Genomic DNA, 57671 nt, shown 5'->3' with positions numbered 1-57671 from the left:
TAGATGCCAATAAAGCAGATCAGGCAATTAAATCGATGAATGTGATTTTATCAAGTTCAAAAATTGATTCAAAAATAAAACATCTAACGCTGAATGAGTTTTTGATCTATGTGAATAAAAACCCGCAATATGCTCCTGATTTAGAGAAAGCGATTGCTTATTTTGACAACGACCAGAATGTTGATGTTGCAAAAGAAATAGGGAAATTTTATCATAGCAAAGGTCAGTTTGAAAATGCAATTAAATATTACGAAAAAGATTTAAAGGCCAATTCAGATACAGATCGCGAAACCAATTTGCTTTTGCTTGAAGCCTATACGCAGGCAAAACAGTTTGAGCCGATGACAAAAAGAGCGATGACTATGATTGAAGTTTATCCCAGCCAGCCTCAATTTTACTATTATGCAGGCTTGGGAAGCAATAAGTTACAACAATTTAAGAATGCAAAAACCGTTTTAGAAATGGGACTCGATTATGTGGTCGATGATAAAACACTTGAAGCAAATTTTAATATTCAGCTTGGAGAGGCATATAATGGGTTAGGAGACGCTAAGAAAAAAGAGGAATACTTTTTGAAAGCAAATGAGTTATTAAAACAAAAGAAGTAGAAAATGAAAAAATATATAGCATTGGTATTGCTGTCGGTTTTTGTGATTTCTTGTAAATCGAAAGCTGTTGCAGTACAAAACACAGACAAAACAGTAGAAGCGCCAAAAGAGGACAAAAAAGCAATTGCAAAACATTACGACAATAAATTAGATTTCAAAACATTAAATATAAAAGCAAGTGCTAAATATGAAGATGAAAAACAAAGTCAGAATGTAACTGCAGATATCAAAATTGAAAGAGACAAGCAAATTTTAGTAAGCGTTCGTTTTCTTGGAATCACAATGGCAAAGGCCTTGATTACGCCGACTACAGTAAGTTACTATGAAAAAATAAAAGGAACTTATTACGAAGGTGATTTTACAAGTTTAAGCAAATGGCTGGGAACGGAATTGGATTATAGTAAAGTTCAAAATTTACTAGTTGGAGAAGCATTAGATGATTTAAGAAAAGGAAAATACACACAGACAATTGTAGAAAATCTTTTCAGGTTAGAAGATGAAAAAGAAGCCAAAATAAAAAAGGCATTCTATTTAGACTCTGAAAAATATCTGATTCAAAAAGAAGAGATTTCGCAACCTGCAGAAAACAGAATGTTAGCAATAAAATATTCTGATAGTAAAACTTTTGATCAGGGAATACTACCAACCAAAATCGAAATTAATGCTGTTCAGCCAAAAGGGAAGACCGATATTAATTTAGAATATAATAACATTACGTTTAATGAAGAACTTTCTTTTCCATATAGTGTTCCAAGTGGGTATAAAAAAGTTATAATTAATTAAATTTGCAAAAAGAAAAAAGAAACATGCCAAAATTTCTCCTCAGCCTAATTTTTATTTGTGCCACAACGTTTATGTGGGCGCAGGATTCGCAACAAGAAAAACTGGAGCAGCGAAAAGCTCAAATCCAGCAGGAAATTAGAGACAATGAAAAAATGCTGCAGTCTGTAAAGAAAAAAGAAAAGTCGGCTGTAAATGTCTTTTTAATTCAGGCAAATAAAATTAAACTGAAAGAAAAGCTAATCAATACTACCGCAAAGCAGGAGAGACTTTTAAGCAATGACATGTATATTAACCAGGTTCAGGTTAATAAGTTAAAAAAAGAATTGAAAGTATTAAAAGAAGATTATGCAAAAATGATCTTGAAATCATACAAAAGCCGTTCAGAACAAAGTAGAGCAATGTTTATTTTGTCTTCTGAAAGTTTTTTGCAAGCTTATAAAAGAGCACAGTATTTAAAACAATATACTAATTTCAGAAAAAACCAAGGTTTAGAAATTCAATCGAAAACAGCTCAATTGGTTGATTTCAATGCGAAATTGGATGGGCAAAGACAGGTTAAGAAAAAAATTATTGCTGAAAATCAAAAGGAAAAGCAAAGCTTGGAAATTGAAAAGAAGGAGCAGCAAAAATTGGTTAATTCAATCAAAAAGGATAAAAATAAAATTATTGCTGATACCAGAGCTAAACAAGCAGAAGCAAAAAGAATCGACAGACAAATCGATCGTTTGATACGTGAAGCCATTGCCGAAGCAAATAGAAAAGCTGCTGCAGAAAGAGCAAAAGATAATCCTGGATCAACAGCGTCTACTGCTCCGGTTTCCTCTTCTAAAATTGCTTTGACACCAGAAGGGAAAATCCTCGCTGCCGACTTTAAAGCCAACCGTGGAAAATTACCTTGGCCGGTAGAAAAAGGATTTATTTCATTAGGATATGGCGATCAGCCACACCCGCTTCATCCGTCAATTACAGTACACAATTCCGGAGTTGAGATTACAACGGAGCAAGGCGCAACAGCACGTGCCGTTTTTGAAGGGACGGTTTCAAGTGTTATTGTTTTATCTCCAATCAACAGAGCAGTTATGATTCAGCATGGAGATTATTTCACTGTGTATCAAAACCTAAGTCAGGTGTTTGTAGAAAAAGGTGATAAAGTAAGTATCAAACAAAGTCTCGGAAAAGTTAGAACCAGTGGTGATACCGGGAAAACAGTAATTAAGTTTTTGATTCTTCAAAATACATCCAATAACAATCCGGAAGGATGGTTACAAAACAGATAAAAAAAAAGGGAGCTATGAGCTCCCTTTTTTATTGTTGTTGCTGTTGTAAATGATCCATATAATCGAGTTGCTCCTGAACGCGTGATGAAACTTCCTGAAGTTTGACATCATTAATTTCTTCGAACTGTCTTCCGTCTTCATAACCAATCGAAACACAAACGGAAAGAGTCTGTCTCGCTAATCCTTTAAAAGTTCCTTTAATGGGTGTACAATCACTAAAATTTCTTCCAACAGAAAGACGAACATGATTGTCCATTGTCCAGATATTATTCGTCGGATCAAGACCTAACCAACCTTGCTTTGGTGTATAAATTTCTACCCAGGCATGTGTTGCGCCCTCACCTCGAAGTCCGCTTTCATTGGGGCAAATGTAACCACTAACATAACGAGATGGAATTCCGGCGGTACGTAAAAGCTGTAAAAGAATATGAGCAAAATCCTGACAGACTCCTTTTTTTAGCGTTAGAATTTCATCAACGGTTGTTTCAATATTGGTAATTCCTTTAGTGTAAATGAAATTATCATAAACGTAAGCATTGCATTGTTGCGCTATTTCAATTATGGATTTGTCTTCAATCTTGATTTTTTTCAATATAGCTTCAATTTCATTTTGTTTCTGAATATCATCCAGATAACAAAGACGCAGTAGCATAATGCTTTTTTCTTTTTCTGTCTGAATATCTTCCACGGAAGTGGTATCAATCTCCGGAATTTTAAGAGAATGATTCACCCGAACCAACATTCGGGATTCAATTATCATTTCGGTATGAGCACCCAAAACATTGAAATTGCCAACTCGATTTCCATAATAATCTTCAGAAATATCGACATCAGGATTGTGTGTAATTAAGAGCTGATATTGCAATACTTCCTGATTTTCAAAATGATGTGGGAATAGCCGGATTTCATTAATACTTTCTTTTATAGGATGATTATATTGATATTTTGTAAGGTGAACTATTTTGAAAACCGCCATAATTTTAAGTATAAGAAAAGAATAATTTTGAAAAATCTGTCGAAAATTGAATAAGCTGATTTTTGGTATTTCGCAAGACTTCTTCCAATTCCTGATTAGTCAAATGTTGATAATCTGTATAGGCAACATAACTTTTCAATCGGCCAAACTGGTTCATTAAAGTACGTGCTTCACTCAGATCATTGTCTTTGAAAAGACAGTTTAAATAGGTGTTTATAAAGTCTAAAGTATAAATTACAGAATGTGCAAAATCCATATTAAAAATAACCTGATGCACTACTTTTCGATTGTGCGAAATGTTGCTGTAACTTTTGAGATATAATTCATATCCGGACAGAGACAGCAATAAACGGCGCCAATACATTAAATCTTCTTCGCCTTCGAGATTATAATTAATAGGGGCAAAGTAAGCTTGTGTCATCGAAATGGTTTGTAAACATCTTTCGATATGTTTGCCAATGCTCGAAAAACACCAGCCCAAACCTCTTGGCATTGTAACCTGAAGGATTCCGTTATAAAGCAATAAATCCTTGTTAAGTTTGGTAATAATTTTTAGTGCGTCAGTGGTTTCCAGTTTTTTTGGAAGATCTGGCGAGTTCATATAATGATACATCGAATTGATATGTTCCCACAATTCTTTAGTGATTTTATCCTGAGAACCGCGGGCATTTTCACGAGCTTTCACTACTAAATTTTTAACCGAATTATCATTTTGGTTGTCACAGATAATATATTTCAGCACATAAGTGGTGTCATATTGTATCGCATGAATTTTATCTTTGGACAAATTGGTATAATATTCCAATAACGGTTTGTATCCCTGAGAATCATTAATTTCTTTGTCAAAAGATAAAATATAAGAAGTGTTCAAAGTAAGCAACATTCCATCAGTACGTTCCATGTATCGGTTGAGCCAAAACATTCCGTCGGCAACTCGACTAAGCATATTTACTCCCATTTTTGAATGTTTTTTTGAGGTTAGAAAAAGTAATTTATTTTATAATCCAGGTGTCTTTACTTCCACCGCCTTGAGAGGAATTAACGACCAAAGAACCTTCCGTTAAAGCAACTCGTGTTAATCCTCCGGGAACAATTTGAATTCCTTTTGGTCCGCATAATGCATAAGGTCTCAAATCGACGTGACGTAATTTTAGTTCACCATCAATCAAACACGGAACAGTACTTAATTGGATGATAGGCTGTGCAATAAAATTTCGAGGCGTTTTGGTAATCGCAATTTTGGCTTCGTCCATTTCTTCCTGCGTTGCTTTGTTACCCATAATCATTCCGTAGCCACCGCTTTGATTGGTTTCTTTAATAACCATCGTTTCCATATTGGCAAAAACGTGTTCGCGTTCGTCTAAATTTTCCATTCTGTATGTCGGAACATTTTTCAGAATAGGTTCTTCGTTCAGGTAATATTTAATCATATCCGGAACGTAGGCATAAATCGCTTTGTCATCGGCAACGCCATTTCCGACAGCATTTACCAGGGCAACATTTCCTTGTCGATACGCGCTGATTAATCCCGGAACACCAAGCGCACTGTCGGGTTTGAAAACTAAAGGGTCGAGATATTCATCATCGAGACGGCGATAAATAACATCGACTTGCTGTAAACCAGAAGTGGTTTTCATATAAACACGATTATTATTGACGACCAAATCTCTTCCTTCAACTAAAGGAATTCCCATTTGACGTGCTAAATAAGTGTGTTCATAATAAGCCGAATTATAAACGCCGGGTGTCATTAAAACGACATTTGGATTTGGTATATTTCTCGGAGAAAGCGAAACCAAAATGCTGTGAAAAATCATTGGATAATTACTGACCATACTTACATGGTTTGACGAAAGCATATCCGGAAAAATACGTTTGGTAATTTCCCGATTTTCCAGCATATAACTGACACCGCTCGGACACCGGAGATTATCTTCCAAAACATAAAATTCACCTTTTGATCCTCGAATCAAATCAATTCCCGCAATGTGAACATGGATATTATGAGGTACTTTTATTCCCTGAACTTCCTGTATATAATGTGGGCATGAAGCGATTAGACCTGCTGGAATAATACCTTCTTTTATAATATTCTGTTCGTTATAAATGTCTTCTAAAAATAAATTCAAAGCCATTAAACGCTGTTTGATCCCTGACTCTACTTCGAGCCAGTCTTTTTGTGTAATGATCCTCGGAATAATATCAAACGGGAAGATTCGTTCAATTCCATTATCATCATCACTATATACGGTAAAGGTAATTCCCTGATTCATGAACAAGTCAGAAGCCTGTTGTTGCTTGTTGGTTAAATTTTTATGACTTAAACTTTGTAAAGTTTTAAAAACCTGACTGTAGGAATCCCTAACACCTTCTTTGGAAAACATTTCATCCCATCCACTATGATTTAAACTTGGTGCTAATTTCGCCATACTCTAATTATTAAATAAACTGAATTATAGACTTTTTAATAAAAAATATTCATTTTTTAATCTAAAATACGATTTTATTTTTCTTTAAAGTTTGCAATCAATTTGAATTTTGTAATTTATGTAAAATTCATTTTTTGAAGTTTTTATTTTGAAAATATGACTTTTTACGATAGGTTTTTTTTTGGATTTCGTAGCAGTGAAAATGGTTTTTATGAAGAAATAGAGCTGTTAATCAGTTTTTTGAATAAAAAAAAGGAGCAAGTGGAGCTCCCTTGTTAATTTATAAACTTCAAAAATTGAAAATACATTCATATTGTTCCAAAAAGTATTTCACAACATCGGTTGTGGTTACGATTCCTTTAAGTTCCCCATTGTCAACAACAGGTAAAGCATGGAAATCTTCTTTGGCAAAAATTTCAGCGAGATCTCTTATACTTGTATCAGATGAAACTGTCTTGGGTTTTGAAGTCATGACTTGAGAAATAGTCAACATATCCAGAATTGCTTCATCTGTACCCTCTTGTCCATCAAACAAAGCTCCAAAAGTCAATCGATTAATATCAGTTCTGCTAATAATCCCTACAACTTCTTTTCCTTTCACAATCGGGATGTGGCGAATTGTATTTTTCTTAAGCTTCTCAATAACTTTTTTAAGGTCGTCATTGTCGTTTGCAGTCACTATGGTTTTGGTCATAATATGACTGATTGGTTCTCTTTTTTCATAATTGATTTGTTAATGGTTCTATCAAATATGTAGAATATTTCCAATAAAAAATATGACTTTTATCAGCATTGAGACCTCAGAAGAATGAGCTTATTTCTTGGATTTTCATCAAAAAAAGAACCAAAATTGAAGTTAAAAGAGGTAAGAATGTAAAAATCATTCTATTGTTCAATGGAAATTGTATCGAGTGAAATTTAAAAATAGTATTTTTGCACTATGGAAACAAATAGACAGAAAAAAATAGGCGGTGTCATCCAAAAAGATTTGGTTGATATTTTGCAAGGTGAAGTGCGAAAAAACGGAATTAATAATTTGGTAATTTCCGTATCCAAAGTTAGCGTTACATCAGATTTATCTGTGGCAACAGTATATTTAAGCATTTTTCCACAAGAAAAAGCAAAGGAAACTTTAGAAGGTATTAAATCGAATACAACCTTAATTAAACACGATTTGTCACAACGTGTTCGTTTGCAATTGCGTCGTGTACCAAACCTGGTATTTTTTATCGATGACTCATTAGATTATATCGAAAAAATTGACAACGCTTTATCAAACAGAGAAAACCCAATTGAGAACCGTGATCTTTTAGAAAAAAGAAGAAAATCATAAGTTGAATTTCCCTCTTTACATAGCCAAACGTTACATTTTTAGCAGAAGTAAAAACAATGCTATCAATATTATTAATCGCATTGCCAGCATGGGAATTATTGTTGGCACAATGGCTTTGTTTGTGGTTTTATCTGTTTTTAGCGGATTAAAGGTATTCAGTCTTTCATTCACAAACGAAATAGATCCCGATTTAAAAATTACTAGCACACTGGGAAAATCATTTTTGATCACACCGGATCAGGAAAGCAAAATAAAAAAAATAGAAGGCGTTGCTTCGTATACCAAAATTATTGAAGAACGTGTTTTGTTTTTATTTAAAGACAAACAACAAGTTACTTACCTAAAAGGAGTTGACAGTCTTTATCCGGTTGTAAACGATATCAGAAAAAAACTTTTTAATGGTCAATGGGTAAAGCCCGATACTTATCAGGTTGTAGTTGGGTATGGAATTGCCAGAGATTTTTCGATGGGAGTTTTAGATTTTGAAAATCCACTGCAGATATTCGCGCCGAAACCTGGAAAAGGAGCCTTTGAAAATCCAGAAGAAGCATTTAATAAAACCGATGTTTTGCCTGTCGGAATTTATTCGATTAGTGAAGATCTGGATTCAAAATACGTGTTTGCCGATTTAAGTTTGGCGCAGGAATTATTGATGTACAAACCCAATCAGATTTCGGGAGTAGAATTCAAATTAAAAGAAAATGCCAATGAAGATGCTATAAGATCTCAACTTGAAAGTATTTTCAAAAACAAAATCACAATCAAAAACAGAGCGCAATTGAACGAGTCTTTATATAAGATGCTCAACACCGAAAATATTGCGGTTTATTTGATTTTTACGTTGGTCATTATTGTTGCACTTTTTAATCTGGTTGGTGCTTTAATTATGATGATTTTAGATAAAAAAGGAAATCTAAAAACCCTTTTTAATCTTGGTACAGAAATTAAAAATCTTCGAAAAATATTCATGCTTCAGGGAACTTTGTTAAGTGTTTTCGGTGGAATTATTGGTCTTGCCCTTGGAATTATTATGGTTGTTTTACAACAAAAATACAATCTGATCATGTTGACGCCAACTTTGGCATATCCTGTCGTTTTTACTTTAGAAAATGTACTTATCGTGATGGCAACAATTGTTTCACTTGGTTTTGTGGCTTCCTTAATTGCCAGTAGCAGAGTAAGTAAAAAGCTCTTAGATTAATATTTCTTCTTAAAAAATATTACCTATATTTATCGTCTCAAAAATCTACAGCATATGATTGTTTCTGCCTAATCCTATTTTATTTTTTTAATAATTAGGATACCTCCGTTTTTTTCTCGTGTTCAGATAATTCAATCTGGACCAATTTTATCATTTATCCTAATATATCATGACAGAAACAACAATACAAAAAAGTTTATTTTCTAAAATTTTTACCACTTTAAAACAAGCTATAAAAGGCGACGAATCTTTTGATTACACTACCGGAAGCATTAAAAAAGCCGTTATTTTATTGGCCATTCCGATGGTTTTAGAAATGATGATGGAATCCGTTTTTGCTTTAGTCGATTTATATTTCGTTGGTCATTTGGAGCACTCCAGTTTTGCCATTCAAACCGTTGGTTTAACTGAATCGGTACTGACGATTATATATTCTTTAGCAATCGGAATGAGTATGGCAGCGACAGCTGTTGTAGCGCGACGCATTGGCGAAAAAGATCCAATCGCTGCTGCGAAAGCCGGAATGCAGGCTATTATTATTGCTTGTGCAGTTAATAGCGTAATGAGTGTTCTGGGCGTTATCTATGCTAAAGATATACTGATTTTGATGGGAGCATCTGTTGAAGCCGCCGAACACGGTTTCAGATTTACACAAATCATGATTGGAAGTAGTTTATGTATAATGTTATTATTCTTAATCAACGGAATATTCAGAGGTGCCGGAAATGCAGCAATTGCAATGAAAAGTTTGTGGCTGGCGAATATTTGCAACATTATTTTATGTCCAATTTTGATTAATGGATTAGGACCAATTCCAGCTTTTGGATTAGTGGGTGCTGCTTTAGCGACAACATTAGGAAGAAGCATGGGCGTATTATATCAAGTGTACCATTTGTTTTTTGGGAATGGTGTTTTGAGAATTTATGTCTCTTACTTTATTCCGGATTTTAAGCAGATAAAAGCTTTGGTGAAAATTGCAGCTCCGGGAATTTTACAATTCGTAATAGCGTCTTGCAGTTGGATTTTTCTGGCGCAATTGGTTGCTACTACGGGTGGTGATCATGGTTCTGCAGGTTATCAGACGGCATTGAGAATTATGATGTTTTTTATTCTTCCAGCTTGGGGATTGAGTAATGCAGCGGCGACTTTAGTAGGACAGAATTTAGGTGCAAAACAAATTGAACGCGCCGAAAAATCAGTATATACAACAGCAAGATACAATGTCATTTTCATGGCAACAATCATGGTCATTACATTGGTTTTTGGCAAGTACATTATCTCATTTTTCACTAACGATGAAATGGTTAGAGTAGTGGCCGTTGAAGCATTACAGATTATGAGTGTTGGATTTGTTTTCTACGGAATTGGAATGGTTTTGATAAATACATTCAACGGAGCAGGAGATACCTGGACACCAACGGGAATCAATTTCTTTGGATTTTGGTTGTTCCAAATTCCTTTGGCATTTTTATTGACAAAACATTTTCATATGGGGCCAACTGGTGTTTTTATTGCAATTCCGGTTGCAGAAACGGCTATTACTTTAGTAGGAATTGTCCTTTATAAAAGAGGAAAATGGAAACGCATTCAGGTATAATTTCAAATAAAAAAGGCCTTCATTTTGAGGGTCTTTTTTGTAAAATTGATCTTTGGCAAGGTCTAAAACTGTGACAAAGCTTATCGTAATTTTTAAGCAAATTCATATCCGGCATAAACCTGTTCAATTTCTTTCATAACTGCAAACAAATCTTCAGGTGCATCCGTTGTAACTAACTTTTGTTTGTATTCTTTAAACGAATGAATTCCTTTGAAATAATTAGTATAATGACGACGCATTTCTACAATTCCCAAACGTTCACCTTTCCATTCCATTGACCATATTAAATGATTTCTGGCAGCTTCAACACGATCGATAACCGTTGGAGCAGGCAAGTGTTCTCCAGTTTTAAAGAAATGTTTGATTTCATTAAAAATCCAAGGATAACCAATCGCAGCACGACCAATCATGATACCATCGATTCCGTATTCATTTTTATATTTTAATGCTTTTTCCGGGCTGTCGATATCGCCATTTCCAAAAATAGGCATTGTAATTCTAGGGTTGTTTTTTACACGTGCAATGTGTGACCAATCAGCATGGCCTTTATACATTTGAGCACGGGTTCTCGCGTGAATAGTCAATGCCTGAACACCAATATCCTGAAGTCTTTCAGCAACTTCATCAATGTTGATTGAACTGTCGTCCCAGCCTAAACGCGTTTTTACAGTTACTGGTAAATCGGTACTTCTGATAACGGCTTTCGTTAAACGTACCATCAAATCGACATCTTTCAAAACGCCGGCTCCGGCTCCTTTACAAACTACTTTTTTTACCGGACATCCAAAATTGATATCCACTAAATCTGGTTTTACGGTAGAAACAATTTTAGACGAAAGTGCCATTGCTTCTTCATCTCCACCAAAAATCTGAATTCCAACGGGACGTTCGTAATCAAAAATATCCAGCTTCATTCGACTTTTGATAGCATCACGAATTAATCCTTCCGACGAAATAAATTCAGAATACATTAAGTCAGCGCCATGCGTTTTGCATAATCTGCGAAACGGCGGATCGCTCACGTCTTCCATCGGTGCTAGTAATAAAGGAAATTCGGGTAATTCTATGTTGCCAATCTTGACCATCTTCAATATTTTGTGCAAAATTACAACTTTTTAATCGAATTTATGCAATCGAAGATTTAAAGAGCAGAAAGGCAGTGGTTTAGGTGTTTTGTGCTTTTAAAGAGAGTAAATTTTTCAAACAGAACATAAAGTAAAAATATTAGTACTAAATTAAATAACAATGTAGTATTTGTATTAAAATTATGTATATATTTGACAATATATGTTATAAAAACCCTAAATCTAATCAAAAACTATGAGAAAAGTAACACTTTTTATGATGTCATTTATTGTTTTAACATTCCTTTCATGTTCGGAAGAAACCATGAAACAAAATGATGAAACTGCAGTAGTAAAAAATACTACAAGTACAAAAAAAATAGCGTCCGAAGATTGCGGTACACCTACCCAATTTGCTGTAGCTAATGATTTATACAATTGTTTTGGACTGGCGTTCTCTGTAAGTGAAGGCCTGGGAAATGAACAATTAGATAATTATGTACTATATAACAGATACATTAAAGACAGTATATTTAAAGAAGATAATTCCAGTAAAGCAACGAAAGTTATCTATTGGAATAATGTAACGGATTATAATAATCGAAATTTTGTAGGAGTTGAGCACGCAGCAGTTATTTCAAGTGGAAATACTGTATATTCTAAACAAGGTGCTGGTGGCGCTCTGTTTAGAAATTGTATCGACTATTATTATATACCAGGCAGAGTTCTTTACCATAGAACTTATGCTTTAAATATGGATTTGAATAAGCCCGCTGTTGCTCCTAAAAGGAATGAAACATTTACTGTTTCGCTTAAACACTTTTCATCAGAATTACCGACAATTTACACTTGGGATTATGATCATGACAATTTAGAACAAGTTTCTTATCAGGGAACTGGATTTGGAATTACACTAAAAGTGAAAACTAATGCAGTTGCAAAGAGCTACAGTGTTACTTTAAAAGCGACACATCAAAGAGGTGTAATATTTAATACTACATCACTTCCGAAAGAAATTACTAATTTATATAGTTTTAGTCTGGCTTCAATTACACCTACAGCCAGTTTTACAGGTTCAAGCTATGTAACAAAAACTTCGATGGGTTCTTGGACAGGAACAGCTTCTGGAGGAACTGGTTCTTATACTTATAGCTGGTGGATTAAGCGTCAGCAGGATCCAGATTCATTCTATCTTCAAATAGGTACGGGGTCTGAATTATATTTATTGACGAAAACATCAATAAAATCAACTTATTATAATTTATATCTGAGAGTTGTAGATTCTAATGGTCAGTCATTCTCAACTCAACCGCAGGTAATTCAATCTACCGGAGTATTAGAAGAAGCTCTTTAGTCATAAAAAAATAAATGAAAAGCCTAGTTGTTAAACTAGGCTTTTTTTATGCAAATATTTTTAAACAGTCGTTTTTCTATAGTCAAAAAACCGAATTGGTTTTCGACTCATCGGATTAAAAACTAAAGGATTTAAAGTTTCTTTTGAGGCGAATTCTATTTTTGGAGTAACTCGTAATTTCGCTCTGAAATGATCTTTGATTTCCTGTAGAAATTCTGGTGTTTGATTTTTTACGGCAATTTTTATCAGAATTTCATCTGTACCTAAATCATTGGTTGAAATCTCAATAATATGATTTTCGATATTGTCAAAACCACTCAGGACATCATTCATCGCAGGCGGATAAAGTGTTGTGCCTTTGTATTTTATCATTTGTTTTTTACGACCAATTACAGGTCCAACGCGCAAAGTATTTCTACCACAAGAACATGGTTCGTTGTGAAGCTGTACAATATCGCCTGTTTTAAAACGTAATAAGGGCATGGCTTCAATTCCTAAAGTGGTAAAAGTCAATTCGCCAACTTCGCCATTTTTTACTGGCATATTATTTTCGTCAAGGACTTCGACAATAATTAATTCCGGATGATGATGTCCGCCAATTCCGTGTTCGCATTCGGTAAATGCAGTGCTCATTTCAGTAGAGGCATAAGTCGAAAACAGCTTAATATTCCATTTATCGATAATTTTTTTGGATAAAGTATTCATCGAAAAATCTTCATTTCTTAATGATTCTCCAATACAAATTGCACCTTTTATGCTTGAATTGTTATAATCAATTCCGTGGATCTCGGCATATTCAATTAATTTCAAAAGAAAAGACGGAACCGTAATTAAATAAGAAGGTTTGTATTTTAGAATTGAATCCCATTGCAATTCCGGAATTCCGGCACCAACTCGGATAACACCAACTTTCAATTTTCGCAACCCCAGAAAATAAGCCAAACCCGCCATAAATTTCCGGTCGATTGTCGTCATTAATTGTACCACATCGCCTTCTGCAATTCCGGCGCAGGCAAATGAAATGGCTTCATTATAAGCCAATCGGTCTAAGTCAGAATCGGTTAAACCAAAAGTTACCGGATCACCTAATGTCCCTGAAGTCGAGGCATAGTCAATAATTTTATGTTGTGGCACACACAAAAAATCATCATTATATTTTTGTAAATCTTCTTTTGTAGTTACGGGTAAATATTGTAAATCTTCGAGCGTTTTTATAATCGAAATATTAATATTTCTTCCGGTAAAAAGACGTTTATAAAAAGGGGAATTCTCACTGATATAGGTTAAAAGTTCCGCTAATTTTTGTTCCTGAAAAATTTTAATTTCGTCTAAAGAATCTTTTTCTATTGCTGGAATCATTGTAATTTTCTTTTGAGTTTTTTTAAATATTTTTCAATTTTTGCTTTTTCAGGAGCGGTAGTAATTTCTTTGGTCAGGGCTTTTTCAAAATTAACCTGAGCAGCGCGGAATTCTTTTTTTTGATAAAAGTACAACCCTGCTTTGTAATATACAACCCAATAATCCGGGTTTAAAGATTGATAATGCAGAATAAAGTTAGATGAAATAGTTTCTTTCTTTTTCAGATACAAATCAAATTGATGATTTTCAGCTTTGAATTTTTTAAAGTTTTGAAAAGCTTCAGTGGTTATAAATGGATCTTTAGCAATATTTAAATTTTCCTCTTCGAATGAAACAGCAAAATTTGATTTTCTGTTAAAAATAGAATCTAAGTTATAACAAACAAATTCTCCCAGTTGAAACGGGTTTGCCGAAACCCAAACTAATTTTTCTTTTGGTTTAAATATAATTCCATGATGCGCCAGCAATTGATTCAACGCTTTTTCATTTCCATAACCCAATGATATATCTTTTAAACCTTCTTTATTTCGTAGAATTTCAGAAGCAATTTTCGGATTCATTTTTGGATTTTCATCTAAAAGTTCTTGCATTCTGTCAAAGCGATATTGTGAATGACTGTCTTTAATTTGAATCTGATTTCGTTCATCATTTTTGAAAGCTTCACTCTGAAAATGATTCGAACAAAGTAATTGATTACTGTTAGGAGCATCATATACGTCTATTTTTTTTGGAGAAACTTCAATTAAAATGGCTTTGTTATCCTGAGCACTTCCAACCATAATCGATTCAGAAACAAAAACTTTTCTTTTCTTAGCTATTGCAATTGCTTCTTCAATAGTTGCAGCATGCTGTAAAATTTCACGGGTCAAAATTGAAATAGGCGTTTTTGCACTCAGCGGAATTTCTGATTTTGAGGCATTAATTGTAACCGTCAAACCTTGCTGATTCATTCCGGAAACTGCACCAATCATGCCTGGCCAGGTTACCATCATAAAATTGTAACCTTGTTCCGGTTTTATAAAGGCAATGATTTTATTTTCCGCGAAAGCGTCATTAACGTAAAAGTCAAAATTGCGTCCAAGAATTAAATTGCCGTCTTCAGATTTTTCGCCCCAGGCAGCAAAAGACGAACAGCCAACCAAAGCCAAATCTTGTAAGGCATGACCAATGTCGTGTGCGGCATGCAAATACAAATTGCGTTGGTATTGTGGTGCTATATTATCAAAATTATTGGAAGTGTATTGCGAAACGCCATAAATTTCAGTTTGATATTCCTCTGGAACATTGGTGTATAATTTCCGATTGTACCATTTTAGAAATTGGCGAAGCAATTTCTGCTGAAATCTTGACGGAACGATATCTTCTATTTTAGAGAAAAAGATATTCTCCTGTTTTTTTAAAAGAGAATCAGACAAAGCGCCGGTAGTAAGCCCAATTTCCAAAGGATCACCCTCGACATATAATTCCCAAAGATTTTGTTTGTTTTTTAAAAGTGAATTTTTTCCTGATACAAAAACAGTAGAAGATTGTTTTGTTACAACAGGTTTTGCAGTATTATATTTTGAGATATCAGGTTCATGATGCATAGATTTTGATGTTCCGCAAGATGCCAACATCAATAAAAAACTAACGAATAAAAATAAATTAATCCGGCTTTTCATATACACATTTTTTATTCAGATACCTGATTGATTTTGGTTACTAAATATTCTTTCCCAAGAATTTCAGAACAGGTTACGACAGCTCCAATAGTTACTCCCAAAACGCCGTGCATGTTAATGCTTTGTCCGGTAAGATAAAGATTATCTAATTTGGTTTTTGATGGAATCAGGGTTTTCATCGGATTGCCGGAATCTTTCACATAACCATACATATTTCCATTATGTCCTCCAATATAATCCCGATAAGAAAGTGGCGTCGAAGTGTGAATTGACCGAATACAATCTTTTATTCCTGGAAATTTTAATTCAATTTCATCAAGAAATTTAGATGTTTTTCTGGCTTTAAATTCCTCATAACTTTCGCCACGATCATTTTCTTCAATAGTTGTGTTAAAAGTATTTTTCCAGGGGGCAACGTCATCATATTTCATATAAGTGATGAAAGTCATCCCTTCTGCCCATTCTTCTTGTTTTTTTGAAGCATTCATAGAAGCCATAAAAGCTTTTGGCCATGAATCCTCGTCGTAATCATGAGCATTCCAGACTTGACTGGTTTTTTTAAAATGATAATGATTATGATTGATGTATTTAAAAGTCTCTGGTTTAAAAACGAGATATAAACTAAAAGCTGAAATAACGCCTTCAAGACTCTGAATTCTGCTAAAAAAAGCTTTCCTGAAATGCTCTTCGCCAACTAGCTGCAGTGTAATTTTGGGATCAATATTAGAGATAAAACGTGTACCGGAAACCCGAGTTCCGTCTTTCATTTCTACACCCGTTACTTTGTTATTTTCAACATTAAAACGAGTAACTTCTTTGTATTTATAAAATTCGCCGCCGTATTTTTTAAGTTGTTTTAAGAGTTGTTTTGTAATCTGGCTTCCGCCATTAATACAACGCCAGGAACTTTGTATATAGGAGTTTACCGAAAGGGCATGAACATAAAACGGAGACTTTTCCGGAATTCCGGCATACAGAAAATTGCTTCCCGCCAAAACAGCTTTTAGTTTGTCATTTTGGGTACTATTGTCTATTATTTCTTTTGCGTTTAATTCTAAAATAGCATTGTCATATTTGCCCTCCCATTTTAAATTGTAAAGTGGAAATGAGTCACAAATCGTTCGTAGTTTAGTGCAATATTCCTCAAGGTTTTCTTTTTCTTCAGGAAAAAAATGTTCTAATTGTTTTACAAAATTTTCATAACCTTGCGCATGTGGATATTCATTTTCATCGTCTTCAAAAGAGATCATATCAAAACCATTTTCATCTAATTTTTTCAGATTTAAATGATCCATAATCCCCAAATATTTAAAATATTTATAGAGATTTTGTCCCTCATCTAAGCCTCCGATGTAATGAATTCCGGTATCAAAAATGGTTTTATCACGCACAAACGTTTGTAGATTTCCGCCGTATTGATTGTTTTTTTCGAGCACACAAACACTATAGCCTTCTTTTGCCATAATAATGGCCGAAACTAAACCGCCCAGTCCGCTGCCTACAATTACAACATCGTATTGCTCCTTCATTCTAGTTTTTCTTTAATACGATTATGGAATCTTCTTCTAAAAGATTTTCAAAACCAAAGTTAATCAAAGTGGATTTTAAAGTGGAATTATCAATCAAAATAATGCAGGAAGTTACAGCAACGATTTTTTCAATAGCAGTAGTATAATTTTCATCAGAAATTAAAACGGCATCATATTGATTTTCTACAGTCAATTCAAGGTTTTCCAAATAAGTGATTTTTCTCTTCTTGAGGAAATAATTGGTTTTCGCTACTAATGATTTTTCTTCGTTCACAATGTACGAATGTATTTTTCGCTGTGGTTCCTGTAACGCTAATAAAACATCAAGTTGCCCATAATCATTCGCTAAATGTAATATTTTGGCTTTCGCCGAAAGATGTCTGTTTAAGCGGGAATAGATTTCGAAATGTGTTTTTAAATTGTCTTTAACGCTATTGATGATTTCAATTTCTTTATAGTCATAACTATGAAGAATCATTTTTTTGAAATATTCCGGACCCTCAAGTTCCTGACGAATTTTAGCAAATTCTGCTTTAAAATACGAACTTAATTGTTTTGTTCTTTCCGCGTAATTTTCCCCAAAAGAAAGATTATCTGGTGATATTCTTTCTAAAATAGAAACGGTAAGAGAACTGTCATGAATTACAAAATCTCCTTTCGGAATTGCTTCTGAAGCACCGTGAATTAAAACAGGCAGAATATCTATATTGAATTCTTCGGCAAGATAAAAGGCACCTTTATGAAAACGTTTAATTTGATTACTTTCAGAGCGGGTTCCTTCAGGAAAGATCATTAACGAATAGCCTTCGTTTACTTTTTGACGCAAATGTTCAACGCCGCCTTCAATTCCTTCTGAAACCGGATAAAAACCTGCTTTTCTAACTGTTCCGCCAAAAATAGGAGAGTTGTAAACCCAGTCGTTTACTAAAAATATAATTTTCGGACTCAGCATTCCCATTGCCAGAATATCGATAAACGAAGAATGATTGGCGATAATAATGGCTGGTTTTTCGAAATTTTCACCGAATTTATTAATGACTTTTTTACGAAGATAAGGGCTCGAATATAAAACTGATTTCATGAATTTCGAAATCACATATCGAAAGCCTTTCATTTTAGTTTTTTCCTTTAGCGGAAGAATAGGCATGATGGTAAAGCTGAAAAGTGACATCAAAATACCGCCAAGTCCATAATAGGTAAACGAAATAATACCGTGAACAAAGGTGCGTAATACAAAAGGTGGATTTCCTTTTTTCGAACGATTTGATATAAATAGTTTAAAGAGAATCGGGTAAAAGATAAATGTAATAATAAGTGCTGCAAAAACCCCAATTAAGGAAACCGATGAAATAGATCTCAAGGCTGGATGTTTGGCAAAAATCATCGCACCAATTCCTAAAATAGTGGTGATAACGGCCAGAATAATGGATGTTCTGTAAATGGCAATTTCGTTTTTGCCTGTTGTATATTCTTTTTGAAGCGCACTTGTCATGAAAATGCTAAAATCTACACCGTGTCCAAAAATCAGCGTACAGACAATCATGCTAAAAATATTCATCTGAATGCCAAAAATGCCCATAATTCCTGCCGTTACAATTCCCGTTAAGGCAATCGGAATACAGCTTACAATAACCAATTCAATTCTTCTGAAAAAGAAAAATAAAATAAGAATTACGGCAACAAACGAATAATTGACAAGTGAATTAAAATCGGTTTTCAAAGTGCTGAAAAACGTTTCATTCATTTGCTGGCGGTCAATTGCAATTAAATTATTTTTGGCTGAAGCCGATTTCACAAAAGCATCCCGCTGTTCCGGACTTACTTTTACCAAAGTCGAAATCGTATAAAAACCATTCTTTTCGGTTACAAATTCTTTCAGCTGCAACGCCTGAATTTTTAAATATTCCTGAGCTGAAATCGGTTTAAAATTAAAATCTAAATGATCGTAAAAAGTAGAATAAGTGGTTGGCTTAAAGCCGAGTGTTGAACCTTCAGCAATTAATTCTGATTTTAAAAGTTCTTTTTTATTGGCATCCCAAAACGAATTCCATTTATCAATTTTTTGCTGTTGTTCCTTCTGCGAAAGCATAATCCCTCCAACAGAACTGAAATTTAAAATTTTGTTTTGTTGCCTGTCCTTCGATAAATCAGAAAAAAGCTGACTGTTGTTTTTCAAAACTTCTTCCATGCTTTTTCCATACGAAGCAACATAAATAGTTTTAGAAGTTAAACTCGTGCTTTCTTCTAGTTCTTTTTCGGCTGCTTTAATTTCCTTTGGAACAAAATTCAATTGCGATAAATCGTTATTGAAACCAACATTGTTATAGGTAAAAAAGCAAACAATCGTAATTAAAACGCAAAAACCAATTAAGATTTTATTGTTGTGAAAAGAGAAATGCGCCAATTTATCAATCACATTTTTCTTGTGTTCAAAATTGTTCTCTTTCGGTTTGTATAAATGAGGAACAATCAAGAGCGAGAAAAATGCCGAAGCCATAACGATTACGGCAGCGAAAATTCCAAGATCATTCAACGCATCAGATTTCACAAAAAGCAGACATAAAAACGCAACCGCGGTTGTGGAACTGCTCATAATAACCGGCATCGTAATGTCTTTGTACAACGTTTTGATGTCACTATTATGCTTGTAATGCGTGAGAATATGAAGGGAGTAGTCGATAGTAATTCCGAGTAGGATAGAACCAATTCCGAGTGAAATAGCTGAGATTTGTTCTTTGACAAAATACAAAAACGCAACGGCAAACAAAGCGCCAAATAAGGTTGGCAGAAAAATAATCAACGGAATTAATATTTTTCTATAAAACAAAATCAAAATCAGCATTAACGTAATCATGGCTATTGTTGTCGTTAAAACTATATCGCTTTTAATTTGATTCGCATTGGCAACCGCAATCAAAGCCGAACCAAAATAACTGATCGAAGTTTTGCCTTTAAATTGCTGATTTAAATTTTCCTGAATCGATTTGAGTTTGGTTGCGAAAATGGTGTTTTTTTCTGTTTCGCTCGAAGGCAGATTGGATGTTATAAAAAGCAATAATTTTGTTTTGTCTTTGGTCATGACAAAACCATTGTCCAGCGTAAAATCGTCACCAACATCTAATTGCTGTAATTTTTTTAAAGCGATAAACGAAATTCCTAATGGATCCTGCAGAATAAAATCTTTCGTAACAAATCCGGATGGTGAAATAATCGATTTATAATTTCCCTGAACGGTTGCCGCAATACTGTCTTTTTGCAGTTTACTCTGAATCGTTTCGTAATCTTTATTGTCCAGAAAAAGAGGCAAATTTCCGTAAACAAAATCAATAGTTTCCTGAATGTTTTCTTCATCAATTTTTCCCTGAATTCCGGTTACGTAGGGCTTACAAGATTCAGAAACGCTGTCTGAAAACGCAGTTGCCATTTCTTTTAAATTTTCATCAGAACCGTTTTTTTCGAGTTTGAAAATGACCGTTATTTTATCAGCAAAATTCAATTGTTTTAAAACCTTTGCGGTAACATCAGTCTTATCGTTTGTTGGAATTAATTTGGTAATATCTTCTTCAAATTTAATTTGAGAAGCAAAAAAGCCAAATACAAAAAGCATCAAAACAGCCAATAGAACCGACAAAGATTTTCTTCGGTTGACAAATAAATGAATGGCGTAGAAATATTGATGCATAATTATTATTTATTGTTTTTTTGCCACAGATTAAAGGATTAAATTGATTTAAATCTTTGTTAGTTTCGCTAAGAATTCACGAATTATTTAAGCTAATTCGTGACGAAAAAAATCCTTTTTAATCCTTTAATCTGTGGTAAAATTTTCCAGATTTTTATTCAATGCGTTTTTTGGTAAAAGCCGTTAAAAGCAAATAACTTAAAAGCCCAAAAAACAGCGCCGAAACGGATGCTAAAATAAGACTTCCGACGATATATTGTGTTGCATTTTTTTGAATATCATCAAGTGTAATCGAACTATCTAAAATTAATGGAGCATCAGTAGATACAAAATAACTTCCCATTTTTAATGAACCGTATATGACAAAAGGAATGAAAGGCGGAAAACTCACATTAGAAGACAAATAAGCTATGACTTTATTAAGCTTAAATAAGGCAGCAAACGTAAAAAGCAAAATAGTCTGAAAGCCCCAAAAAGGAGAAATCCCTATGAAAACACCCAAAGCAATTGCTGCCGATTTTTTAAAATTGGAATCCTTACTTTCTAAAATATCTTCAAGAAAGAATTTTTTAAAACCTTTTTTTTTTGCTCTTCGAAGGAAATCCCTGGGCTTGATATATAAAAGGGCATTCGTTACCAAAACCGTATTCAAGATACTGATTCGGGTAAAATCCCGGAAGGGGCGAAAATGAGAAACACGTTCTGCCGGATCATATAAAACCTGAATCGGAATATTTTTGACCACAATTCCTTTCCAGGCTGATCGAACTATAACTTCAATCTCAAACTCAAATTTATTGGTATAAAATTTCTTCGGAATTAAATTCAAAGGATACAATCGAAAACCAGATTGTGTATCGTCCAATTTGATTCCGGTTTCAAATTTGAACCAGAAATTAGAAAATTTATTTCCAAAACTGCTTTTCTTTGGAACATTTTCCTGTGTCATATTGCGACTTCCAATCAACAAAGAATTGGGTTCATTTTTAATCTCTTCAATAAAACCCGGAATATCAGAAGCAAAATGCTGTCCATCAGAATCAATTGTAATGGCATATTCGAATTTCATTTCGATTGCTTTTCGAAATCCATTTCTTAGTGCACGGCCTTTTCCTAAATTTTTAGGATGATGAATTTGAGTGAGCTGTGAATAGGATTGTAAAATTTCGAAAGTTTCATCTGTCGATCCGTCGTTGACGATAATGACATTTGACGTAAAATCTAAAACGGAATCGAGTACTTTTCGCAGCGTTTTGTAATTATTGTAAGTTGGTACAATAACACAAAAGGACGTGGAATTTAAAAAATCTTGCTGTGACAAAGTAGGTTTCATTTGGAGTTTTGCTTTCGCTTACTTAACGAATTGTTTTTCTTTTTCAGAGAAACTTTTCGATTGTAAAATAAAGTCTTTTAAGTACTCTTTCAAAGCACTATTTTGTTCAGCATAATGATCCGTAAGATATTTTTTGTCTTCTTTAATATTCTTTTTGTAACCCGTAATTCCAGGGACATTTTCCTGAATGCTTAAGCGGATCAATCTCAATTCAATATTATTTGGTTCGCTTTTGATGGTTGATTCAAGCAATTTTGCACCTTCCTTAAAACGAGCAATTTTGTCATTTAATTTCTTTTCAAACTTAGAATCCAATAAAATGGAAGCCGCTTTATAAGCCACTAAAGTTTTATCATCATTATTAGAAACGTCAGCCAGTTTTTCTGAAAATTCTTTAGCGTTGCTTTCTGATTTTGTAACGCCAGTATACATTTTTCTGATAGCAGCCAAGTCTGGCGTACCAGTAAAATTAACCCATAAAAGTAATGTTAATAGCAGTTTCATATTTCCAGTTTTTTATAGACGTTGCTCAGTTTCAAAGCGACAGTCTCATTAAAATAAGTGGTGTTTTTTACTTTCACCAAATTATCCTCAGTCCTTGTAATATCAAGTTCTAAGCGCAATTCCGGATTGTTTTCCGGATTAATAAGCGCCATGAATTTTACGTTGGCAAGCGTCTGAATCATTAAAGTCTCCTTCGTTATTTTCTCAGTAAGTTCCTTAATAATCTGAATCATGCAAACCCCCGGCATGATCGGGTTTCCCGGAAAATGGCCTTTGAAAACTTCGTGTTTCTCATTGACTAAAATCGTAATACTATATTTAGAATCGCTTGTTTTTTCTTCCGAAAGAACTTTGTAAAAATCTTTTAAAACCATTTTTTTATTTTTTTCCTCCAAAGGCATAAGAAAGTCCTAATTGGAAATTGACATTAGTATTATAACTTCCAAATAAATAATCATTTCGGTCATTATAATAAGAACTATCAAATACATCTAATATTCCTTTTTTTAGTCTGGCTTCAAACGTAAGACCTGAAGGCAAACGATAAGCAATACCACTTATAAGGGCTAAGTCATTATACATTTCTACTTTGTCTAAATTATCATTTACAAGAACATCAACCGCAGGTCCAAATTGTATTTGAATTCCAGGTCCAAATGTCAATTTATTAAGAAGCGTAAAGGATAAGTAACCCAATTGCAAATCACGAAATTTTACTATTTCGGTTTGTGTATTATCATTAAAATAATAGCCAACATTATTAGATCCTTGTCTGCTATACGTTATTTCAGGTTGAAGCCCATATATTTTGGTAATATTTATTTCACCAAATGCACCAACATAAAAATCAGTTTTATAACTGGAACGCGTTTCTGAAATAGTTGAAAACGAAAAACCTCCTCTTAAACCTGGTTTAAAAGAAGTTTGTGCCTGCCCTTTCTGGAATCCCAAAAATGCTATTGCAACGATTAATAAATTTCTATACATCAAGGTTTTATTTTACTTTAAAAGTATAGCTGATACCAAACTGCAATACCTGATTTAAAATAACCTGATCATAATAGTAGTCATCATAATCAATACCATCGTAACCGTAAATATCAATGAACCCTTGTTTAAATCGGGCTTCAAAAGTTAATCCGTTTGGCAAACTATAACCAATTCCACCAACAAAAGAGAAATCTGTACCAATTGGATCATAACCGTATCGGCCAAAATTATCACTTGTTTTAATGTCAAGGGATGGTCCGGCTAATACATGAAAACCCTGACCTCCAAAGTTAAACTTTGCAACTGCACCAAGTGTTACATAATTTAATTCATATTTTGTATTTTCAAACGAGTCAGTGTCAAAATAATATTCACGTCCTTCAGAGCCTTGTCTTGAATAGGTTATTTCTGGCTGAAGTGTAAAATATTTATTGAACTTGATTTCGACTAATCCTCCAATATAATAATCAGATTTCATACTGTTATCGTCGATATTCGTTAAGGTTGAAAGATTCAAACCGCCACGAATTCCCGGACTAACTTTCATTTGTGCTTGTGAAGTTGCAAGGCCAATAAATAAAGCGAATGCAATTAAGGCTATTTTTCTCATTTTGGTTTAGTTTAGGTTAAGGTGAATTTTACTCTGATTTAAAATAATTTAGCTCAATTCTCAATTTGATATTCTGATGTAAAATGACAACTTTTTTAGCAAAAATATCGTTTTCTAAAGTAAAACTAATTGTTATTTTTTCTTTTGTTTTAGAAGAGCGAACGAGCTTTTCTAATTTCTGTTCTTTTTTGGAGACGAAAAGATAGTTATCACGATTCCCGTCTGCTGATTTATAAATGTTATCCAATTCACTTTCGAACTGTTCCTGAATCAGATACTCTTTTTTAAGAAGCAGTCTAAAATCTTCTTTCAATGTATTGATCAGGATTTTTTTATCTAATTCCGAAACAATCGAATTGACTTTAAAAGTCGTTTCAGAAATCTCAAAATCGAACAATTTGTTACCGAATTCAGTTGTAAAAACAACGCGATGCGTTGTGTCATTTATCTTCTTGACAATGAAAATTCCAGACATTTCATGACCGTAAACCGTGATGTTGGTTTTGTAAACATAATCGGTTTTTGGTTCAGAAAAATAAGGAACTTCTACAGCCGTTTTATCTAATTTTTTAGGCGTATAATTTTTAGTGACTGAGCCACAAGAAACCAAAACAATTGCAAGAAAGCAATTAATTAGTGAAAACTGAATCGTCGATTTTTGCATTGATCACTTTATTTTTAAGTACAATTCGGGTATAATCTTCAGATGATTCTAAAAGTTTTACCTGAACCACAGTTGCCTCTTCTTTATCGAAAGTCAGTTCGATTTGTTTGATGTATTTTTTCAGCGTCGCATCTTTCGGAACAAATTTCGCAATATTTTGTCCTTTTGATTTAAAGTACGAAATCGCAAATTCTTTATCGTCAAACATATTGCCGCTCACACTTCCAACGATTAATTTATTGATACGGCCAAAGATTTTGCTGTTGCCAATATCAACTGCACTTTTCTTTCCTTCGTCGTTAATCAGGATTTTTCCGTTTTTAAAAACGATACTGTAATTGTATGGTTTTTTATATTGCCATTGCAAAAGATTCGGTTCTTTAAAAATCATTTTTCCTGATGTTTCAATGTCTTTGGATAAGAAATCCATATGTTTATATTGAACGAAATCAGTAGTTAAAGTTTTTATTTTTTTAGAAACCAGATTAACGTCTTGTTTAAATGAAGCAATTTCAGCATCGCTCATTTTTTGTTCCTGCGAAAACAAATTGGCGCTGTAAATAATAGAAAAAAGGAGTATATAAAATTTAGTTTTCATAAGCTTTAAGATTCAAAAGTTCTTCCACAGAAATCACTTTGTAATTGTTTTGCTGTAAAAATTGCAAAAACTGTTCCAATACTAAAACAGAGTGTAATCCCGTGTCGTGCAAAAGTACAATTCCGCCGGGAGAAACTCGTTTTATTATGCGATTGAAAATTAAATTTAGGTCTTTTGTTCCGCCATCAAGTGAACGAATATTCCAGCCAATGACTTTATGGCCGGTAACTTTTAAGGCTCTGCGAATCGAAGGCGTTGTAACTCCGTAAGGCGGACGAAAAAAGTTTATTTTTTTAGAAGTAAATTTTTCAAGAAGTTTATCTGTTTTCTGAATTTCTTCGGTGATTGTTGCAGCATTATAAAAATCAAAAAATTTGGAATGGTTATAAGAGTGATTGCCAACCAAATGACCTTCGGCAATAATTTGTTTTACAATTTCCGGATGCTTCTCCACATTTTTTCCAATGCAGAAAAAGGTTGCTTTGGCATTGTATTTTTTCAGAAGATCTAAAACTTCCAAAGTAAAAATACTTGGACCGTCATCAAAAGTAAGGGCAATTTTTTTTTCTGTTTCCGATGGATTATGGCAGAATGCTTTTACGTGATAGTTCGAAGAAATTCGGGCAGAACCAAAAGCATTTATTCCGATCCAGATTAAAATTATTCCGATAAACCATAACAAATTAATTGCTGTATAGAGATTCAGAAGAAGCAGTAAAAGCAATATAAAGAGAAAGAATAACGAAATGTTTTTATGCGTTATCATTTTGAAAGTAACGTAAAACTATGATTTTTTCCATTTACCTGATTGTACAATAAAATGGTATTGTAAGCTGGTTTTGTAACCGAATTTACTTTTACGATTTCCGGAATTTCCTGCGTTTTTATAATTTTTGATGCCATCCACAAAGCAAAAGCCGAAGCAGTATCGTATTCTCCGCTTAAATGTTTATAGTATAATTGAGGGGTTTTCGCGAAAGCATTTTCTGAGAGATTTTTGTAATAAGAATCAAAAGTAATATTTCCATCGAAGCCAAAAATAACAGCATCAAGGTTTGAAATTTCTAAATTATTGGCTTTTAAAAAGGTTATTAGTTCAGACTCGATTTCGTTTTCTTCCAACGTATTTTTGATTTCAACATCTAGAATTTCAGCGTAAGTCGAATCTTTTCTTTCATTTTCTAAAACAAAAAAATTGGCGCCTTCGCCATAAACAACTCCGGTTGAGGTTGTGTTTAAAATATTGGATGGAAGATCATTGTATTTTTTGATTCTTCCGGCCAATTTGAAAAGAGACAAAGTATATTCGCCGTTTTCATCAACGCCGCCAACCAAAATCGAATTGGCTTCGTTTTCTTCAATCTGCATCTTAGCATCCAAAAGAGCCGACTCAAAAGAAACCGCTCCATTTACATACGTAAAATTGTAGCCTTTGCATTGCAAGGATAAAGCAATTTGAGCGCCAACGGTATTATGTGTCGATTGGATAAAAGAGGTTGGCGTTAAAAACTCTTCTTTATTATCGAGAATGTTTTTCAGGAATTTTTCAGAATCTTCAATGCATCCCAAACCAGTTCCGGTAATAATGGCGTCTACGTTTTCGACATTTGCATCTTTCATTGCCAAAGCCGAAGCTACGATTCCGTTTTTTACTCCTTTTGCCATTCGACGAATTGCAGCAGGAGAAATATAATCTTTGTAAACCGGAGGAACAATCGAAAGTACCGTTTCGCTTGTATTAACGACCGCTTCTTCTAAAAAAACAGTATCAAATGTTTTTTGAGTTGAAATACAGCCCACTCCATTTATATATGTTTTTTTCATTAGCTTTTAGAAAATATAAGGGTTGAACAATTTCCTCCAAAACCGAAAGAGTTGGATAAAACGTGTTCGATATTTTTCATTATTAAGGAAGTTTGTGGTTGCAATTCAAATTCTTCCATCGGAACTTCAAAATTCAAATTTGGATAAACCACATTATTTTGAATTGCCAAAATACTGTAAACGGCTTCAATTGCCGCCGCCGCCGCTAAAGTATGTCCAGTAAAAGGTTTTGTCGAACTAAAATCAGGCACTTTTCCATCCTCATAAATTCGGAGTAAAGCTCTTCCTTCAGATAAATCATTATTGGGAGTTGCCGTTCCGTGTACATTGATATAGTCAATTTCAGAAGGTTGTAAACCCGAAACTTCAAAAGCTTTTTTCATTGCCAAATAAGCACCATCGCCATTTTCAGAAGAAGCAGTTTGATGAAAAGCATCGTTTGCATTGCCGTATCCGGAAACTCTGGCTAATACTTTTTTGTTGAATTTCTGAACCATTTCATCTGATTCTAAAACTAAAAAAGCAGCAGCTTCGCCCAGGTTTAATCCTTTTCTGGTATTGTCAAAAGGTTTGTTGTAATCGTCAGATAAAATCATTAAAGTCTTAAATCCGTTGATGGTAAATTTTGCCAAAGCATCAGTTCCACCCACAATTACGCGATCTAATTTTCCGGTTTTGATTAATCGCGCGCCCAACATAATTGAGTTTGCTGCCGATGAACAGGCTGTACTTATAGTGGTAACCATTCCTTTTAAACCTAATTCAGAAGCGATTTTTTCAGCAACATCGCCACCGTCATGACAGGAAATGTATTTTACAAGATCAGGATTTTCGAAATAATCGTAATAATGTTTTTCGGTCATATCCATTCCACCAACACTAGTAGCCGAAATAAGTCCGGTTCTAAATTCGTTTATCGAAGTGATTTCGGCATTTTCAACAGCTTGTTTTGCCGCCAAAGTTCCGATCATAGCCGTTCTTGAAAAATTATTGTTTTCAGAAAGCTGTAATTCGGCAACCAATTCTTCGTTGGTTTTTTTGATTTCGCCAACTTTAATCACATCGGCATGAACAGTCGGAATATTTTGGATTTTTGAAACACCAATTTTATTTTCGATCAACGAAATATAATTTTCTTCGACTGAATTTCCAATCGAAGAGATAATTCCCATTCCGGTTATTGCAACGCCCTTTGTCATTTTAGATTTTAGATTTATGATTTTAGACTTTGGATTCTAAATATTTCTGTCTAAGAAATCTAAAATCTAAAGTCTAAAATCTAAAATTTATTTTGTTCTGTTCGCGCTAATATAAGCTGCCATAGTTTCGATTGACTGGAAAATTGATTTTCCTTCTTTCGGATCAACCAATTTAATTCCGTAATCTTTATCTAAAATCACGATTAATTCAAGTGCATCAATCGAGTCTAAACCTAGGCCGTCTCCAAACAAAGGATCGTTATCAGCAATGTCTTCGATTGCGATATCTTCTAAGTTTAAAGTCGTTATGATTTTATTTTTTAATTCTTCTTTTAATGCTTCCATGATGATTTATTGTATAATGTATTGATATTTTCGTTCGTATATTTTGTATTTTCTTCCTTACTTATCGTGCAAAGAAACGCTTTGTATTCGTCATTAAAAAATTCTACCCAACCGCAAAGAACAACATCTGCTTTATCCGAATTTAGTAAAATATTCGAATAATTCGACATAAATTCGGTGTTGAAAACATCAAATATAAAGAAAGAATTCTCGCTTTTCAACTGATGGCGGATACTTATTTCGCCCAGACAAATATTTGGAAGCGTATAAACAAAAACCGCCGGACTCGGATAATAGTTTTCTTTGTCTGAAATAGATTCTTGATATTTTACATCGGTATCTAAACTCGATGATTTGTTGGCCAAAACCAAAGCGATATTGTTTTCTTGCTCAACAGAAGTTATCGGACTCAAAAGCAATTCGGCACCTAAAAAAGCCAATTTACTCAAAGTATCCATTTTGAAAAACTTCGGATATTGAATGTCAAAATTGCGATAAGCTTGCTTAGAGAAATCAGCAAAATTAGTGGGTTCAATTTTGAATACAGAACTTCCGTTCAAAACAATTTCGTTGTTTTGGATTGTGATGTAGGATTGTATGTAGGTTTTGTTTTGAGTCATTTTATTTTTGACAGAGGTTTTTAATCTCTCTCTTTAAACTAATTTGTGAAAAAAGAACAGGAATATTCAATTTTTGATTTTCTTTAATCATTGTCAAATAAATGTCGTTTTTGTCTAAAATAAATATTCTACTTGTTTGAAATCTTGGATTAATAGCTAGATAATTAAGACTATTATAAATTATTAAATTTCCAGAATTCTTATGTTTTTCGAACCTTTTTTTTTCACAATATTGATTAATAAGTAATTTGTTTTCTTCTGCATTGTATTTGCTGACAATTTTAGTTAGGCATTTTTCAGTTGCTTTTCTATAAATTGTAAAGGCACAATATAAACTAAAAATAAAAAGCAGATAAAACTCAATTCCAGTTTTTGAATAATCACGATAAGGGTTAAAATAAACTAAAAAAGGCATTAGAAATCCCCAGATAAAAAATAGATATAAAGTTATTGTCCCAAATTTCTCAAGCCGATCTTCAGAATAGACTAATTTATTTTGTTCAATACTTTTTCTAATATTTAAATTTTTTAAACTTCTCATTTCATCTTCTCAAAAACCACAGCCGTATTACAACCCCCAAATCCAGAAGCTGTCTTTAGGAAAATTTCAATACTTGCTTCTTCATTTTTCTCAATAACATTAATCTTTTCGCTTACGCCGATTTCATCAAAACCTTTCGATTCAAAAAGTATATTTTGATTGGCTGATTCAATCGCAATTACCGTTTCCAATAATCCTGACGCGCCCAAAGTATGACCGTAAAATCCTTTCAAACTATTGACCGGGACATTTTGTAAATCCAAACGATTTAATGCAATCGCTTCCATTTCGTCATTGAACGGAGTTGCGGTTCCGTGCGCTGAAATATAATCGATTTGATCGGAATTGATCTTTGCTTCTTTCATCGCATTCTGGATACTTCGGAACAAACCTTCGCCTGTTCTTGACGGACCCGAAATATGATTGGCATCGTTTATTGAACTGTCTCCAATAATTTTTATTTTAGCATTTCTGGCTTCTGCCGAAACTAAAACAGCGGCAGTCGCTTCGCCCAAACTTACACCTGTCCTGTTTTTAGAATAGGGTTTACAAGGCAAATCGCTCATCGCCTGAAAAGCATTAAATCCAGACAAAACAAATTCTGAAACTTCGTCGCCGGCAACGACAAAAATGTTATCGTAAAGTTCCGACTGTATCATTCTTTTGGCAACAGAAATTGCTAAAATTCCAGAAACACAGGCATTCGATACGACAATTGGTGTTGTTTGAAACCCGAAAAAATTGGCAATATTTTGAGCCAAAATATCTAAATGTGCATTTTGAAAACTGGCTTCAGAATTCTCTTTTAAAGCGGTAACATTTCCTTTTGTAGTCGAAAGTATAAAAGCCGTTTTCGAATTTAATTCAACTTCGGAATTTTTGATCATCGGCTCTAAAGCCAAAATCATCATTTTCTCTAAACGGGAATATTTGGTGTCAGTGCTGATTTTCTCAAAAGCACTGTTTATTTTTTCATCAGCAATTACAGAAGCATAAAACGGATTCGGCATCAAAGAAACATCCTGATGCAATTGAATTCCGGAATCGCCACGCAAAATTGCTTCGATGTTGGAGTCAACATCAAAACCTAAAGGCGTGATACAATTGGTTTGGGTGATGTATATTTCTTTTAACATTTTATGGTTTATTTCTGTGCTGTTTTATTGCACGCAGATTTTTATAGATTTAGGAAGATTTATTATTCTTATTGTTTAACTTCCATTCTGTCTCTATAGTTTATAAAATTAGAAAATTCCCGAACTATTGCTATTATTTCTTCAGTTGGATAATCCAAACTATCCAAATCTATTGTTTTAGTTTTTGAGTCATTTCTATGAATGACTAAAACTGTCGTTTTTCCTCCTTTATTTCCCTTTATGGTACTTAATTCAACAAATTTAATCTGATTCCAATCCAAAAATTTCAAAGGAGAAAATGGTAAGATTGATTTTCTCGTCCAAATACCTTTAATGTTAATTTTTAATGATGGTTCATTGTCAAAAAGGTTAATCCAAGTTAAAAAAGCTATGAAAATTGATATAAAAAAGACGATAGTTGATAAAACATTTGAATTAAATTTCTCCCAGTGAAGTAGTTCACTAGAAAAATTATAAAAAATAAAAAATGGAATAGCAGTAAAAACTACTATTGCTAAAACGGTATTTACTACATATCCTTTTGCTATTATTTCTTTTTTAGTATTCAAAATATCTAAAATTTTTTGGGATATTAATTCGTGTTTATAACAACAATCCAACTTTTCGTTTCCATTCTTCATAAAAAGGAGGATTCGTCAACATCAAATTTCCTTCTTTATCTAAAAATACCTGAACAGTTTCGCCAGTGCAGGCTATTTCACCTTTTTCATCTATAATTCTAAAACGATAAATCATTTTGGCGGCTGGTGTATCTACAACGGTTGTTTCAATCGTTACAACATCACCGTAACGCAAAGACAATTTGTGTTCGCATTTTGATTTTACAATGGGTGTTGTGTAACCGGTATTGCCAATATCTAAATAGGTAAGTCCGTGCTGGCGGCCAAATGCTTCTCTTCCATCTTCAAAATAGGTAATATAATTTCCATGCCAAACAATTCCAAGCGGATCAGTTTCGTTAAAACGAATTCTGATTTCGTGCGAAACGGTTAGGAAAGTGGCTTCGTTATACTGTTCTTTTCTTTTTGTCATAAAATAAGGCAATGGAAGTTGTGATTATAAAGAACAAAAATAGCAAACTTATTTTTGGGATGATTTCGACGAAAGAAACGTTGCGCAATAACACATCGTAAAAAGCTTCTAATCCCCAATTCATAGGCGAGGATTTGGCAATGATTTGCATGATTTTCGGCATGGCAAAAACAGGAACCCAAACTCCTCCAACGGCAGCTAAAATGATTACACTCGTCGCGCCAAACGGAGCCGATTGTTCTTGTGTACTCGCAATAGTTCCCAATAAAATTCCGAAACCAATGGCGCCAAAACCTGAAAATAAAGCCACAACACTCATTAAAAATAAATGCCCTTCGACATTTAAGGATGGCAAGCCAATATGTGGGAAAAGGAAAATCGCCACCGCAACCATCATATAAAACTGAATCATACAGATCATTAAATACGTAATGGTTTTTCCGATGATGATAATTAAATTCGACGTCGGATTGGTTAGTAAACGCACAAATGTTCCTTGTGATTTTTCTTTTACAATATTGATGGACAACGGAATCACAATAAAAAATATCGCAAAAAGCGTCCAGGCCGGAACGTTGTGCTGAACAGAATTTGGCAATACTTCTTTGTTGTTTATTCTTGGAATAATCTCTTTGAAAGTAATGAAACTCTTTTGATCGAATTGCGCATTTTCTTCTCCTAATTGATTTTGAAAAGTCGTATAAATAGACTTGGTTTCAATCTGAGAAATCATTTTGTCAATGGCGTTCATAACGGAAGTTTTAAAACTCATTTGAACAGCCGGATCAAAATACAATTTTACTTCTTTTTGCTGTAACACTTTTAAGGCTTTCGGTTCGGTAACGGAATCTGTAAAACCCATTTTACTCACAATGTTTTGTACATTCTGATCCACTTTGGCTTGTAAATCGACACTTAGATTTTTCGGAATTACAATCGCCAATTTAAATTTTCCTTTGTACACATTTTCTTTGGCAATTTCTTCTGTAATGGGTTGATTGTCGATTTGTGTTATAATATCGAATGCATTATTCTTTTGCAGATTATCAAAAACCGTTTTTGAAACTGAACCTTTGTCGTTATCGACTAATAAAATCTGAATTTTATTGTCGCTTACGGTTTTAAAGGTACTATCCTGTATGATAGTAACCGTAATTACCAATATCAAAGGCATGATGAACAGAATGATCAAACCACCTAAATCGCGTTTAAGCAGTAAAAACTCTTTTACGATTGACATCCAAATTTTATATAGCATCTCTAAAGTCTTTACCGGTTAATGAAATAAAAACTTCCTCGAGATTTCTGGCTTCTTCAACAGACGCAATCAAAGTTGACGGCGTTCCTTGCGCGTAAATTCGGCCTCGGTCTAAGATGGCAATGGTGTCGCAGAAATCTTCGGCTTCAGCCAAATGATGTGAGGTATAAATAATCGTTGTTCCGTTTTGATTCAATACTTTTAGATAATCTAAAATGGCATTTTTAGATTGTACATCAACACCAACGGTTGGTTCATCCAAAAATAAAACTTTGGGATTGTGCAGAATTCCGGCAATCAAATTGACCCTGCGTTTCATTCCGCCCGAAAAGGTTTCAATGCGTTTGTCGGCGAATTTCAAAAGTCCCAAAAGATCTAAAGTTTCGATTACTTTATCTTTTAAATCGGCACCTTTCAAACCATACATACTTCCAAAATAATGCAAATTTTCACGCGCTGTTAAAGTTGGATATAAAGCATATTCCTGAGGAACAACGCCAATAATTTTTTTTATTTTGGGAGAATGATGAGAATAATCCAGATCATTAATCGTGAAATGTCCTGACGTTGGTTTGATCAATCCACAGAGCATTGAGATTAAAGTGGTTTTTCCGGCACCATTTGGTCCAAGTAAACCAAAAATCTGACCTTCATTTATGTCCAGCGAAACGTCGTTCAAAGAAAACATTTCTGCGTCTTTGTACTTTTTCGAAAGGGATTCTATTTTAATAATGGAGTTCAAAATATAGTTAGCTGATTGCTTTTTTTAGTTTTTTGAAAAAGATTTCTTCGCGATTCGCGATGTCCAAAAGTTCATCGGCAATGGCGTTGTAAGCGTCTTCTTTGGCGCTTCTGTTTTTGTAAATTCGGGAAGCTTCAACTGCAAAATCTCTCCAGGAATCTCCAATCTGAGTCATTTCTTTCGAAAGGTTTTTCAGTTCTTCATTACCCAAAATAACGGAAGCTTCTTGTAAAAATGCGGCGTAAATAAAACGGAAACCACCGCCTCCGGTTCCAATTTCTTCCTGCATGCGCACCATTTGCGCCAGATAATGATTGGCTTTTCTGACACCGTGTTTTGCAGGCCATTTTCTGATTCGGCGGGAAACAAATTTTATTCCGCGGACACCTACAATGGGCATTGGCGCCAACATAGTGCGGCAGGTATCTTTGATTCCTTTGATGATCGCACTTTTAAAATCAACTTCACCTGGAACCTGAATTGGATAATACATTTGTCCTCTTGGCGCAAAAGCACCTTTGGCAAAACGTACTTTCTCTAGTTCATTATGCGTCAAAGTGGTAACAGTTTCCATCACAGGATCGCTGATCAAATAATCGGTTTCGGTCTTTCCGTAAACGACTAAATTGTGTGCGTTGAAATGAAAACGGTATTCATCCGGAAAATAAGTAAGGTTGTAAACGCCAACTTGTAATCCGGTTGGAATATTATTTTTTAAATTTTCGTCTAAAGCCTGAGTAGCATTTGATACAGAAGAAAATTTTTGTCTTTTTATTTTAAGATTTAAACGGCTTGCGACTTTATTAAAAATCTGTCCAGGCAAAGTTCTGTAACTGATGGCTGGCGCGTGATTTACTTTTATAAAAGGCAAATACACGAACAGAAGTCCAGAACCAATTCCGAAAACCATTGGCTCGCTGATGTTCAGTCCGCTGTTTTTTAGCAAATTCGAAGCTACTCCATTTTCACAATGAGCAGATTGATGGTGTGTAAAAGTAACTTGCATTAATCTGTTTTAAAGTTTTTTAATTCGGCTATTGAAATGTCAAAAGCGTCGGCATATTTTTGTAAAGTTTTGTCGTTCAATTTAGCGAAAATAGCTGGTTTAAAATGTCTTTTTACGCGCCATTTCCACATGTCTACATAACCGGCAAGAATCGTAAGATCCATTTTGTTGAGTTCCATATAATAGCAAATCGGACTTAATTCTCCGCTTTGAACTTTTAGTTTTGCTTCTTCTGCACGTTCTTTTATATCATCGATCGCGTTCGAAAGTGCAATGGCTTTTGGTTCCCAACCCGTACTTAAAGCGGTGGTATAATTGCCGTTTTCATCTGTAGCATAAACAAGTTCCTTGAGATTCTTTTTGCTTAAATTTCCATCGTGCTGAGGTACATTTTCTTTTTCCATGACGGTTAAATTTTAAGATGCATTATTTCTTCTAATAAGGGTGCTAATCCGCTTTTGGTTAAGTTATCATTGTTCCAATAGCTCATAACACAGCTTACATAATTGTTTCTTACTTTTTCTGCAACGTAATAAACGGTTAAAGTTTTTCCGCCAGAGATTCCAGCCAATAATGATTTCATTCCTGTAAAATCAAAAATCACTTTTTTGGCAGTCGTCTCGGTTCCTTCAAATACAACAGCAGTTTGTTCTTCTGAAATAACTTTAATACCGCTTTTGCTTTTCGTTACGTTGAATTGATTTTCAACAGCAGTTTTAGCGCTTTTAATATTTTTATGAACAGACCAATTCATTTCTCCATTGTAAGGACATTGAACAGTATTAACATTTGTCCACGCGCAATTATTCCCCAATTTGATTTTTCTTCCGACAAAACCAATGGAATCAATGGTCATCGATTCAAAAACATCTTCAGGAATTTCGTTCTTTAAAATTCGGTTTACATATTGCTTTTCGAAATCTTCTTCAGGCTTATTGAAGTAACCAAACCAAATGATTGTAATGGTTTTATTATTGTCTTCTATAAAATAGTAGGAGTATGTCTGAACTAAATTTTCGGTAATATTTTGTGCTTTTACGACATGTAAATTGTTGTTGGAAAGAGATTCGTCTTTGGTTTTTAAATCGCTGTCTTTTATGTCGAATTTTTTATAAATCTTTTTTAGTGATTTTTCAGAAAAATCATAATTATAAGTCTGACTTGAAAAATCAACTCCGTCAATATTATAATAAGTAGCACTTTGATTATGTATTGCTTTTAATCTTTGTGCAAAATCATCATTTTGACAATAGACAATTGCTGATAAAAAAAGCAGTAATAAAGAAGTGATTTTTTTCATTTTTCATCGAATAAATTATTCTACCGCAGAAATGGTTTTTTGAATAAACAAATTGATTTCGCATTCTAAAAGTAGTTGGTCTTCAAGTAAGCTTTGACAGCTCATGGTGCATAAAGTATAGTCGTCGCCAACAAATTTAGAAACCAAAGTTGCTTTGGTCGTAATCGTGTCATTAACTTTTGGAAGCGAATGAATTTTTACATTTTTTAAGGCGCTGATAAAACCTATAACGTTAACATTCTCATTTTCTGTGCCATCTTCATCAAAAAAATACTTTTTGCCGACGATTGACGAACAAGTCTGGGCTGTATTTTCGATTAAACCGGCTTCTGTAAAAATGTTTTTGTCGACAAAAATATTGTCTTCTTTGATCAAAAATATGGTTTCTACGAAGTTGGTATCGATATCTAAAATCAAATCGACCATCAGCATCGGAGCGCGATGAGGTAAGTAATTTTGAATGTCAACTCCCACTTTCATAGTTCGTTTTATTTGGCTAAAACGGTTTTCATTTGTCCGCTTGCAATTTCTTCATTATTCAAAAAAGTCACAATGTCAACCAAAGTGATTCCGCCAAATTCCTGTAAAATTGTTATGGTCGATTGAATCGTATCGTTGATTTGTGGAAGCTTTTTAATTTCGATATCTTTAATCGAACCGATGTAGCCTGTTGGTGCAATTTCGTTTTTCAAAAAAAACTGATAACCGGTATGTAAGGCCACAGACTGCGCCATATGTTCGATTAAACCTGCTTCGAGAAAAGTATTTTCTTCTACAAAAATATTATCATTTTCAATTTTCAATCCTGCAACCAATGAAGTTTCAGAATAAGAAAACATACGATCTACCATTACAAAAGGAAACTTCTGCGGTAATAAATTTCCAACAGCTTCTTTTTCTAAAAGTATAGTAGTTTCCATTAGCAAACGGTTAAATACGCATACGCAAAAGAGAATCTTCCACTTTCAGGAACAGACAATAAAATACGGTCTCCTTTTTTTAATTTACCGGAGTTCATTAATTCTTCAACAGCAATATAAATCGATGCCGATCCCACATTTCCAACTCTCAAAAGGTTCATAAACCATTTTTCATCGGCAATTACAATTCCTTTTTCGTATAAGCCATTTCTTAATCCTTCCACAAAAAAGTGAGACGAAACGTGAGGTAAAAAATAATCAACATCTTCTGCTGTAACGTTGTGCTTTGTCATGGCATCGCTCATACTTTCAACGCCTTTTGGCAAGATGAATTCATCCAATAATTTCACATCCTGCTTTACAGCGAAAACAGATTCGTTTAGCCATTCATCTGGTTTGTAATCGCTCCACGGTTTAATTTCGCCGTTTTCTAATTTATCTCCTCCCGCGTACATACAAGCTTCTAATTCGAAAGCATAGGAATACGATTCCATCCATTCAATTTTTAGCGAAATGTTTCCGGTTGGTTTATTTTCTAATAAAAAAGCACCAGCTCCGTCAGATAACATCCAACGTAAAAAATCTTTTTTGAAAGCGATAATGGGCTGAGCTTCTAGATTTTTTAGGTTGATGATTTCGTGATTGTATTTTTGTGCCGAAAGCCAGGTTGAAACTTTTTCAGATCCTGTACAAATAGCATTTTTAGAATTTCCAGATCGAACTGAAAGAAAGCCATATTTCAGGGCATTCATTCCAGAACAGCAGATTCCGGTTGAAGAATTCAATTCAACCGATTTATTTTTCAGCAAACCGTGAACCATTGCCGCATGTGAAGGCGCAAAAAGATCAGGCGATGAAGTTCCGCAGGAAAGTACTTCTACATCCTGATCTGAGAATTTTTCATCAAATAATTGCACAACGGCATTACGGGTCAATTCGGCATTGCTGTGTGTGCTTTTACCTTCTTTGTCGACAGCGTAATAGCGGCTTGTAATTTTATTATTACGCAAAATAATACGTCTTGCCTTTGAGGCAGTATCATTTATAAGTCCCAAATAGTTTTCCATTTCATCATTTGAAACAGCTTCGTTGGGTAAATATTTTGCGGCTTTGGTAATATATACGTCAAACATAATTTAATTTCCTCTTCTAAACTCCCTGATAATATTGAGTTTCCTTTTTTATTTTTTTGAACTTAAATGGATAGGTAATAAGATGCAATATATAGACTATTGGCGAGATTAGCCATATAGCTAAGAATAAATAAACATAAAATATTTTAAGAAGTGTTTTTCTGTTTTTTTGATTTTTATGAATGATATTAGACCATTTATTGAAAATTTTATTCGCTGTTTTATCTACGGTAACTAAATATGAACTGATTTTTACAGCGCCAATTTCTGCTAATTTTGGCTGTAAATCGTCTAAATTGTTTTCTTGAAATTGGGAAAGCATTACTTCTCCAAATTTATCCGATTCCTGTATGTCTTTATCCGAAACGCCTGGCAATGGAAAAAAGCCTAAATATTTTTTCTTTACTCCGGAAAACATCCAGTTTACAATAGTAATAACGCTAATTAAATTGCCAACCCGATCGACCAAAGCTACATTTCCAACCAATTTTGCATTCACATCACGCAATAAAACTTTGATTTTTTCCTGCGCCATAATCCACATATTTCGGGATCCGTTTATGGTGATGACAGGAGTGTTGTTCAGAATGGTTTTGGCTTCAGCACTTTTCAGAAAAGAGTTCATCGGGATGGATGGCGATAAATACCAAACCTGATAATGTAAAAGAACAAGATCGTATTTTGTATTCAGAATTTCCTTAGAAACCGGTTTTAAAGCTGTCGGAATTTGTAAAAAGGATTCCGGAAAAGCATCAAAAAAAGTGGTTTTATTCCACGGAAAAGGAAAAGGTTTTTCTAATTGAATTTCGTGAAAAGTTACCTTTATTTCCTCTGCGTTTAAAAAGGGTTTTGCAATATTTCGCGCAATCGATTCTAGTTGCCCAGATTGAGAATAAAAAATAACGAGAACATTTTTCATTAGGTTTACTTACTTTGGTTGCAAACAAAAATAAGTAAATTTATTTAAACGAATTTTCTTGTTTATTAATTCGTTTAAAATGGAAATAGGTTAGAGATTTTTCGCCATGACCCGACCGAAGCGAATAGACGAAGTAATTCACGATTTTATTTTTTAACAGCTTTGAGAATTTGAGCATCTTTTTTATAAAAAATTCGTAAATTCGTGGCGAATTTTTTAGAATTTTAAATCATTCCAGAAATCAAAATAATTGAACCATTGCAAAGGATATTTTTGCAAAATGCTTTCGACGCTTTTTACATATTCCTGTAATAAACCTTTTTCGTCGCGATGTTTTACGGTGGCTTCTCGGGCGTATAAATGATAATGAAGATTGGGTTCTTTCATTACATAGACAAAAACAACAGGTACTTTTAATCTTGAAGCAATTAAAAATGGGCCAGCCGGAAAGTTGGCTTCTTTGCCGAGAATTTCTGCAGAAAGTGATTTGGTTCCTTCAAAATAACGATCTCCGGTAAAACAAACCAATTCATTGTTCGCCAACGCCGCGTTGATCTCAAAAATATGAGACAAATCGTCCTTGATGATGATGAATTTTACGGTAGGTTTTTGGGTAACACTCTCCAAATAATTTTTAATGGCCGAATGTTCTAAATCTGTAGTAACTAAATTTATTTGAAATTCAAGATCGATATCACCCAAAAAGTGTTCGGCAATTTCAAAATTTCCAACGTGTGCGCTGATTAAAACGCCTCCTTTTTTCTCGGCCAAAAGGTTTTTCAGAATTTCTATTCCGTCAAATTCATAAGTGAATTTGTTTCGCATTCCCGCTGAAATCGAAATTTTGTCAATGATAGTCTGTCCAAAAGTGTAGTAACTTTTGAAAACCATTTTTTTTGCCTGGAAATTGGAATAGCGGAGTCTTTCTTTAAAATAATAAAAAATAGCACGATTGCTCTTTTTTAGAAATAAAAAATAATAAGAAGCAACAAAATAAAGTAAGACATAAGCAGACTTGACACCCGCTTTTTGTATCAAAAAAACGAATATTCTATAGCCTAAAACTGTTCCTTTTGATTTGCCATCCCATTGACTCATTAAACAGCTTTAGCTTTTAGTTTGGTTTCAATAAGGTCGTAAAAATTTTGAAAAGTCGCGATCCCAACAAAATCAGCTTCAACTAGTTTTACACCAAAGTTAGATTCAATTGAAACTACTAAATCAACATAATCCAAACTATCCAACCCAAGTGTATCTTTTAAATTAGCATCTGGTTCAATTTCATCATTATCTACTTCAAATTCATCAACCAAAAAACCATTAATTCTCGTTATAATCTCTTCTTTATTCATTGTTCAATTTAAACTTTTTAACCACCAACGCAGAGTTGGTTCCTCCGAAACCGAAAGAATTGGACAAAAATATGTCAAATTTTTTGTTTAAAGTAGTTTTGACCAAATTTAATTTAGAAGCATCTTCATCTGGATTGTCCAAATTGATGTTTGGCGCGATGAAATCATGCTGCATCATCAAAATAGAATAAATCACTTCACTGGCTCCGGCCATCCAGCATTCGTGGCCAGTCATTGATTTTGTGGAACTTACATACGGATTTTTTTCACCAAAAACTTCGAAGATCGCTTTGGCTTCATTTCCGTCTCCAACTGGCGTTGAAGTCGCATGCGCATTAATATAATCGATGTCTGTTGCTTTTAATTTTGCGTCATCAAGCGCTCGTTGCATGGCTATAGACGGGCCTTCGACATTTGGTGTCGAGATGTGACCGCCATTTGAAGAGAATCCGTAACCTACTACTTCGGCAATAATATTGGCACCTCTGGCAATGGCTGATTCGTAACTTTCAAGAATCAAAGTAGCACCTCCGCCTGACGGAATCAATCCATCACGGTCGGTATCAAAAGGTCTTGACGCTTGTTCAGGTTCGTTTTCTCTTTTTGAAAAAACGCCCAAACCATCAAAACTGCTCATCGCATATTTGTTGATTTCCTGTGCTCCACCTGTAATAATGATATCCTGAAATCCGCTTTTTATTAAGAAATAAGCTAGTCCGATAGAATGTGAGCCGCTCGCGCAAGCTGCACTTATTGTTAAATTGATACCTCGAAGTTTAAAAATCGTTGAAAGATTCATCGTTACCGTTGAATTCATCGACTTGAAAATGGCTCCGGATCCTATTAACGCGGTATCTTTTTTCTCACGAACGATATCTGTAGCATCAATAATGGCCTTAGAAACACTGTCATTTCCATACATGATTCCAACTTCACGGGCATCAAAAAATGCATCGTCGATATTGGCATTTTTCAATGCTTCGATGGTTGCCATATAAGCATACTCGGTTTCTTCACCAATGCTCATGCGTTGTCTTCGGGTCAATAAATTTTTCAAATCTGCCTTTGGAACAACGCCCGTTAAAGCCGATTGAAAACCAAATTCTTTTCTATCAGCATCAAACTGAATACCAGATTTTCCGTTGTATAAAGATTCCTTTACTTCATCTAAAGAAGTTCCGATACAAGAATAAATTCCCATTCCAGTAATTACAACTCTCTTATTCATCGTTTTTAAAGTAATTTTTTTAATCTCGCAAACATAATATTCTTAAGAATAAATACCTCCGTTTATATTGATAATCTCTCCTGTAATATAACTTGATTTTTTAGAGATCAAAAAGCTTACCAAATCTGCTACTTCTTCGGCTTCGCCAAAACGATTCACCGGAATTAGCTTTAATAATTCCTTTTCATCCAGTTGACTTGTCATATCCGTTCTTATAAAACCAGGTGCGACAGCATTTACTGTAATATTACGTTTGGCAACTTCTTGTGCCAATGCTTTTGTTGCCGCAACAATGGCGCCTTTTGCTGCAGAATAATTGGTTTGTCCAGCCGTTCCTTTTACGCCTGAAACCGAAACCATATTTACTATTCTTCCATATTTATTGCGAAGCATTTTTTGAATAAAAAACTGCGTCACATTAAAGAATCCGTTTAAACTTGTATTCACCACTCCGTTCCAGTCTTCTGGAGTCATCCACATAAAGAGACCGTCTTTTGTAATTCCGGCGTTATTTACAATAGCTTCAACCAATGCTTCAGGATTGGCTTCCTGCCATTTTGTTAAAACACTTTGTACTTCTTCAAAATTAGAAACATCAAAACCCAGAATTTCTCCGGTTGCGCCTAATTTTTGTATTTCCTGAAGTGTTGCTTCGGCAGCTGTTTTATTCGAATGATAATTAATCAGAATATGATAATTGGCTTCGACAGCTAGTTTTTTACAAATAGCACTTCCAATTCCTCTCGAACCGCCTGTTACTAATACACATTTCATATTATATAGATGGAATTTATTTTTTACTGAAGAAAATGTTATTTCTTCTTTTTTGCTGCAGGTTTTACTGCGGTTTTGTTTGCAGGTTTGGCCTGTTTTATTTCTTGTTTTGGTTTTTCAGCGGCAACTTCAATTGTCTCCTTTTTTTCTGTTTGAGAAAATAGTTCAGCGTTTTCAAACCATTGATTGCTTACTACAGTTCCGTCGGGGTTAAGAAAGCCCCATTTTCCTTCATTTTTTACTCTCGCCACACCACCAATAAATCCTTTATCCTGCTGTACAAACATGGCAATAATTCCGTTTGCTGTTATTCCGTATTGGGTTGGAATTACTAATTTCCCGGTTTCATTGATAAATCCCCAGTTTTTTTCTTTTACAGGAGCCAAGCCGTTTGAACTGAAAACTTCGGCATCGTTGTAAGTTGGTTCAATTACAAATTCTGCTTTTGGGTTGATATATCCCCATTTTGAACCCACGCAAACGGGAGCTAAATTTTTTGAGAAAGCTTTTGCTTTATCATATATTGGAGTAATGACCCAATTACCCTTTAAGTCAATGAATCCAATTTTTCCGTTCTTTTTGGCAAAAGTCAAGTCTTGTGTTTCAAAATCCCAGATTTTTTCTGCCCCATCAACCGGAATAAATTTTCCTTCACTTACAAGTCCGAACGTTTTATCCTTTCTTGCCCAGGTTGTATTTTTAAAATAATTGCCTATTTCATCATAAGCAGGCTCTACTAATTCTTTTCCTGAAGTATTAATAATCCCCCATTTTTTATTGTTTTCAACTCTGGCGAAACCATTTTCAAAAGATTTAATCTGATCGTATTTAGGTTCCAGAACAACGGTCATTTTTGGATTTATCAATCCCACTTTATTGTTTTGTCTGATAAAAGCGACCCCATCTTTAAAATCAAATAATTTTTCAGAAGCAGGTGCTTTTTGAATTTCTCCTTTTGTATCAATATAAACCCAGTCTTTACCTTTTTTGACAATGGCAATTCCGCTGTTAAAATCTTTTGCATCATCAAAAGTTGCCGGAATTGTAAAAGTTCCTTTTGTATCTATGAATCCCCATTTTCCATTTTCTTCTGCTGCAGCTAAACCTTCAGAAAAGCTTTTTGCCGATTTGTATTTTGGCTCAATTTTAAAATCTCCGTTTTTAGAAATATATCCAATTTTAGAATTTTTCTTAACTAAAGCCAGTTCTTGACTATTAACAAATTGAATACAGCATGCAAATAAAAAAATAAGTGTTTTTTTCATGATTAAAGGTTCAATATTAATAATGTGAAAATTAAATTTAACTGTTGATCAGATAATCTTTTACTTTTTGTACAAACGGATACATTACCTGATCTTCCTTAAACTCCGGAATTATATTTCGAACATCGTCGTACCATTTTTTGGTAACCGATGAAATTTTATCTTTTTGGTTTAAATAATCAATTGCCTGAACAATGGTGATCATTTCGATACTTAAAACTTCAAATGCATTTTCAATTACTTTTGATGTAATCACGGCCGCATTTGTTCCCATACTTACAATGTCCTGATTGTCATTATTGTTTGGGATACTGTGAACGTACATTGGGTTAGACAACATTTGGCTTTCTGCAGTTGTTGAGGTTGCAGTAAACTGAACACCCTGCATTCCGAAATTAAATCCTAATGTTCCTAAATTCACGAATGGAGGAAGAATTTCGTTGATTTTTGAATTCAGTAAATAATTCAATTGACGTTCTGCCAGCATCGTTAATTTGGTAATAACGATTTTTAACTTGTCCATTTCAAGCGAAATATAATCGCCATGAAAATTACCTCCGTGATAAACGTGTTTGTTTTTTACGTCGATAATTGGGTTGTCGTTTGCTGAGTTAAATTCGTCTTCTAAAATCGAAGCAACGTTATTTATTGTTTCTAAAACCGGACCTAAAATTTGAGGTACACATCTTAAAGAATAATATTCCTGAACCTTTTCTTTGAAGATTTCTTCGGTATTTTCTCCAGAATATAAATGGTCTTCTCTTTTTCGGATTAGCGTACTGTCAGAAAGATTTTTTCTCATTCTTTCCGCTACTTCCTGCTGTCCTTTATGACGTTTGGTTTGGTTTAATTCTGCAGAGAAATGATCGTCATATGCCTGAACCAATTCGTTGATGGCACAAGAGCATTTTAAAGACCAGTCTAACAATTTATTGGCATGATGCACATTGACAACGCCAATTCCGGTCATAACCGAAGTTCCGTTAATCAAAGCCAAGCCTTCTCTAATTTCTACCTGAATTGGTTTTAAACCTTCAATTTCAAAAACCTCCGGAGTTGGTCTTCTTTCTCCTTTATAAAAAACTTCACCTTCGCCAATTAAGACTAAAGCCAAGTGTGATAATTGTACTAAATCTCCGCTCGCACCAACACCACCATGTTCAAAAATAAGAGGTGTAATATCTCTGTTGATTAATTCAGCCATCAAATGGATAACAGAAGGATGAACTCCGGAATTCCCTAATGAAAGCGTATTCAAACGAGCTAAAATTGCCGCTTTTGCACAAACCGGACTTAATGGTTTTCCAGTTCCTGAAGAGTGACTTCTAATTAAATTATATTGCAGCTGGATTTGGTCTGACTCTTTAATTCTATATTGAGCCATTGGTCCAAAACCAGTATTTACACCATATATTACTTTGTTTCCTGAAAATTCTTTCAGAAAGTTAAAGCTTTCGTTTACTCGATTTAAAACTACATCGCTGATCGCAACTTTATTATTCCCAAAAATGATAGCCTCAAATTCTGCTAAACTTAAATATTCATTAATTGTATTCATCAAATCGGTTTTGATTGTGCTAATTTAATTTTATTTATCAAAATAAATGTAGTTATTTTGATGAAGGCAAATGTAAGTTAATAATCGATAACATTTTTATTATGACAAAGGAGTTTGTTGATGTTTTAGTGATTGGTGCAGGACCTTCTGGATGCGTTTCGGCATCGTATCTTCATAAAAATAATATTAAGATAAAAGTGGTGGAGAAAGCAAAATTCCCAAGGCTTGTGGTCGGCGAAAGCCTTATTCCGCGAGTGATGGATCATTTTGCCGAAGCCGAACTTTTTGAATCTCTGGATGCGATGAATTTTGAGAAAAAACTCGGCGCTCGTTTTATTAGAGGTGAAGAAATTTGTGTTTTCGATTTCAGTCAGAAATTTGGAGAAGGCTGGGATTGGACCTGGCAGGTACCGCGTGCTGATTTTGACAATACAATGGCACAGGAAATTGTTCGAAAAGGAATTGACTTAGAATTTGAATCAGAGGTTTTGGAAGTTTCTTTTGAAGGGAAAAATTCGAAAACTATTGTAAAAGACAAAGACGGAAATTTAAAAGAAATTCATGCTAAATTTATTATTGATTCCAGCGGATACGGCAGAGTATTGCCAAGACTTTTGGATTTGGATACGCCGTCAAAATTAGATCCGCACTCTTCGATATTTACACACGTAAAAGATATAAACAGACCCGAAGGCGAGGAAGGAACCCAAATTTCATTTGATATTCTGGAAACAGAAGTTTGGTTGTGGGTTATTCCGTTTTCGAATGGGAACACCAGTCTAGGTGTTGTGGGTCCGACGGATTTTATTAATTCACTTTCAGAAAATAAAGACAATACCGAGGCTTTGCGAAATGCCATTCAAAAATCGGATTATTATATCAAAAGATTTAAAGGAACCGAGTTTTTGTTTGAACCCGTAAAATTAGAAAATTATTCAAGAGCAGTAAAAAGAATGTATGGCGATGGTTTTGCCCTGACCGGAAATAGCTCAGAATTCTTAGATCCGGTATTCTCATCAGGAGTTGCTTTTGCAACTGAGTCCGGAATGCTGGCTGCAAAATTATACATCAAAGAATCGCAAGGAATTGAAGTCGATTGGGAGACCGAATTTACGGGTTATATGAAAAAAGGAATAGCTGTTTTTACCACTTATGTGAAAGAATGGTACACCGGAAACCTTCAGACCTTGTTTTTTCATCAGCCTGAAAATCCAGATGTAAAAGAAAAAATTTGTGCAGTTTTAGCCGGATACGTTTGGAATGAAGAAAATCCTTTTGTAAAAAAACATGATCATGTGATCCAGAATATGGCCTATTTACTGAATATGCAAAAAGAAGATTTAAATAAAGAATAAATGAAAGATAAGATTAGCAAATTAGTTCTTCTTGCAATGATTTGTGGTCTTATTTCTCTTTTTATAAAAGGACATTTAAATTCGCAAGAAATTCAGGAAAATAAAAAACAAACGGTTTGTAAATTCACTTTTTGCAAGACTTTTCCCAAGACTACAGAAAGTTTTTTCAAGTATAGTGTAAATGAAAAATGGTATAGAAATAGTTATGGTCGCTGTCCTGATAATTATAATGAAAAGATTAATAAGTTCTTTATAATAGATTATTCTTCTAAAGATCCTAATAAAATATGTGTTGATTTTTCGAAACAAATTATAGATACAACAATTATTTTAAAAGCTGGATTTACACGAGAGGATATAGGAAACTAAGTAAAAAAAAAGAGGATATCAATTTGATATCCTCTTTTTGTCTTCAAAAAATAATATAGTAAAAAAATAATACTACCAGAATTTAACGTACAACGCTACAATAATCAATAATGTAATTACGATTAAAACTGTAGTTTGTGGTTTTACTTTAAACATTTCAGCGTCTATTTCAAACGCTTTAGGGTTTACTTTAGGACCAGCGAAACTGATTCCAATCATCGCTAACATGGTAAAGAAGAATGATAATCCCATACAAATGTGGAAAGGAATTTCGAAAGCACCTTTTCCGTTAGGATAAGCTGTGTATAATAAAGTTTCGTTTCCGAATAACATTGGAGCATATTCATTGAATAATACTGACAATACAAATCCTAAAATTACACCCACAATTGCAGCCGTTCCAGTTGTTCTTTTCCAGAACATACCAAGGAAGAACATAGCAAATACACCAGGGCTAATGAAACCTGTATACTTTTGAATGTAAGTGAATCCACCAACACCACCAATTCCTAAAATATCATTCCATGTAAATAATACCGCTAAAAGCATTGCAGCAAAAACAGCAATTCTACCAATGTTTACTTGTTGTTTTTCACCCGCTTCTTTTTGGATGTATTTTTTATGAATATCTAAAGTATAAATAGTCGAGATACTGTTTACTTTTCCGGCTAATGAAGCTACGATTGCAGCAGTCAATGCCGCTACAGAAAGACCTTTTAAACCAGTTGGCAAGAATGTCAATACAGCAGAATAAGCTCCGTCTTTTCCTCCAACTAATTGAGGTAAATGTCCGTTTTGGTATAAAACATAAGCCGCGATACCTGGCAACATTACGATTAATGGCATTAATAATTTTAACATACCAGCAAATAAAATACCTGTACGGGCAGTTTGCAAGTCGGCACCTAATGCTCTTTGTGTGATGTATTGGTTACATCCCCAGTAGTTTAAGTTGATGATCCAGATACCGGCAACATAAGACATTAAACCTGGGAAAGTTAAATATTTGTCGATTTCAAGTTGAGATGAAGTCGCAGTTGGTTTTGGAATGATCATTTTGAAATGCTCAGGAGCTTCTCTCATTAAAACTTTAAAACCTGCAATTGCATTTTCACCAACTCCAAAATATTGTCCAACTGTTGTCAAAGCAATATATGAAGTTACTAAACCTCCGATAATTAAAACCGCAACCTGAATAACGTCAGTATAAGCCACAACTTTCATACCTCCTAAAGAGATGATCAAAGCAAAAACAGCTAATCCAACCATGATTACGTGAAGATATTCTCCACCGGCAAGACCATTAATAGCTACTGCTCCTAAATACAGGATAGATGTTAAGTTTACAAATACATATAAAAACAACCAGAAAACTGCCATAATCAAAGCAGTAGATTCGTTATAACGTGTTTTTAAGAATTGAGGCATAGTGTAAATCTTATTTTTAAGATATACAGGAATAAACCAAACTGCTACAATAATAAGTGCAACAGCTGCAAGCCATTCGTATGCTGCAACGGCAATTCCTAGGAAGAAACCTTCACCACTCATTCCGATAAATTGTTCAGCTGAAATGTTTGAGGCAATTAACGAAGCTCCAATAGCCCACCACGTTAAATTTCCTTCAGCCAAAAAGTAAGCTTTTGCATCGTGTTCGTCTTTTTTACGCTTACTGTAAACTGTGTAACCGTAGACGGAAACGACGATGAAATAAATAATAAAAACCGCATAATCTGCGAAAGCAAGGTTCTGGTTCATTGTTAGTAGTATTTTAAAAATTAGTTTTTAGGTGATTGTTTGTTTAATAAATTATAAATCAGCTTTTTTGTGGTTTTCTCTGACTAAAAATAAGATATGTGTTTTATTTATGTTATTTTTTTGTCAAAATAAGAACGAAAGCCAAAAGTATAATAAAAATCTATATTTACATCACTAACAAATGTATTTTTTACATTTATAAGTGAATTATTATGTTAAATTTTAAACAGGATCTTATTTCGCTTCGACTTTTTCGACAACTACTTCTTTACTTTTATAATGTACGTCTGGTTGTTGTCTTAAAATTTCTGCACTTTTTTCAGGTGTGATATCACGTTGCGACTCACCTAACATTTCGTAACCAACCATGAATTTTTTAACCGTAGCAGATCGTAGCAAAGGCGGATAAAAGTGCATGTGGAAATGCCATTCAGGATGTTCTAAACCATCTGTTGGTGACTGATGAATTCCTGATGAATACGGAAAAGAAGTACTAAATAAATTATCGTACTTAATGGTTAACTGCTTTAAGATTTTAGCATAAGAACTTATTTCAGCTTCTGTAAAATCAGTAATTTTTGAGATGGCTCTTTTGCTTAAAATCATCGTTTCATAAGGCCAGATTGCCCAGAAAGGAACCAATGCAACAAAATCATCGTTTTCGATTACAATACGGCTACCTGCTTTTAGTTCGGCCTGAAGATAATCTTGAAGAAGCGTTCTTTTGTTTTTATCAAAATAGGCTTTTAGGTTGTGATGCGTTTTTTCAACCTGTGTTGGCAATGATGATTGCGCCCAGATTTGTCCATGCGGATGCGGGTTACTGCATCCCATAACGCTTCCTTTGTTTTCAAAAATCTGAACGTGATTGATGTATTTTATACTTCCTAAATCGGTATATTCTTTTTGCCAGGTTCTAATAATGTTCTCAATTCCGTCAAGATCCATTTCCGGTAACGTAAGATCATGTCTTGGTGAAAAACAAACGACTCTTGAAATTCCCTGTTCTGGTTTTGCTTTAAAAAAGGTATGTTTAATGTCTTCTTCAAAAATAATTTCTTCCTGTTTCATGGCAGCAAAATCATTTTCAAAAACAAAACTACTATCATATTTAGGATTATTCACACCGTTGGCGCGAACATTCCCTGGACATAAATAACAAGTTGGATCGTATTTTGGTAAAGCTTCAGTGGCAATTGTTTCATTTTGTCCCTGCCAAGGGCGTTTTGCACGATGAGGTGAAACTAATACCCATTCGTTAAGTAAAGGATTGAAGCGTCTGTGAGGGTCTTCGTTAATGTCAAAATTTTTCATTGTATTCTGGTTGAGGTATTAAAGTAATGTTGTTCCGTTTGAGATTTTTACATCATAGAATTTTAATTCAATTCCAAATGTATCTAAATAAAGTTTTGAAAATTTACGCTTTACCTCATTTTCATCTCCTTTTTTAACTAAATTTATGGTACAACCACCAAATCCACCGCCCATTACACGTGCTCCAATAATAGAATCATCAGCTTTTGCAGTGTCTACAAGCATATCCAGCTCTTCACAGCTTACTTCATATTCCTGCGATAAACCATAATGCGTTTCAAAAAGCAATTGTCCTAAAAGTTTTATATTTCCTTCATCAAGCGCCTCACACGCTTTTACAACACGGTTAATTTCTTTAACCACAAAATGAACTCTCTTGAAAACAACCGGAGAAAATTGATCCTGAATACTTAAAAGTTGTGCTTCAGAACAATCTCTGAAACTTTTTACTTCCGGAAAATGATTCTTTATAATTGATAAACCTTCCTCACATTCTAATCTTCTTGTATTGTATTCAGAAGTAAAAAGTGAATGTTTTACATTACTATCAAATAAAATAACAGAGTAATCTTTGAAATCAGCATCGTGATATTCAAATTCTAAAGTGTTGCAATCTAATTTTATTACTTTGTTTTCAAGTCCGTGAACGCTTGAAAACTGATCCATAATTCCGCAATTGATTCCTACCCAATGTTCTGCTTTTTGCCCCATTAAGGCAATGTCCACTTTTTCAATTTTTAAATCGAAAAGTTCCTTTATACCGAAAAGTGTTCCGCACTCCAAAGCTGCCGATGAAGACAGACCAGAACCAACCGGAATATTACTGCTGAAAACACAGTTGAAACCTTCAAATGAAAATCCGTTGTCCTGAAGTTGTTTGACAACGCCCCGAATATAATTGGTCCAAACGACATCGCTTAATTGAATAGGTTCATTTAAATCAAGTTCAAATTCTTCATTTAAATCGATGGCGATTATTTTAGATTTTTTGGTGTTATTTTTTTCAAAAGCAAAGCAAATTACTTTATCAATTGCGGCCGGTAAAACGTAGCCGTCGTTATAATCAATATGTTCTCCAATAATATTGATTCTTCCTGGAGAAAGCACAATTTTTTGAGGAACAGATCCAAACGATTTCTCAAAAAAGGCTGAGGTGTTTTGTATTAAAATGTCATTCATTATTTTGTAATTGTAATAGTGTTGTCTTTAATTCGAATGAAAAATCATTAGAATCAGATAAAATATAGTTTAAGCTAATTGATGCGATCAAATTTATAAACCGTTGTTTGACGATATTCTGAACCTTTTTTCAAAACTGAATTCGGGAAATGTGCCTGATTTGGTGCGTCCGGAAAATTTTGAGTTTCAAAACAAATTCCGCTGGTTGCATGATATTTTGTGTTTTCTTTTCCCTGAAGGATATCAAAACAATTTCCGCCTACATATATATGTACACTTGGCTGATCTGTATAGACTTCCATTTTTAAATTGTTTTTCTCACTGAACAATTGAGCAGCAATCTTATCTTTTGAATCAATTACAAAAGAATTGTCAATAGAGGAAGGACAGTTTTTTGTTGTTCTGAAATCGAAATTATGATTAGAAAGATCTGTGAATTTTCCTGTTGGAATACCTTTAGCATCTGTTTCTAACATTTTATCAGCATCGATATACATTTGCTGATCTAAGACTGCAGTATCATGCCCGTCAAGATTAAAATAACTGTGATGGGTTAAGTTTATAACAGTATCTTTTGTAGTAATCGCTTTGTATTCCAGCTTTAATTCATTTTCCTCTGTTAAAGTATAAGTAAGATAAACGTGTAATTCCCCAGGGAAATTTTCGTCTGAATCTTCGCTTAAAAGCCCAAAAGTTATAGATGGATTTTCTCCTCCATTAATATCGCTTACATTCCACACTCTTCTTCCAAAACCTATATTTCCACCGTGTAAAGTATTCCCATTATTATTACCAACAAGCTGAAATGTTTCATCATTTAAAGTGAAAGTTCCTTTGCTGATTCTTCCTGCATAACGGCCAATTGTGGTTCCGAAATAAGGCGCACTTGGTAAATTATAAGAAGATAAATAAGATTCTAAAGTATCAAAACCCAAAACAACATCTACCAGTTTTCCATTTGAAGCTGGAACTTTTAAGGAAGTAACTGTTGCGCCATAATTAATAAGCTGCACTTTCATTCCTTTTTTATTATTCAATTCAAAAGAATGAATTTCTTCGTTATCAGGCATTAAACCAAATAATTTGCAATCAGACTGATCTTCAAAATGTGATATGTGTTTTATTTCCATATTATTTTTACCAAAAGTGAAATTCAAAAATAGAAACATTCTTTATGTTTGCATACCAGTACCTACCAGTTTTTTGTATATTGCGGAAAAAATCTATTTTTCATGAACATAATTTCTATCCAAAATAATCTCGGTTTACCAAAATATAAACAGATTATTCTTTCAATTGAAAAAGCGATCGAAGAAGGTAAATTGGTAAAAGGTGACCGACTTCCATCAGTCAATAAAGTTTGTCTGGCTTTTTCTTTGTCGCGCGATACGGTTTTGCTGGGATACGACGAATTGAAAAAAAGAGGAATTATTTACGCAATTCCAGGTAAAGGATATTACGTCAAAAGCACTGAAATTGCTATAAAACAGAAGATATTTTTGCTTTTTGATGAATTAAATATTTTCAAGGAAGACATCTATAATTCATTTTTAAAAAACATTGGAAAAAATGTTCAGGTGGATATTTTCTTTCATCATTTCAATTTGCAGGTATTTCAAAAACTAATAAATGACAGTAATGGAAATTATACGAAATACATTATCATGCCGACCAATTTAAACGATATAGTCAATTTGATAAAAACCCTACCAGTGAATGATGTTATTATTTTGGACCAGACCAATCCTGATTTAAAATCGTATCCGGCGATTTATCAAAATCATGAAAAAGACATTTTTGAAGGATTAGTAAAAGGAAAAGCAAGGGTAGGCAAATACAAGAAATTGATTTTAATTTTCCCGGGATTTAGAGAGCCACTTGGAATGAAAATAGGGTTTGAAGCTTTTTGCTCCGAGTATCATTTTGAGTCTGAAATTATAACCGAATTTACGGATCGTGAAATTACTTCAGGAGATTTATATATTATTCCGAATGACCGTGATCTGGTTCGTGTAATTGAAAATGCAAGAAATCAGAATTTGAGATTAGGTTCTGACTTTGGAATTATATCTTATAACGAAACACCTCTAAAAAAAGTGGTAGCTAATGGTATTAGTACCATTTCGACCCATTTTGAAATGATGGGTAAAATCCTGGCCGAGATGGTTATTAAAGGAAATAATGTGCAGATCGAAAATAAATCGGCTCTTATTATGCGCCATTCTTTGTAGTTGTTTGCTTGGTGTTTTTAGTCAAATGATCATCAAATCACAATTAAACTTATTTTTGTTTGTTAAATGTATAATTTATTAGCAAAAAAAATAAGGATCTAATTTTTTGTTTTCGTAAAACTTTTTTATTTACATTTGCAAATGTAAATTTTACACTTATTATTTGTTTTTGATTTTATTTGAAAGCTTTTTTTGTTTTCGTAATACTGCTGGACAAATTTTAAGCCGCTATTAACAACAAACCATTTAGATACTTAAAATGAACAACAAAATTGACCAATTAGCCGCAAATAATATTCGCGCTTTAGCCATTTCGATGGTCGAAAAAGCGAATTCAGGCCATCCTGGGGGCGCCATGGGAGGTGCTGATTTCATGCATATTTTATATACTGAATATTTAAAATACGATCCGAGTGATATGCACTGGATTTTTAGAGATCGTTTTTTTATGGATGCCGGTCACCTTTCGGCATTAATGTATGCTCAATATTATTTGTTGGGAAATTTCGAAAAAACAGATCTTCAAAACTTCAGACAATGGGGTTCTGTAACACCCGGACATCCTGAAGTTGATGTAAAAAGAGGAATCGAAAACACTTCCGGACCATTAGGTCAGGGACATGCGATGGGAGTTGGAGCAGCAATTGCGGCCAAATTCCTTTCAGCAAGATTTGAGAATTTATTCGATCATAAAATTTACGGATTCATTACAGACGGAGGGGTTCAGGAAGAAATTTCTCAAGGCGCCGGACGTATTGCCGGACATTTGGGACTGAACAATTTCATCATGTTTTACGATTCAAATGACGTGCAGCTTTCGTCTATGACCGATGAGGTAACGACAGAAAACACCGCTATGAAATATGAATCATGGGGTTGGAAAGTGGTTACAATTGATGGACACGATCATGCTCAGATTCGTAAAGCTTTGACTGACGCGCATAATGAAACGGAGAAACCAACCCTGATTATTGGCCGAACCATTATGGGGAAAGGTTGTGTAATGGCGGATGGAACAATGTATGAAGGTCAGTGCGAACTTCACGGAAAACCAATTGGGGGAACTAAAGCTGATTTTGCAAAAACATTATTGAACTTAGGCGCAAATCTGGAAGATTCATTTGCGATTTATAAAGAAGTTGCGGAACACTATAAGAACATTTTAAATCAAAAAATTGTTGAATCGGCTGAGAGAAAAGCAAAATATGCGACTTGGGAAGCTCAGAATCCTGAAGCCGCTCAAAAGATAAAACAGTTTTTTAATGGCGATTTACCAGCTTTAGATTTCGGTGCTATCGTTCAAAAAGCAAATGCAGCAACAAGAGATGCTTCCGCAGCTGTTTTAGGATATTTGGCTGAAAATGTAGAAAACATGATTGTTTCTTCTGCCGATTTGTCTAACAGTGATAAAACAGATGGTTTCCTTAAAAAATCATCCGTTTTAAAGAAAAATGATTTCAGTGGAGCCTTTTTACAAGCTGGAGTAGCCGAATTAACAATGGCTGCGATTGGGAACGGAATAGCACTTCACGGTGGTGTAATTCCGGTAGTGGCGACCTTTTTTGTTTTTTCTGATTATATGAAGCCGGCTATTCGTTTGGCAGCCATTCAGGAATTACCGGTAAAATATGTATGGACGCATGATTCTTTCCGCGTAGGTGAAGATGGTCCTACACACCAGCCAATTGAGCAGGAAGCACAAATTCGATTGTTAGAAAAAATTAAAAACCATTCAGGCGATCAAAGTTTATTAGCACTTCGTCCTGCTGATGCTATTGAAACATCTGTTGCCTGGCAAATGGCGCTGGAAAACAAGAAAACACCAACGGGTTTAATTCTTTCCAGACAAGAAATTACTTCTATTCCAGCAATTGGGAACTCAAGATTTGAAGATGCGTTAAATGCCAAAAAAGGAGGATATTTAGTAAAATCAAGTGAAGATCCTGCCATTACTTTAGTTGCCAATGGATCTGAAGTAGCGACACTTATTGAAGCTGCAGAAGAGTTGGAACACATCATTAAAATAAAAATAAATGTTGCTTCAATAATTTCAGAAGGCCTTTTCCGATCGCAGCCAAAAGCGTATCAGGAAAGTGTTATTCCGCATAACCAACTAGTTTTTGGACTTACGGCAGGACTTCCGGTGAACCTGGAAAATTTAGTGGGAAGCAAAGGAAAAGTTTTCGGACTAGATCATTTCGGATATTCGGCTCCGGCTTCGGTTTTGGATCAGAAATTCGGATTTACAAGTAAAAATGCCTGCGAAGAGATTATCAAATATTTAGAGCATAATAATTATAACATTTCAAAATAAAAGAAAAATGAAATTTTTTATAGATACAGCAAATTTAAAAGATATTAAAGAAGCCAATGATTTGGGAGTTTTAGATGGTGTAACCACAAACCCTTCATTGATGGCAAAAGAAGGAATTACAGGAGCACAGAATATTCTGGATCATTACATAAAAATTTGTGAATTGGTTGATGGCGATGTTAGTGCTGAAGTGATTTCAACTGATTTTGAAGGAATGATTGCCGAAGGAGAAAAACTGGCAGCCTTGCATCCGCAGATCGTCGTGAAGATCCCGATGATAAAAGACGGTGTAAAAGCAATCAGATATTTTGCAAATAAAGGAATAAAAACCAATTGTACTTTGGTGTTTTCTTCAGGTCAGGCTTTACTGGCTGCAAAAGCGGGAGCGACTTATGTTTCACCTTTTATTGGACGTCTGGATGATATTTCGACTGACGGAATGAATTTGATTGAAGAAATCAGATTGATATATAATAACTATGGTTATGAAACCCAAATATTGGCAGCATCAGTTCGACACGTAATGCATATTATCAATTGTGCCAAAACCGGAGCAGATGTTATTACGGGACCACTAAGTGCAATTGAAGGTTTATTAAAACATCCTTTGACGGATATTGGATTAGCTACCTTTTTAGCAGATTATCAAAAAGGGAATAGCTAAGATTTTTTTCACGCAGTCCCGATAGCTATCGGGAGCAGATTTAACAGATGATCAAGATTGAAATAAAATCTGCTGAATCTGCAGGATCTGCGAGAGATTATCTTTTCAAAAAAGAAAATTTGTTTAGTTTTTAATAGTAGTTTTATTGAAGTAAAAACCCTGAAAGTTTGTAGTTTTCAGGGTTTTTTATTTTGTAAAAGAAAAATAGTCACGCCCAAATCTATCGGTACAAAAGATTAAAATGATTAAATAATCTGTATAGATCTGCTTAAATCTTTTAAAATCTGCGTGAAACTTTTATCCTAAAGATTCAGCACAAAATCATTTAGTAATTTTTCTTCATATTTTTCTTTGTTGAAAGTATACAAATACGAACCTTTTCGGGAGGATTGCATGTCTTTTTCTTCTAATTTATTCAGAATTTCTAATGAATTAATTTTACTGATAAAGTTACGTTTGTCTAATTCTTTGCTTAAAATTGCCTCATACAATTCTAATAATTGACGCATGGTAAATTTCTCCGGCAATAATTCAAACCCAATTGGTTTTATTGAAGTTCTGTAACGTAATCTTTTAATGGCATAATCTACCATTTCGTTGTGGTCAAAGATCAAGTTTGGAGCATCAGTTATACTAAACCATTGTGCATGATAGTTTTGAATAAGCTCTGTATTGTGATTTTCAATATTAATTAAAGCATAATAGGATACCGAAATAGTTCTTTCGACAGGGTCACGATCAATTTCACTGTACGCATGCAAC

Annotated in this window: 57 protein-coding genes (2 of these 57 only partly in view); 12 read left to right on the top strand and 45 right to left on the bottom strand. The window is 34.1% G+C overall.

All coding sequences use genetic code 11. From position 1 onward, the window contains the following. The 3 genes in view from Q7C23_RS01785 to Q7C23_RS01775 are tightly spaced (at most 23 nt apart) and all read left to right on the top strand, a layout consistent with a single transcriptional unit that may run on beyond the window. Window positions 1-608 carry the end of a tetratricopeptide repeat protein gene (locus Q7C23_RS01785; protein ID WP_375031158.1) on the top strand. The gene continues 742 nt to the left of window position 1, outside the view, so only the last 608 of its 1350 coding nucleotides appear in the window; the start codon falls outside the window, past its left edge; the stop codon is at window positions 606-608. Window positions 609-611: 3 nt separating this feature from the next. Beyond that, the gene (locus tag Q7C23_RS01780; RefSeq protein ID WP_375030905.1) at window positions 612-1391 is read left to right on the top strand and encodes a DUF4292 domain-containing protein; all 780 of its coding nucleotides are present in this window, start codon (window positions 612-614) and stop codon (window positions 1389-1391) included. Between the two features lie 23 nt (window positions 1392-1414). Continuing rightward, window positions 1415-2668 (top strand): murein hydrolase activator EnvC family protein, encoded by a 1254-nt coding sequence (locus Q7C23_RS01775; protein ID WP_375030904.1) that lies wholly within the window; start codon window positions 1415-1417, stop codon window positions 2666-2668. A 28-nt stretch (window positions 2669-2696) separates the two neighbouring features. On the opposite strand, the gene Q7C23_RS01770 is transcribed toward Q7C23_RS01775, so the two are convergent. The 4 genes from Q7C23_RS01770 to Q7C23_RS01755 all read right to left on the bottom strand — a co-directional run bounded on the left by Q7C23_RS01770 (window position 2697) and on the right by Q7C23_RS01755 (window position 6767). Then, on the bottom strand, window positions 2697-3644 hold the full coding sequence (locus Q7C23_RS01770; protein WP_375030903.1) for a transglutaminase domain-containing protein: 948 nt from the start codon (window positions 3642-3644) through the stop codon (window positions 2697-2699). Window positions 3645-3648: 4 nt separating this feature from the next. Further along, entirely contained in the window at window positions 3649-4602 is a 954-nt protein-coding gene (locus Q7C23_RS01765) for an alpha-E domain-containing protein (protein ID WP_375030902.1), read from the bottom strand. A 34-nt stretch (window positions 4603-4636) separates the two neighbouring features. After that, window positions 4637-6073 (bottom strand): circularly permuted type 2 ATP-grasp protein, encoded by a 1437-nt coding sequence (locus Q7C23_RS01760; RefSeq protein WP_375030901.1) that lies wholly within the window; start codon window positions 6071-6073, stop codon window positions 4637-4639. 289 nt (window positions 6074-6362) lie between these two features. Further along, window positions 6363-6767, bottom strand: coding sequence for an HPP family protein (locus Q7C23_RS01755; protein ID WP_375030900.1), 405 nt, complete (start codon window positions 6765-6767; stop codon window positions 6363-6365). Window positions 6768-7013: 246 nt separating this feature from the next. On the opposite strand from Q7C23_RS01755, the gene rbfA reads away from it, so the two are divergent. From rbfA to Q7C23_RS01740, 3 genes are all read left to right on the top strand, one after another. After that, complete coding sequence (rbfA, locus tag Q7C23_RS01750) at window positions 7014-7406, top strand: 30S ribosome-binding factor RbfA (RefSeq protein WP_007808467.1); 393 nt, start codon at window positions 7014-7016, stop codon at window positions 7404-7406. A gap of 1 nt (window position 7407) precedes the next feature. Then, entirely contained in the window at window positions 7408-8607 is a 1200-nt protein-coding gene (locus Q7C23_RS01745) for an ABC transporter permease (RefSeq protein ID WP_375030899.1), read from the top strand. A gap of 169 nt (window positions 8608-8776) precedes the next feature. Beyond that, the gene (locus Q7C23_RS01740) at window positions 8777-10204 is read left to right on the top strand and encodes an MATE family efflux transporter (protein ID WP_375030898.1); all 1428 of its coding nucleotides are present in this window, start codon (window positions 8777-8779) and stop codon (window positions 10202-10204) included. 92 nt (window positions 10205-10296) lie between these two features. Here the strand turns inward: Q7C23_RS01740 and dusB are convergent, their stop codons facing one another. Further along, window positions 10297-11289 carry a tRNA dihydrouridine synthase DusB gene (gene dusB, locus Q7C23_RS01735; RefSeq protein ID WP_194656371.1) on the bottom strand — a complete coding sequence of 331 codons (993 nt, stop codon included), beginning with the start codon at window positions 11287-11289 and terminating at the stop codon, window positions 10297-10299. Window positions 11290-11524: 235 nt separating this feature from the next. On the opposite strand from dusB, the gene Q7C23_RS01730 reads away from it, so the two are divergent. Next, entirely contained in the window at window positions 11525-12622 is a 1098-nt protein-coding gene (locus Q7C23_RS01730) for a hypothetical protein (RefSeq protein ID WP_375030897.1), read from the top strand. Window positions 12623-12682: 60 nt separating this feature from the next. On the opposite strand, the gene Q7C23_RS01725 is transcribed toward Q7C23_RS01730, so the two are convergent. The 35 genes from Q7C23_RS01725 to hutH all read right to left on the bottom strand — a co-directional run bounded on the left by Q7C23_RS01725 (window position 12683) and on the right by hutH (window position 45725). Further along, on the bottom strand, window positions 12683-13981 hold the full coding sequence (locus Q7C23_RS01725; RefSeq protein WP_375030896.1) for a phenylacetate--CoA ligase family protein: 1299 nt from the start codon (window positions 13979-13981) through the stop codon (window positions 12683-12685). Beyond that, window positions 13978-15642 (bottom strand): C45 family autoproteolytic acyltransferase/hydolase, encoded by a 1665-nt coding sequence (locus Q7C23_RS01720; RefSeq protein WP_375030895.1) that lies wholly within the window; start codon window positions 15640-15642, stop codon window positions 13978-13980. Before Q7C23_RS01720 ends, Q7C23_RS01725 begins: the two co-directional genes overlap by 4 nt. Before the next feature lie 11 nt (window positions 15643-15653). Beyond that, complete coding sequence (locus tag Q7C23_RS01715; RefSeq protein WP_375030894.1) at window positions 15654-17171, bottom strand: phytoene desaturase family protein; 1518 nt, start codon at window positions 17169-17171, stop codon at window positions 15654-15656. Between the two features lies 1 nt (window position 17172). Then, a complete protein-coding gene (locus Q7C23_RS01710) occupies window positions 17173-20853 on the bottom strand; it encodes a 1-acyl-sn-glycerol-3-phosphate acyltransferase (protein WP_375030893.1) in 3681 nt (1226 codons plus the stop codon). Between the two features lie 154 nt (window positions 20854-21007). Beyond that, on the bottom strand, window positions 21008-22186 hold the full coding sequence (locus Q7C23_RS01705; RefSeq protein WP_375030892.1) for a DUF2062 domain-containing protein: 1179 nt from the start codon (window positions 22184-22186) through the stop codon (window positions 21008-21010). A gap of 18 nt (window positions 22187-22204) precedes the next feature. Next, on the bottom strand, window positions 22205-22690 hold the full coding sequence (locus tag Q7C23_RS01700) for a hypothetical protein (RefSeq protein ID WP_375030891.1): 486 nt from the start codon (window positions 22688-22690) through the stop codon (window positions 22205-22207). Further along, window positions 22687-23064, bottom strand: coding sequence for a 3-hydroxyacyl-ACP dehydratase (locus Q7C23_RS01695; protein WP_375030890.1), 378 nt, complete (start codon window positions 23062-23064; stop codon window positions 22687-22689). Before Q7C23_RS01695 ends, Q7C23_RS01700 begins: the two co-directional genes overlap by 4 nt. Before the next feature lie 4 nt (window positions 23065-23068). Next, complete coding sequence (locus Q7C23_RS01690; RefSeq protein WP_375030889.1) at window positions 23069-23677, bottom strand: outer membrane beta-barrel protein; 609 nt, start codon at window positions 23675-23677, stop codon at window positions 23069-23071. 7 nt (window positions 23678-23684) lie between these two features. Further along, entirely contained in the window at window positions 23685-24290 is a 606-nt protein-coding gene (locus Q7C23_RS01685; protein WP_375030888.1) for a porin family protein, read from the bottom strand. A gap of 28 nt (window positions 24291-24318) precedes the next feature. Beyond that, the gene (locus Q7C23_RS01680) at window positions 24319-24954 is read right to left on the bottom strand and encodes a hypothetical protein (RefSeq protein WP_375030887.1); all 636 of its coding nucleotides are present in this window, start codon (window positions 24952-24954) and stop codon (window positions 24319-24321) included. Then, entirely contained in the window at window positions 24920-25552 is a 633-nt protein-coding gene (locus Q7C23_RS01675; protein ID WP_375030886.1) for an outer membrane lipoprotein carrier protein LolA, read from the bottom strand. The genes Q7C23_RS01680 and Q7C23_RS01675 overlap by 35 nt, the downstream gene beginning before the upstream one ends. After that, window positions 25542-26318 carry a polysaccharide deacetylase family protein gene (locus tag Q7C23_RS01670; protein WP_375030885.1) on the bottom strand — a complete coding sequence of 259 codons (777 nt, stop codon included), beginning with the start codon at window positions 26316-26318 and terminating at the stop codon, window positions 25542-25544. The genes Q7C23_RS01675 and Q7C23_RS01670 overlap by 11 nt, the downstream gene beginning before the upstream one ends. Continuing rightward, complete coding sequence (locus tag Q7C23_RS01665) at window positions 26315-27376, bottom strand: beta-ketoacyl synthase N-terminal-like domain-containing protein (RefSeq protein ID WP_375030884.1); 1062 nt, start codon at window positions 27374-27376, stop codon at window positions 26315-26317. Before Q7C23_RS01665 ends, Q7C23_RS01670 begins: the two co-directional genes overlap by 4 nt. Then, window positions 27376-28575: a beta-ketoacyl-[acyl-carrier-protein] synthase family protein gene (locus Q7C23_RS01660; protein WP_375030883.1), complete on the bottom strand. Its 1200-nt coding sequence runs from the start codon at window positions 28573-28575 to the stop codon at window positions 27376-27378. Before Q7C23_RS01660 ends, Q7C23_RS01665 begins: the two co-directional genes overlap by 1 nt. Before the next feature lie 87 nt (window positions 28576-28662). Beyond that, window positions 28663-28920: a phosphopantetheine-binding protein gene (locus tag Q7C23_RS01655; RefSeq protein ID WP_026727250.1), complete on the bottom strand. Its 258-nt coding sequence runs from the start codon at window positions 28918-28920 to the stop codon at window positions 28663-28665. Then, entirely contained in the window at window positions 28908-29540 is a 633-nt protein-coding gene (locus tag Q7C23_RS01650; protein ID WP_375030882.1) for a 3-oxoacyl-ACP synthase, read from the bottom strand. Before Q7C23_RS01650 ends, Q7C23_RS01655 begins: the two co-directional genes overlap by 13 nt. A 1-nt stretch (window position 29541) precedes the next feature. Beyond that, complete coding sequence (locus tag Q7C23_RS01645) at window positions 29542-30081, bottom strand: hypothetical protein (protein WP_375030881.1); 540 nt, start codon at window positions 30079-30081, stop codon at window positions 29542-29544. Beyond that, on the bottom strand, window positions 30078-31217 hold the full coding sequence (locus Q7C23_RS01640) for a beta-ketoacyl-[acyl-carrier-protein] synthase family protein (RefSeq protein WP_375030880.1): 1140 nt from the start codon (window positions 31215-31217) through the stop codon (window positions 30078-30080). Before Q7C23_RS01640 ends, Q7C23_RS01645 begins: the two co-directional genes overlap by 4 nt. Before the next feature lie 68 nt (window positions 31218-31285). Continuing rightward, entirely contained in the window at window positions 31286-31858 is a 573-nt protein-coding gene (locus tag Q7C23_RS01635; protein WP_375030879.1) for a hypothetical protein, read from the bottom strand. Further along, window positions 31821-32270, bottom strand: a complete 450-nt coding sequence (locus tag Q7C23_RS01630) for an acyl-CoA thioesterase (protein WP_375030878.1) — start codon at window positions 32268-32270, stop codon at window positions 31821-31823. Before Q7C23_RS01630 ends, Q7C23_RS01635 begins: the two co-directional genes overlap by 38 nt. After that, the gene (locus tag Q7C23_RS01625; protein WP_375030877.1) at window positions 32245-33528 is read right to left on the bottom strand and encodes an ABC transporter permease; all 1284 of its coding nucleotides are present in this window, start codon (window positions 33526-33528) and stop codon (window positions 32245-32247) included. Before Q7C23_RS01625 ends, Q7C23_RS01630 begins: the two co-directional genes overlap by 26 nt. Then, window positions 33518-34216: an ABC transporter ATP-binding protein gene (locus Q7C23_RS01620; protein ID WP_375030876.1), complete on the bottom strand. Its 699-nt coding sequence runs from the start codon at window positions 34214-34216 to the stop codon at window positions 33518-33520. Before Q7C23_RS01620 ends, Q7C23_RS01625 begins: the two co-directional genes overlap by 11 nt. Window positions 34217-34277: 61 nt before the next feature. After that, a complete protein-coding gene (locus Q7C23_RS01615) occupies window positions 34278-35276 on the bottom strand; it encodes a BtrH N-terminal domain-containing protein (protein WP_375030875.1) in 999 nt (332 codons plus the stop codon). Next, window positions 35276-35680 (bottom strand): hypothetical protein, encoded by a 405-nt coding sequence (locus tag Q7C23_RS01610; protein ID WP_375030874.1) that lies wholly within the window; start codon window positions 35678-35680, stop codon window positions 35276-35278. Before Q7C23_RS01610 ends, Q7C23_RS01615 begins: the two co-directional genes overlap by 1 nt. Before the next feature lie 5 nt (window positions 35681-35685). Beyond that, entirely contained in the window at window positions 35686-36576 is an 891-nt protein-coding gene (locus Q7C23_RS01605) for a hypothetical protein (protein ID WP_375030873.1), read from the bottom strand. 15 nt (window positions 36577-36591) lie between these two features. Further along, entirely contained in the window at window positions 36592-37056 is a 465-nt protein-coding gene (locus Q7C23_RS01600; protein ID WP_375030872.1) for an ABC transporter permease, read from the bottom strand. 8 nt (window positions 37057-37064) lie between these two features. Further along, window positions 37065-37496: a hypothetical protein gene (locus Q7C23_RS01595; RefSeq protein ID WP_375030871.1), complete on the bottom strand. Its 432-nt coding sequence runs from the start codon at window positions 37494-37496 to the stop codon at window positions 37065-37067. Next, on the bottom strand, window positions 37496-38629 hold the full coding sequence (locus Q7C23_RS01590; RefSeq protein ID WP_375030870.1) for a beta-ketoacyl-ACP synthase III: 1134 nt from the start codon (window positions 38627-38629) through the stop codon (window positions 37496-37498). The genes Q7C23_RS01595 and Q7C23_RS01590 overlap by 1 nt, the downstream gene beginning before the upstream one ends. 16 nt (window positions 38630-38645) lie before the next feature. Then, window positions 38646-39548, bottom strand: a complete 903-nt coding sequence (locus Q7C23_RS01585) for a dialkylrecorsinol condensing enzyme DarA (RefSeq protein WP_375030869.1) — start codon at window positions 39546-39548, stop codon at window positions 38646-38648. Between the two features lie 216 nt (window positions 39549-39764). Next, the gene (locus Q7C23_RS01580; RefSeq protein WP_375030868.1) at window positions 39765-40646 is read right to left on the bottom strand and encodes a lipid A biosynthesis acyltransferase; all 882 of its coding nucleotides are present in this window, start codon (window positions 40644-40646) and stop codon (window positions 39765-39767) included. Then, window positions 40646-40900 carry an acyl carrier protein gene (locus Q7C23_RS01575; protein ID WP_072970098.1) on the bottom strand — a complete coding sequence of 85 codons (255 nt, stop codon included), beginning with the start codon at window positions 40898-40900 and terminating at the stop codon, window positions 40646-40648. Before Q7C23_RS01575 ends, Q7C23_RS01580 begins: the two co-directional genes overlap by 1 nt. Then, window positions 40893-42128 (bottom strand): beta-ketoacyl-[acyl-carrier-protein] synthase family protein, encoded by a 1236-nt coding sequence (locus tag Q7C23_RS01570; protein WP_375030867.1) that lies wholly within the window; start codon window positions 42126-42128, stop codon window positions 40893-40895. The genes Q7C23_RS01575 and Q7C23_RS01570 overlap by 8 nt, the downstream gene beginning before the upstream one ends. 42 nt (window positions 42129-42170) lie before the next feature. Then, the gene (gene fabG, locus Q7C23_RS01565; protein ID WP_375030866.1) at window positions 42171-42902 is read right to left on the bottom strand and encodes a 3-oxoacyl-ACP reductase FabG; all 732 of its coding nucleotides are present in this window, start codon (window positions 42900-42902) and stop codon (window positions 42171-42173) included. A 38-nt stretch (window positions 42903-42940) separates the two neighbouring features. Beyond that, entirely contained in the window at window positions 42941-44167 is a 1227-nt protein-coding gene (locus tag Q7C23_RS01560) for a WG repeat-containing protein (RefSeq protein ID WP_375030865.1), read from the bottom strand. 37 nt (window positions 44168-44204) lie between these two features. Beyond that, complete coding sequence (gene hutH, locus Q7C23_RS01555; RefSeq protein WP_375030864.1) at window positions 44205-45725, bottom strand: histidine ammonia-lyase; 1521 nt, start codon at window positions 45723-45725, stop codon at window positions 44205-44207. Window positions 45726-45826: 101 nt separating this feature from the next. Here hutH and Q7C23_RS01550 point away from each other — a divergent pair, with 101 nt between their 5' ends. Continuing rightward, the gene (locus Q7C23_RS01550) at window positions 45827-47080 is read left to right on the top strand and encodes an NAD(P)/FAD-dependent oxidoreductase (RefSeq protein WP_375030863.1); all 1254 of its coding nucleotides are present in this window, start codon (window positions 45827-45829) and stop codon (window positions 47078-47080) included. Beyond that, window positions 47081-47449, top strand: a complete 369-nt coding sequence (locus Q7C23_RS01545) for a hypothetical protein (protein ID WP_375030862.1) — start codon at window positions 47081-47083, stop codon at window positions 47447-47449. Window positions 47450-47521: 72 nt separating this feature from the next. On the opposite strand, the gene Q7C23_RS01540 is transcribed toward Q7C23_RS01545, so the two are convergent. The 4 genes from Q7C23_RS01540 to Q7C23_RS01525 all read right to left on the bottom strand — a co-directional run bounded on the left by Q7C23_RS01540 (window position 47522) and on the right by Q7C23_RS01525 (window position 52830). Beyond that, complete coding sequence (locus tag Q7C23_RS01540) at window positions 47522-49207, bottom strand: sodium/sugar symporter (protein ID WP_375030861.1); 1686 nt, start codon at window positions 49205-49207, stop codon at window positions 47522-47524. A gap of 234 nt (window positions 49208-49441) precedes the next feature. Next, on the bottom strand, window positions 49442-50521 hold the full coding sequence (locus Q7C23_RS01535; RefSeq protein ID WP_375030860.1) for a UDP-glucose--hexose-1-phosphate uridylyltransferase: 1080 nt from the start codon (window positions 50519-50521) through the stop codon (window positions 49442-49444). An 18-nt stretch (window positions 50522-50539) separates the two neighbouring features. After that, a complete protein-coding gene (gene galK / locus Q7C23_RS01530) occupies window positions 50540-51700 on the bottom strand; it encodes a galactokinase (RefSeq protein WP_375030859.1) in 1161 nt (386 codons plus the stop codon). A 74-nt stretch (window positions 51701-51774) separates the two neighbouring features. Then, window positions 51775-52830 (bottom strand): aldose epimerase family protein, encoded by a 1056-nt coding sequence (locus Q7C23_RS01525; RefSeq protein ID WP_375030858.1) that lies wholly within the window; start codon window positions 52828-52830, stop codon window positions 51775-51777. A gap of 102 nt (window positions 52831-52932) precedes the next feature. Between Q7C23_RS01525 and Q7C23_RS01520 the strand changes: the two genes are divergently transcribed. The 3 genes from Q7C23_RS01520 to fsa all read left to right on the top strand — a co-directional run bounded on the left by Q7C23_RS01520 (window position 52933) and on the right by fsa (window position 56909). Continuing rightward, entirely contained in the window at window positions 52933-53931 is a 999-nt protein-coding gene (locus Q7C23_RS01520; RefSeq protein ID WP_375030857.1) for a GntR family transcriptional regulator, read from the top strand. 259 nt (window positions 53932-54190) lie between these two features. Continuing rightward, window positions 54191-56245 carry a transketolase family protein gene (locus Q7C23_RS01515; RefSeq protein ID WP_375030856.1) on the top strand — a complete coding sequence of 685 codons (2055 nt, stop codon included), beginning with the start codon at window positions 54191-54193 and terminating at the stop codon, window positions 56243-56245. A 7-nt stretch (window positions 56246-56252) separates the two neighbouring features. Then, window positions 56253-56909 carry a fructose-6-phosphate aldolase gene (gene fsa, locus Q7C23_RS01510; RefSeq protein WP_072970110.1) on the top strand — a complete coding sequence of 219 codons (657 nt, stop codon included), beginning with the start codon at window positions 56253-56255 and terminating at the stop codon, window positions 56907-56909. A 302-nt stretch (window positions 56910-57211) separates the two neighbouring features. Here fsa and Q7C23_RS01505 read toward each other — a convergent pair whose 3' ends face one another. Continuing rightward, window positions 57212-57671: the 3' portion of an NUDIX domain-containing protein gene (locus Q7C23_RS01505; RefSeq protein ID WP_072970111.1), read on the bottom strand. Its footprint extends 230 nt past the window's final position; the window shows 460 of its 690 coding nt (coding positions 231-690); its start codon lies off the right edge, out of view; the stop codon is at window positions 57212-57214.

The organism is Flavobacterium sp. LAR06, assembly GCF_041946075.1.
Classification (GTDB): Bacteria; Bacteroidota; Bacteroidia; order Flavobacteriales; family Flavobacteriaceae; genus Flavobacterium.
Note: the sequence above shows the minus strand (reverse complement) of the source record. Positions and strands in the feature narration are given on the sequence as shown.

What these genes read in the sequence shown, in the direction of transcription:
- Q7C23_RS01715 (WP_375030894.1), bottom strand. Translation starts at nt 17,171, where the DNA reads ATGAAGGAGCAATACGATGTTGTAATTGTAGGCAGCGGACTGGGCGGT.
- Q7C23_RS01605 (WP_375030873.1), bottom strand. Translation starts at nt 36,576, where the DNA reads ATGAAAAAAATCACTTCTTTATTACTGCTTTTTTTATCAGCAATTGTC.
- Q7C23_RS01700 (WP_375030891.1), bottom strand. Translation starts at nt 22,690, where the DNA reads ATGAAACTGCTATTAACATTACTTTTATGGGTTAATTTTACTGGTACG.
- Q7C23_RS01660 (WP_375030883.1), bottom strand. Translation starts at nt 28,575, where the DNA reads ATGACAAAGGGCGTTGCAATAACCGGAATGGGAATTATCTCTTCGATT.
- Q7C23_RS01545 (WP_375030862.1), top strand. Translation starts at nt 47,081, where the DNA reads ATGAAAGATAAGATTAGCAAATTAGTTCTTCTTGCAATGATTTGTGGT.
- Q7C23_RS01770 (WP_375030903.1), bottom strand. Translation starts at nt 3,644, where the DNA reads ATGGCGGTTTTCAAAATAGTTCACCTTACAAAATATCAATATAATCAT.
- Q7C23_RS01685 (WP_375030888.1), bottom strand. Translation starts at nt 24,290, where the DNA reads ATGAGAAAAATAGCCTTAATTGCATTCGCTTTATTTATTGGCCTTGCA.
- Q7C23_RS01535 (WP_375030860.1), bottom strand. Translation starts at nt 50,521, where the DNA reads ATGAAAAATTTTGACATTAACGAAGACCCTCACAGACGCTTCAATCCT.
- dusB (WP_194656371.1), bottom strand. Translation starts at nt 11,289, where the DNA reads ATGGTCAAGATTGGCAACATAGAATTACCCGAATTTCCTTTATTACTA.
- rbfA (WP_007808467.1), top strand. Translation starts at nt 7,014, where the DNA reads ATGGAAACAAATAGACAGAAAAAAATAGGCGGTGTCATCCAAAAAGAT.
- Q7C23_RS01650 (WP_375030882.1), bottom strand. Translation starts at nt 29,540, where the DNA reads ATGACTCAAAACAAAACCTACATACAATCCTACATCACAATCCAAAAC.
- Q7C23_RS01665 (WP_375030884.1), bottom strand. Translation starts at nt 27,376, where the DNA reads ATGAAAAAAACATATATAAATGGAGTGGGCTGTATTTCAACTCAAAAA.
- Q7C23_RS01615 (WP_375030875.1), bottom strand. Translation starts at nt 35,276, where the DNA reads ATGCAAGTTACTTTTACACACCATCAATCTGCTCATTGTGAAAATGGA.
- Q7C23_RS01630 (WP_375030878.1), bottom strand. Translation starts at nt 32,270, where the DNA reads ATGACAAAAAGAAAAGAACAGTATAACGAAGCCACTTTCCTAACCGTT.
- Q7C23_RS01760 (WP_375030901.1), bottom strand. Translation starts at nt 6,073, where the DNA reads ATGGCGAAATTAGCACCAAGTTTAAATCATAGTGGATGGGATGAAATG.
- fsa (WP_072970110.1), top strand. Translation starts at nt 56,253, where the DNA reads ATGAAATTTTTTATAGATACAGCAAATTTAAAAGATATTAAAGAAGCC.
- Q7C23_RS01775 (WP_375030904.1), top strand. Translation starts at nt 1,415, where the DNA reads ATGCCAAAATTTCTCCTCAGCCTAATTTTTATTTGTGCCACAACGTTT.
- Q7C23_RS01560 (WP_375030865.1), bottom strand. Translation starts at nt 44,167, where the DNA reads ATGAAAAAAACACTTATTTTTTTATTTGCATGCTGTATTCAATTTGTT.
- Q7C23_RS01680 (WP_375030887.1), bottom strand. Translation starts at nt 24,954, where the DNA reads ATGCAAAAATCGACGATTCAGTTTTCACTAATTAATTGCTTTCTTGCA.
- Q7C23_RS01655 (WP_026727250.1), bottom strand. Translation starts at nt 28,920, where the DNA reads ATGGAAGCATTAAAAGAAGAATTAAAAAATAAAATCATAACGACTTTA.
- Q7C23_RS01610 (WP_375030874.1), bottom strand. Translation starts at nt 35,680, where the DNA reads ATGGAAAAAGAAAATGTACCTCAGCACGATGGAAATTTAAGCAAAAAG.
- Q7C23_RS01575 (WP_072970098.1), bottom strand. Translation starts at nt 40,900, where the DNA reads ATGAATAAAGAAGAGATTATAACGAGAATTAATGGTTTTTTGGTTGAT.
- Q7C23_RS01780 (WP_375030905.1), top strand. Translation starts at nt 612, where the DNA reads ATGAAAAAATATATAGCATTGGTATTGCTGTCGGTTTTTGTGATTTCT.
- Q7C23_RS01690 (WP_375030889.1), bottom strand. Translation starts at nt 23,677, where the DNA reads ATGTATAGAAATTTATTAATCGTTGCAATAGCATTTTTGGGATTCCAG.
- Q7C23_RS01720 (WP_375030895.1), bottom strand. Translation starts at nt 15,642, where the DNA reads ATGAAAAGCCGGATTAATTTATTTTTATTCGTTAGTTTTTTATTGATG.
- Q7C23_RS01585 (WP_375030869.1), bottom strand. Translation starts at nt 39,548, where the DNA reads ATGAAAAATGTTCTCGTTATTTTTTATTCTCAATCTGGGCAACTAGAA.
- Q7C23_RS01645 (WP_375030881.1), bottom strand. Translation starts at nt 30,081, where the DNA reads ATGAGAAGTTTAAAAAATTTAAATATTAGAAAAAGTATTGAACAAAAT.
- Q7C23_RS01580 (WP_375030868.1), bottom strand. Translation starts at nt 40,646, where the DNA reads ATGAGTCAATGGGATGGCAAATCAAAAGGAACAGTTTTAGGCTATAGA.
- Q7C23_RS01525 (WP_375030858.1), bottom strand. Translation starts at nt 52,830, where the DNA reads ATGGAAATAAAACACATATCACATTTTGAAGATCAGTCTGATTGCAAA.
- Q7C23_RS01725 (WP_375030896.1), bottom strand. Translation starts at nt 13,981, where the DNA reads ATGATTCCAGCAATAGAAAAAGATTCTTTAGACGAAATTAAAATTTTT.
- Q7C23_RS01670 (WP_375030885.1), bottom strand. Translation starts at nt 26,318, where the DNA reads ATGATAACGCATAAAAACATTTCGTTATTCTTTCTCTTTATATTGCTT.
- Q7C23_RS01675 (WP_375030886.1), bottom strand. Translation starts at nt 25,552, where the DNA reads ATGAAAACTAAATTTTATATACTCCTTTTTTCTATTATTTACAGCGCC.
- Q7C23_RS01550 (WP_375030863.1), top strand. Translation starts at nt 45,827, where the DNA reads ATGACAAAGGAGTTTGTTGATGTTTTAGTGATTGGTGCAGGACCTTCT.
- Q7C23_RS01740 (WP_375030898.1), top strand. Translation starts at nt 8,777, where the DNA reads ATGACAGAAACAACAATACAAAAAAGTTTATTTTCTAAAATTTTTACC.
- Q7C23_RS01625 (WP_375030877.1), bottom strand. Translation starts at nt 33,528, where the DNA reads ATGCTATATAAAATTTGGATGTCAATCGTAAAAGAGTTTTTACTGCTT.
- Q7C23_RS01635 (WP_375030879.1), bottom strand. Translation starts at nt 31,858, where the DNA reads ATGAAGAATGGAAACGAAAAGTTGGATTGTTGTTATAAACACGAATTA.
- Q7C23_RS01765 (WP_375030902.1), bottom strand. Translation starts at nt 4,602, where the DNA reads ATGGGAGTAAATATGCTTAGTCGAGTTGCCGACGGAATGTTTTGGCTC.
- Q7C23_RS01570 (WP_375030867.1), bottom strand. Translation starts at nt 42,128, where the DNA reads ATGAATAAGAGAGTTGTAATTACTGGAATGGGAATTTATTCTTGTATC.
- fabG (WP_375030866.1), bottom strand. Translation starts at nt 42,902, where the DNA reads ATGAAATGTGTATTAGTAACAGGCGGTTCGAGAGGAATTGGAAGTGCT.
- Q7C23_RS01730 (WP_375030897.1), top strand. Translation starts at nt 11,525, where the DNA reads ATGAGAAAAGTAACACTTTTTATGATGTCATTTATTGTTTTAACATTC.
- Q7C23_RS01540 (WP_375030861.1), bottom strand. Translation starts at nt 49,207, where the DNA reads ATGAACCAGAACCTTGCTTTCGCAGATTATGCGGTTTTTATTATTTAT.
- Q7C23_RS01600 (WP_375030872.1), bottom strand. Translation starts at nt 37,056, where the DNA reads ATGAAAGTGGGAGTTGACATTCAAAATTACTTACCTCATCGCGCTCCG.
- Q7C23_RS01705 (WP_375030892.1), bottom strand. Translation starts at nt 22,186, where the DNA reads ATGAAACCTACTTTGTCACAGCAAGATTTTTTAAATTCCACGTCCTTT.
- Q7C23_RS01640 (WP_375030880.1), bottom strand. Translation starts at nt 31,217, where the DNA reads ATGTTAAAAGAAATATACATCACCCAAACCAATTGTATCACGCCTTTA.
- Q7C23_RS01710 (WP_375030893.1), bottom strand. Translation starts at nt 20,853, where the DNA reads ATGCATCAATATTTCTACGCCATTCATTTATTTGTCAACCGAAGAAAA.
- Q7C23_RS01595 (WP_375030871.1), bottom strand. Translation starts at nt 37,496, where the DNA reads ATGGAAACTACTATACTTTTAGAAAAAGAAGCTGTTGGAAATTTATTA.
- Q7C23_RS01515 (WP_375030856.1), top strand. Translation starts at nt 54,191, where the DNA reads ATGAACAACAAAATTGACCAATTAGCCGCAAATAATATTCGCGCTTTA.
- hutH (WP_375030864.1), bottom strand. Translation starts at nt 45,725, where the DNA reads ATGAATACAATTAATGAATATTTAAGTTTAGCAGAATTTGAGGCTATC.
- Q7C23_RS01590 (WP_375030870.1), bottom strand. Translation starts at nt 38,629, where the DNA reads ATGTTTGACGTATATATTACCAAAGCCGCAAAATATTTACCCAACGAA.
- galK (WP_375030859.1), bottom strand. Translation starts at nt 51,700, where the DNA reads ATGAATGACATTTTAATACAAAACACCTCAGCCTTTTTTGAGAAATCG.
- Q7C23_RS01695 (WP_375030890.1), bottom strand. Translation starts at nt 23,064, where the DNA reads ATGGTTTTAAAAGATTTTTACAAAGTTCTTTCGGAAGAAAAAACAAGC.
- Q7C23_RS01620 (WP_375030876.1), bottom strand. Translation starts at nt 34,216, where the DNA reads ATGTTTTCTTTGAACGACGTTTCGCTGGACATAAATGAAGGTCAGATT.
- Q7C23_RS01520 (WP_375030857.1), top strand. Translation starts at nt 52,933, where the DNA reads ATGAACATAATTTCTATCCAAAATAATCTCGGTTTACCAAAATATAAA.
- Q7C23_RS01755 (WP_375030900.1), bottom strand. Translation starts at nt 6,767, where the DNA reads ATGACCAAAACCATAGTGACTGCAAACGACAATGACGACCTTAAAAAA.